The organism is Streptomyces sp. NPDC017202 (genome assembly GCF_044331705.1).
GTDB lineage: Bacteria > Actinomycetota > Actinomycetes > Streptomycetales > Streptomycetaceae > Streptomyces.
The window spans coordinates 1-56,336 of the sequence record NZ_JBIRNP010000029.1 but is presented as its reverse complement, the minus strand read 5'-3'; the positions used below and the strand labels follow the sequence as shown (position 1 = coordinate 56,336).

The window sequence follows — 56,336 nt, the reverse complement described above, 5'->3', positions numbered from 1 at the left end:
TCGACCACGCTCACCACGGGCCCGCCGCCGTCGGTGCCGACGCCCGGCGGCCCGACGGGGCGCGCCGCGCCCTGCGGATCGGGCTCGGCGGGCCCGTCGGGTCGGGGAAGACCGCCACCGTGGCCGCGCTCTGCCGGGCGCTGCGCGACGAGCTCTCGCTGGCGGTCGTCACCAACGACATCTACACCCGCGAGGACGCCGAGTTCCTGCTGCGGGAGGCCGTGCTGCCGCCCGAGCGGATCACGGCCGTCGAGACGGGGGCCTGCCCGCACACCGCGATCCGGGACGACATCTCCGCCAACCTCGAAGCGGTGGAGGACCTGGAGGACGAGGTGGGGCCGCTGGACCTCGTCCTGGTCGAGTCCGGCGGGGACAACCTGACCGCCACCTTCTCCAAGGGGCTCGTGGACGCGCAGATCTTCGTCATCGACGTCGCCGGAGGGGACGACATCCCCCGCAAGGGCGGGCCCGGCGTCACCACCGCCGACCTCCTCGTCGTCAACAAGACCGACCTCGCGCCGTACGTCGGCTCCGACCTCACCCGGATGGCCGCCGACGCCAAGGCGCAGCGCGCCGAACTGCCCGTGGTGTTCCAGTCGTTGCGGAGCGAGGACGGCGTACGGCAGGTCGCCGCGTGGGTGCGGGAGCGGCTCGCCGCGTGGACGGCCTGACATGAGCGGTGTGCACGCCACCGCGCGGATCCGGGCCCGTGCGGACGGCCGTGGCGGCACCGCGCTGCCCGTGCTGGAGAGCGACGGGCCGCTCGCGCTGCGGCGGACCCGCGGCGACGCCGGCGAGGCCCGCGTCGTGCTGGTCGGCGCGATGAGCGGACCGCTCGGCGGCGACCGCTTCGCCGTCGAGGCGGAGGTCGGGAGCGGCGCCCGGCTGCGCGTCGGCTCGGCCGCCGCCACCATCGCCCTGCCCGGTCAGGTCAAGGACGAGGCCCGTCACACGGTACGGCTGGACATCGCCGACGGCGGCGAACTGCACTGGCTCCCGGAGCCGTTGATCTCCGCGCGGGGCAGCGACCTGTACGTCACCACCCGCGCCGACCTCGCCCCGGGCGCCCGGCTCGTCCTGCGCGAGGAGCAGGTGCTCGGCCGGGTCGGCGAGGAGCCCGGCCGGCTCAGCAGCCGGCTCGTCGTCCGGGTCGGCGGGCGTGCCGTCCTCGTCCAGGAACTGGCCTGCGGGCCGGGTGCCCCCGGCGGCTGGGACGGACCCGCCGTCCTCGCGGGACACCGCGCCGTCGGTCAGCTGGTCGTCGTGCGGCCGGAGTTCGCCGACGATCCGGTCTCCGCCCGGATGCTGGGCGACGGCGCCACGCTCGTGCCGCTGGCCGGGCCCGCCGCTCTGGTGACCGCGGTCGCGCCGGACGGCCTGCGGCTGCGGCGCGTCCTGGACGCGGCCCTCAAGTCCCTGACCTGACGACCAAGTCCCTGACCTGACGACGGTGTTCATCCGGTGAGCGGGACGTGTCTCTCCGGTTATCGGATTGGCAAAGAAGGTCAACGACACCTGTTCTCAGGGACCTCACAGCGGCAAGGATCCCGTACTGACGTTCTGAAAAGGCGAACTGAGATACGGGGAGGGTCCACTTGAGGGACATACGACCGACCGGACGGACGACGGCGCTCGGCTCGGCCGGCGCACTCGTCGCCGCGACGCTGGTGGCCGGCGCGGTCATGGCACCGACCGCGAACGCGACCGGCTCCCGGCCGGGGCAGGACCGCGAGATGCGCGGCGCCGCGATCGCCGCGGAGCGGGCCGCGAAGGCCGGCATCGACTGGCAGGACTGTCCGGCCGACTGGGGGCTGGAGAAGCCCATCCAGTGCGGCTACGTGACCGTGCCGCTCGACTACGCCCGGCCCGACGGCAAGCAGATCAAGATCGCCGTCGACCGCATCGGCAACACCGGGACGAAGGAGGAGCGCCAGGGCGCCCTCGTCTACAACCCCGGCGGCCCCGGCGGCTCCGGCCTGCGCTTCCCGCGCCGGGTCACCACCAAGGCCCCGGTCTGGGCCAACATCGCCAAGGCCTACGACTTCGTGGGCTTCGACCCGCGCGGCGTCGGCCACTCCGCGCCCATCTCCTGCGTCGACCCGCAGGAGTTCGTCAAGGCGCCCAAGGCCGACCCCGTCCCGGACACCGAGGCCGACAAGCGCGCCCAGCGCAAGCTCGCCCGCGAGTACGCCGAGGGCTGCTACGAGCGCAGCGGCGACATGCTGCCGTACATGACCACGCCGAACACCGTGCGCGACCTCGACGTCGTCCGCGCCGCCCTCGGCGAGAAGAAGCTGAACTTCCTCGGCGTCTCCTACGGCACCTACCTCGGCGCCGTCTACGGCACCCTGTTCCCGGGGCACGTGCGCCGCATGGTCGTCGACAGCGTGGTGAACCCCTCGCGGGAGAAGATCTGGTACGAGGCCAACCTCGACCAGGACGTCGCCTTCGAGGGCCGCTGGAAGGACTGGCAGGACTGGGTCGCCGCCAACGACGCGACCTTCCACCTCGGCACCACCCGTGCCGCCGTCCAGGCCAAGTGGCTCGACCTGCGCGCCACGGCCAAGAAGAGCCCCCTCGGCGGCGTCGTCGGCCCCGCCGAGCTGATCTCCTTCTTCCAGAGCGCCCCGTACTACGACTCCTCCTGGGTCCCGGTCGCCACCGTCTTCAGCAAGTACGTCGCCGGTGACACCCAGGCCCTCGTCGACGCCGCCGCCCCCGACCTGTCGGACACGGCCGGCAACGCCGCCTCCGAGAACAGCAACGCCGTCTACACGGCCGTCGAGTGCACCGACGCCAAGTGGCCCACCAGCTGGACCAAGTGGAACCGCGACAACACGCGTCTGCACCAGGACCACCCGTTCATGACCTGGGCCAACGCCTGGATGAACCTGCCGTGCGCCACCTGGCCGGTCAAGCAGCAGACCCCGGTGAACGTCAAGACCCACAAGGGCCTTCCGCCGGTGCTCATCGTGCAGTCCGAGCGGGACGCGGCCACCCCCTACGAGGGCGCCGTCGAACTGCACCAGCGCTTCAAGGGCTCCCGCCTGATCACCGAGAAGGACGCGGGCTCCCACGGCGTCACCAGCCTGGCCAACTCCTGCATCAACACCCGCGTGGACACCTACCTCCTCACGGGCGAGCTGGACACCGCGGACGTGACCTGCGCCCCGCACGCCACGCCCAAGCCGTAGGCTCCGCGACGGCTTTGCCGTAGCGGCCGACACGACAGCGAGGGGCGGCCGGATCATCCCGGCCGCCCCTCACCCGTACCGCCGTGCCCCCGTTCCGTCCCGCCGGTGTCAACGCGTGGGAAAACGAGGGAACCTGCGCGCCCTCTCCTTCGCCGCCGCCGCTTCCTCCGCCTTTACCTCGGCCGCGTACCGGTCGACGTACTCCTGCCCCGACAGCGTCAGGATCGCGTACATGATCTCGTCGGTGATCGCGCGCAGGACCGCCTTCTCGCCCTCCATGCCGGCGTAGCGGGAGAAGTCGAGGGGCTCGCCGAAGCGGATCGCCACGGGGCGGAGGCTCGGGATCTTCTTGCCGGGCGGCTGTGCCTCGAACGTGCCGATCATCGCGCAGGGCACGACGGGCACCCCGGCCTTCAGGGCCATCACCGCGACACCGACCTTGCCCTTGTAGAGGCGGCCGTCGTGCGAGCGGGTGCCCTCCGGGTAGATGCCGAGCAGCTCGTCCTCGCCCAGGACGCCGAGGCCCTCACGGATGGCGGCCCGACCCGCGTCCTTGCCGGAGCGGTCGACCGGGATCTGCCCCGCACTGCGGAAGAACGCCGCGGTCAGCCGGCCCTTCACCCCGGAGCCGGTGAAGTACTCGGCCTTCGCGAGGAACGTGATGCGCCGCTTGAGGATCGCCGGCATCAGGAAGTGGTCCGAGAACGACAGGTGGTTGCCCGCGACGATCGCCGCTCCCGACGCCGGCACGTGCTCGAGTCCCTCGATGCGGGGCCGGAACAGCAGGCGCAGGAGCGGTCCCAGCACCACGTACTTCAGGAGGTAGTAGAACAACGGGTGGCTCCTCAATCCGGCGGATCGGCTCAACCGCCGTGTCCCAGCAGGTCAACCGGCATGGTGTGGGGTGCAAGTCTAGGCGGGGCGGCGCACGCCCGGAACCCGCGCGCATCGACGCCACGAGCCGTGCGGCACAACGCTGTTGGCCGTCACAGCCGGACGATGACGAGGGCCGTGTCGTCGGTGGCGCCCCCGTGCGGCAGCAGTTCCAGCAGGACGGCGTCGGCTATCTCCTCCGGGTCGGCGTGCCGGTGACGGGTCAGGGAGCCGGCGAGCCGCGCGAGGCCGGTGTCGATGTCCTCGCGCCGCCGTTCCACCAGGCCGTCGGTGTACAGCGCCAGCAGCGCGCCCGGCGCGTAGGCGGTGGACGCCTGCGGCCGGGGCCGGGGATCGGGGCGGGCGTCGAGCGGGGGATCGGTGGCCCGGTCGAGGAACTCCACGTGGCCGTCGGGGTGCACCAGCACCGGCGGGGGATGGCCCGCGCTGCTGTAGGTGATGGTGTGGTCGTCGCAGTCGATGAACGTCGTCACCGCCGTCGCCGACTCGGCGCCGTCCACGACGTGGGCGTAGCGGCCGAGCACGTCCAGCGCCTGGGCGGGGCCCGCCGCGACCCGGGAGGCGGCGCTGAGCGCGCTGCGCAGCTGTCCCATCACGCCCGCGGCCGCCAGCCCGTGCCCGACGACGTCGCCCACCGACACCCCGATCCGGTTGCCGCCCACCAGGTCGACGAGGTCGTACCAGTCGCCGCAGACGTTGAGCGCGCCGACCGCGGGACGGTAGCGGACCGCCGCCTGGTGGCGGCCGGCCTGCCGGCGGGCGGGCAGCATCGCCTTCTGGAGAGCCAGGGCCACCTCCCGCTCGCGGGTGTGCGCCAGCCGCAGGTTCTCGTTCAGCTCCTGGAGTTCGCGCGCACGGGTGTACAGCTCGGCCTCCAGCACCCGGTCCCGGCTCCCGGCAGGGCCCCCCGACCCGCCGCCCCGGGCCCGGATCAGCTCGGTGACCTCCTCGACGCGGTGCACCAGCAGCACCACCGAACCGTCCCCGTCGCGCACGGGCGCGTTGACGGGGCTCCAGTACCGCTCCTCCCACTCGCCGGGCCGGTCCGGCGACTCCACGTCGTAGCGCTGCAGGGCCATCGCGTCGCGTTCACCGGTCGCCAGTACCCGGCGCAGCGAGGCCTCCAGGTTGCGCATGCCGCTGGCGGCGGGGTCGTGCGGGTTGTCGGGGAAGACCTCGAAGAGGTGACGGCCGACCACCTGCTCGCGCCGGCGGCCGGACATGCGCAGGAACTCCTCGTTGGCATCGGCGTACACCAGGGCCGGGGTCAGCAGCGCCACCATGCCGGGCAGGGACTGGAACACCGCCGCGTAGTCGATCGCCGAGTCCTTCATGGCCACGCCCCATCTGCCGGTATTCGGGTTATTTTCGCATGCTGTGGCCGGAGGGTCGGGTGAGGCGGGGAGTGCGTCAGACGCCGGGATCGGTGAGGGACTGCTCGGCCCAGATGATCTTTCCGTCGGGGAGGAAGCGCGTGCCCCAGCGCCGGGTCATCTGGGAGACCAGCAGCAGGCCGCGGCCGCCCTCGTCGGTGGTGCGGGGGTGGCGCAGGTGGGGAGCGGTGGCGCCGCCGTCGTGCACCTCGCAGACCAGGGTGCGCTCGCGGATCAGGCGCAGCAGGATCGGACCGTCGGCGTACCGGATGGCGTTGGTGACCAGCTCGCTGACGACCAGCTCGGTGGTGAACGACAGTTCCGCGAGGTCCCACTCCGCGAGCCGGCGGGCCGCGGCCTTGCGGGCCTCCGCGACCGCGGCCGGGTCGGCGGGCAGTTCCCACTGCGCGACCCGGTCCGCCGGCAGCCGCCGGGTACGGGCCATCAGCAGGGCCACGTCGTCGTACGGGCGGTCCGGGACCAGCAGGTCGACCACCGTCCGGCAGCGCAGGTCGAGCGACTCCGCCTGCGCCTTCAGGGCCCGCACCAACTGCTCCCGGGCGGCGTCCGGAGCCTCCCGCCCGCCCTGGGCCAGCAGTCCGTCCGTGTGCAGCGCCAGCGTGCTGCCCTCCGGCAGCAGCAGCTCGGCCGACTCGAAGGGCGGCCCGCCCGCCCCGAGCGGCGGCCCCTGCGGCAGGTCGACGAACGCGACCGTGCCGTCGGGCAGCGCGACCGCCGGGGCGGGATGCCCGGCGGCGGCCATCGCGCACCGCCCGTCGACGGGGTCGTACACCACGTACAGACACCCGGCCTCCACGGCCTGCGCCACGCCCTCCTCCGCGGCCGCCGTGCCCTCTCCCGCGTCCTCCTGCGCCGTGCGCGCCATCTGGTCGTCGAGGTGGGCGAGGACCTCGTCGGGCGGCAGCTCCAGCGCGGCGAGGGTGCGGACGGCGGTGCGCAGCCGCCCCATGGCCGCGGCGGCGTCGATGCCGTGCCCCTGCACCTCGCCCACCACGAGGGCCACGCGGGCCCCCGAGAGCGGGATGAGGTCGTACCAGTCGCCGCCGAGGCCGGTCAGCTCGTCCGCCGGCCGGTAGCAGGCGGCCACCTCGACCGCCTCCTGTTCGGGCAGCCGGTGCGGGAGCAGACTGCGCTGCAGCACCAGGGCGGCGTCCCGCTCACGGGTGTAACGGCGGGCGTTGTCCACGCAGACGCCGGCGCGTGAGACGAGGTCCTCGGCCAGCGTCACGTCGTCCTCGCAGAAGGGCTCCTGCGTGGCGCGGCGCAGGAACGCGGCCACCCCCAGGGTGGCGCCACGGGCCCGCACGGGCACGATCAGCACGCTCGCCGGCCCCTCGCCGCCCTCCGGCGCGGCGCCCAGCGGCGGAAGGTCCCGGCTCCAGTCCGCGGCTTCCGGCCAGAGCCGCTCCGCCCACCAGGTCCGCCCGGTGACCAGACAGCGGACAGCGGGGGAACCCGCCCGGTGAACCACGACGGCAGCGGGGCCGGACTCCGCCTCCCCGTCCGGCCGCGGGCCGTCCGCCGCCGACCGCTGCCCGGCCCTGCGCAGCACCATCGACCCGTCCGGCCGCGCCGCCCGTCCCACCACGGGCTCGGCCCCCCGCAGCACCGACTCCAGGAGGTCCACGGCCACGGTGTCGGCGAAACCGGGGACCACCACCTCGGCGAGTTCCTGCGCGGTCCGGGCGATGTCCAGGCTGCGGCCGATGTGCCGGCCGGCCCGGTCCAGGAGGGTGAGGCGCTGCCGGGCGCGGTGCCGGTCGGTGATGTCCACGACGGTGTAGTACACGCCCATCGGCTCGCGGTGGTCGTCGTCCAGACGGGTGAACGACAGCATGTGCGCCGTCTCGCGCAGCGGAGCGGTCCGCAGCCGCCCGACGTGCTCGTAGCCGACGACGGGCTCGCCGGTCTCCAGCACCTGCCGCATCTGCGCCTCGACCGCCTCCGCGTCGAAGCCCGGCTGGACGTCCGCCAGCCGCAGCCCCAGCCGGCTGTCGGGCGCGCCGCCGCCGAACTGGGCCAGGGCCGCGTTCGACCACACGAACCGCAGGTCCGTGTCCACGATCGCGATACCGATCGGTGAACCGGCGACCATCTGCTCCAGCACGTCACGGCTCATGCTCCAGCCGTGCGCTTCGCCCATCTCGTTCACCAGGATCAGCCAGCGCCACGGCCCGCCGGGCTCCTCCGCCGAGGTGATCCGCGCCATCACGGGCACCGGGTGCCGGTCCTTGCGGCGGGCCGACAGCAGCCCCGCCCATCCACCGGACCGACGGCACCGCTCCAGCACGTCCGGCACCCGCGCGGCGTCCCCGACCGTCAGCAGTCCGGCCAGACCCTTGCCCACCGCCTCCGCGGCCCCGTAGCCGAACAGCCGCTCGGCGTCCCTGGTCCAGCTGGTCACCACACCACGCGCGTCGAGCAGCAGGGGTACGGTGTCCGCCACGTCGAACCGCCGGCGGGCAACATCGTCCAGGTCGTGACTGCCCACGGCCGACCTCTCTGTCGCTGGGAGTCCTGATGGTCCTGTGAGTCCTCTCCCACCTCTCGACTCCATCTTCACCCCGCACCCCGAGGACGGCCTCCGGCGAGGTGACCGGGCCACGGCCCCCGGCCCCGACCGGAACCACGACGCGGACAAGGGCTCGGAACCACGCCCGGCCCCGCGTCGCACCTGCCCCACCCGCGGCCCGGCGTCCTGCCCCACGGGCGGCCCGTTGCCCGGCCCCACCCGCGGCCTGTTGCCCGGCCTCACCGGCCGGCCACGCCCGGCGCGCCCAGGCCCGCCCGGCGCACGGCCCGCCCGCGGCCCCACTCGGGAGCCGGTCGGTCCGGCCCGCCTCCGGCGGGGCGCCGCACACAGCCGCAGCACACAGCAAGCGCACGCAGTCCTCGCACGCAGCAAGCGCACGCAGTCCTCGCCCCCGGAGAACCGCCCTGCGGGCCCTCCGAGGGACTCGCCCCCGGGGAAACCCCCTCCGGGGAGGGGACCGTCCCCCCGGGGGCCAGGTGAATCCCCCGGGGGACCCCCGACTACGCCCCCAACACCCCCTCCAGCGTCCCCAGTGCCATCCGCAGCTCCTCCTCCGTGATCGTCAGGGGCGGGGCCAGCCGGATGGTGGAGCCGTGGGTGTCCTTCGCCAGAACGCCCCGCGCGAGCAGCCGTTCGCCGATCTCCCGGCCGGTGCCGATCGCCGGGTCCACGTCGACTCCCGCCCACAGCCCGCGCGCGCGGAACCCGACGACCCCCCGGCCGACCAGCGCGGCCAGTCCGTCCCGCAGGACATTCCCCAGCTCGGCCGCCCGCGCCTGGAACTCACCGGTCTCCAGCAGCGACACCACCGCCGTCCCCACCGCCGCCGCCAGCGGGTTCCCGCCGAACGTCGACCCGTGCTCACCCGGCCGCAGCACGGACAGCACCTCGCGCCGCGCCACGACGGCGGACACCGGCACGATCCCGCCGCCCAGCGCCTTGCCGAGCAGCAGCACGTCCGGGACGACCCCCTCGTGGTCGACGGCCAGCGTCCGGCCCGTACGCCCGAGCCCGGACTGGATCTCGTCGGCGACGAAGAGGCAGCCCCGGCGCCGGGTCAGCTCCCGCACCCCGGCCAGGTAGCCGTCGTCCGGGATCAGGACGCCCGCCTCGCCCTGGATCGGCTCGATCAGCACGGCCGCCGTCGTCTCGTCGACCGCCGCCTCCAGCGCCGCCAGGTCGTTGTACGGGACGATCCGGAACCCCGGCGTGAACGGCCCGAACCCGGCCCGCGCCGTCTCGTCCGTCGAGAAGCTGACGATCGTCGTCGTACGGCCGTGGAAGTTGTCCGCGGCGACCACGATGGTCGCCCGGTCGGCCGGCACCCCCTTCACGTCGTACGCCCACTTGCGGGCCACCTTGATCCCGCTCTCGACGGCCTCGGCGCCGGTGTTCATCGGCAGCACCATGTCCAGCCCGGTCAGCCGGGCGAGCCGTTCCGCGAACTCGGCGAGCCTGTCGTTGTGGAAGGCGCGGGAGGTCAGCGTCAGCCGGTCCAGCTGGCGGTGCGCGGCCTCGATCAGCAGCGGGTGGCGGTGCCCGAAGTTCAGCGCCGAGTACCCGGCCAGCATGTCGAGGTAGCGGCGGCCCTCGACGTCCTCCACCCAGGCCCCCTCGGCACGCGCGACGACCACGGGCAGCGGGTGGTAGTTGTGTGCGAGGACGGGCTCCTCGGCCCGGATCAGGTCGGCGGACGAACGCGTGCGAGCGGGTGCGGTCATGAACGGATCTCCTGGGTGCAGCACTTGATGCCACCTCCGGCCTTCTGGAACTCCGAGAGGTCGACGGGGACGGGGACGTAGCCGTGGTCGGCGAGGCGCTCGGCGAGCGCCTCGGCACGCGGCGCGATGAAGACGTTGCGGCCGTCGGAGACGGAGTTCAGCCCGAACGTCATCGCGTCGTCGCGGGTGGCGAGCACCGCGTCCGGGTAGAGCCGGGCGAGCACCTCACGGCTTCCCGGCGAGAAGGCCTCCGGGTAGTACGCGATGTTTCCGTCGGGCCCGCCGTCGAGCACGAACAGCGCCGTGTCCAGGTGGTAGAAGTGCGGGTCCACCAGCGTCAGGCTGACCACCGGGTGCCCGAAGAACTCCTGCACCTCCCGGTGGGCCTCCCGGGTGGTGCGGAACCCGGTGCCGGCCAGCATGTACCGGCCCGTCCACACTAGGTCGCCCTCGCCCTCGCAGACGGCCGCGGGCCGGTGCACGTCGAAGCCCGCCGTCCTGAACCACGTCTCGTAGTGGGTGGACTCGGCGCGCCGCTCCGGCGCGTGGAAGAGGGAGCCGAAGACGCGGCCGTCGACGACGACCGCCGAGTTCGCGGCGAAGACCATGTCGGGCAGCCCGGGGGCGGGCTCGACGGTGTCGACGGTGTGGCCGTGCGCGCGGTACGCGCTGATCAGCGCCCGCCACTGCTCGTGCGCGAGGTCGACGTCGACGGGGGAGTCGGGATGCATCCAGGGGTTGATCGCGTACTGCACCGCGAAGTGTCTGGGTTCACAGACGAGGAAGCGCCGAAGGCGCGGCACACGGCTGACGGTCACAGAGGGGTTCCTCCGCTTTTCCTGCGCGGTCGACTGGGGGTGACACCACGGTAGGAAGCGAGCGGGACGCCCGACAAGGAAGATGAGTTGCGTGTTCACGCAGGAACGCTGCGTCTTCGCCCTGCTCAGCGCACGTCTGCTGCGTCACCGGGTGCGGCGTGCGGGGCCTCGTGGGTCGCGCCCGCCTCCGGGCTCTCCGGCAGCAGGTGCGACAGCACCATCACACTGATCGTCTTGCGGATGAACGGCTCCACCCGGATGCGCTCCAGCACCTCCTCGAAGTGCTCCACGTCCCGCGCCCGCACGTGCAGCAGCGCGTCCGCGCCGCCCGTCACCGTCATCGCCGCGGTGATCTCCGGATGGTTGCGCACCACCTCCGCGAGCCGCCGCGGCGGGGCCGCCCCCTCGCAGTACACCTCCACGTACGCCTCCGTGCGCCAGCCCAGCGCCGACGGCTGCACCGTCGCCGTGAACCCGGTGATCACCCCGCTGTCCCGCAGCCGGTCCACCCGGCGCTTGACCGCCGTGGCCGACAGCCCGATCGCCGTGCCGATCTCGGCGAAGCTCGTCCTGGCGTTCGCCATCAGCGCGGTGAGGATCTTCCGGTCGAGCGCGTCGAAAGGGGCGGGGCCGCTGTTCATGAGGGCACTGTATCCAGCGGACACATCGGCACCCCGGCACGTGTCCAGCCGTCCGGATCGCCCCTACACTCCACCTTCATGCTGCGCGCCCTCGCCGTCGACGACGAACGCCCCTCGCTGGAGGAGCTGCTCTACCTGCTCTCCGCGGACCCCCGGATCGGCAGCGTGGAGGGCGCCGGTGACGCGACGGAGGCGCTGCGCCGGATCAACCGGGCCCTGGAATCCGGCCCCGAAGGCCCCGAAGCCGTCGACGTCGTCTTCCTCGACATCCAGATGCCCGGCCTCGACGGCCTCGACCTGGCCCGGCTGCTCACCGGCTTCGCCCGCCCGCCCCTGATCGTCTTCGTCACCGCCCACGAGGACTTCGCCGTGCAGGCCTTCGACCTCAAGGCCGTCGACTACGTCCTCAAGCCGGTCCGCAAGGAACGGCTCGCCGAGGCCGTCCGCCGCGCCGCCGAACTGCGCGGCACCGCCCCGCGCATCCCCGTCCACGAGCCCGACCCCGACCACATACCCGTCGAGCTGGGCGGCGTGACCCGGTTCGTGTCCGTCGACGACATCACCCACGTCGAGGCCCAGGGCGACTACGCCCGCCTGCACACCGACCGCGGCAGCCACCTCGTCCGCATCCCGCTGTCCACCCTGGAGGAGCGCTGGCGGGCCCGGGGCTTCGTCCGCATCCACCGCCGCCACCTCGTCGGCCTGCGCCACATAGGCGAACTCCGCCTGGACGCGGGCACCGTCAGCGTCGTCGTCGGCGGCGAGGAACTCCAGGTCAGCCGCCGCCACGCCCGCGAACTGCGGGACCTGCTGATGAGGAGGCCGTGACCGTGCCCCAGCAGGACCCCGCCGAGCGCCGCGTGGTCGTCACCGGCCCGCCCCGCCGCACCCTCCCGCACGCCCGGCCCCGCTCGCGCGGGCGCCACCCCCACGCCTTCGGCCACTACCGCCCGCGCACCGAGATCGACGAGCAGACGACCCTCGGCCACACCTACGTCCGCTCCCTGATGCGCACCCAGCTGCGGGCCGCGCTCACCGTGTTCGCCGTCCTCGTGCTGCTGGTCGGCCCGCTGCCCCTGCTGTTCGCGGCGATGCCCGACGCCCGCCGCCTGGAGTGGGCGGTCCTCGGCTTCGGCCTGTACGCCCCGCTGGTCCTGCTCGCCCGCTGGTACGTCCGCCGCGCCGAACGCAACGAACGCGACCTCGTCCGTCTGGTCGAGGACCGGTGAACTCCGCGTTCGCCGTCCCCGCCGTCGCCCTGGTCGTCGTGGCGACCGTCCTCGTCGGCGCCTTCGGCCTGCGCATCTCCCGCACGACCTCCGACTTCTACGTCGCCTCCCGTACCGTCGGCCCCCGCCTGAACGCGGCCGCCATCAGCGGCGAGTACCTCTCCGCGGCCTCCTTCCTCGGCATCGCCGGACTGGTCCTCGTGCAGGGCCCGGACATGCTCTGGTACCCGGTCGGCTACACCGCCGGCTATCTGGTGCTGCTCCTTTTCGTCGCCGCCCCGCTGCGCCGCTCCGGCGCCTACACCCTCCCCGACTTCGCCGAGGCCCGCCTCGCCTCCCAGGCGGTACGGCGACTGGCGGGCGCCTTCGTCGTGGGCGTCGGCTGGCTCTACCTGCTGCCCCAGCTCCAGGGCGCCGGGCTGACCCTGACCGTGCTCACCGGGGCGCCCGACTCGCTCGGCGGGCTGATCGTGGCCGTGGTCGTCACCGCGACCGTCGCCGCCGGCGGCATGCGCAGCATCACCTTCGTGCAGGCCTTCCAGTACTGGCTCAAGCTGACCGCCCTCCTCGTCCCCGCCCTGTTCCTGATCCTCGCCTGGCAGGGCGACGGCGCGCCCCGGCAGGTCTTCGAGGAGCCGCCCGCCTTCCGCGACCAGCGGGCCGTCCGGGTCGACTCCAGCCTCGACCTGACCCTGGACCGGCCCCTGACCGTGACGGTGACCGGCACGGTCGACGGCCGACGGTACGAGCGGGCCGCGCTGAGCCTGCCCGCCGGCACCCACCGCGTCGAGCGGGACACCCGCCTCACCTTCACCCCGGGCACCCCCGTCCCCACCGCCGAACGCGGCGGCAACGGCGGCATGTCCACCAGCCTCGCCGCCGGCCGCGAGGAACGCCCCCTGTACGCGACGTACGGCCTGATCCTCGCGACCTTCCTCGGCACGATGGGCCTGCCGCACGTCGTCGTCCGCTTCTACACCAGCCCGCACGGCGTCGCCGCCCGCCGCACCACCGTCGTCGTCCTCGCCCTGATCGGCGCCTTCTACCTGCTGCCGCCCGTCTACGGGGCCCTCGGCCGCCTGTACGCCCCGGAGCTGGCCCTCGCCGGCGACGCCGACGCGGCCGTCCTGCTGCTGCCCGACCGGGTGATCGGCGGACTCGGCGGCGACCTGCTCGGCGCGCTGGTCGCGGGCGGCGCCTTCGCGGCGTTCCTGTCCACCGCGTCGGGCCTGACCATGGCCGTGGCGGGCGTCCTCACCCAGGACGTCCTGCCCTCCCGCGGCGTCCGGCACTTCCGGCTCGGCACCGGTCTGGCCGTGGTCGTCCCGCTCGCCGCGAGCCTGCTGGTGGGCGGACTGCCGGTGGCCGACGCGGTGGGCCTGGCCTTCGCGGTGTCCGCGTCCTCGTTCTGCCCGCTGCTCGTCCTCGGCATCTGGTGGCGGCGGCTGACCCCGCCGGGCGCGGCCGCCGGGATGCTCGTGGGCGGCGGCTCGGCCTTCGCCGCCGTCGCCGCGACCATGGCGGGCCTGCCCGCGACGGGCGGGCTGCACGCCCTGCTGGCCTGGCCCGCCCTGTGGTCGGTCCCGCTGGGCTTCCTCACCATGATCCTGGTCTCGCTGGCGACCCCGGGCCGCGTCCCGGCCGGCACGGCGTCCATCCTGGCCCGCTTCCACCTCCCCGAGGAGCTGCGGGCCGCGGAGGTCAAGGCATGAGCGGCTTCCTGGCGGGCCTGTGCATCGCGATCCTGCCCTTCCTCGCGGCCGGTTTCTGGCTGGGCCGCCGCACCGCCCGCCCGCAGAGCCTCGGCGACCTCGGCACCCCCGTCGAGCACGCCACCTTCCAGACCCTGCACACCGCCTCCCTCGCCGCCCCGCCCCTGCGCGCCGGCCTCACGGAGGAGACGGCCCGCAGGTCCGCCGGCCGGCTGCGCACCCTGCTCGGCACGGACGCCCTCTGCCTGACCGACCGCGAGCACCTCCTGGCCTGGGACGGGGTGGGCGCCCACCACCGCACGGAGATCATGGCCCGGCTGTCCGGCCCGCTGGACACCGGCCGCGGCGAGGCCTTCCCTCTCACCTGCGACGCCCCCGACTGCCCGGTCCGCTGGGCCGTCCTCACCCCGCTCACCGTCGACGACCGGGTGCACGGCGTCCTCGTCGTCTGCGCGCCCCGCGAGTCCGCCGTCCTGGTCCGGGCCGCGGGGGAGGTGGCCCGCTGGGTGAGCGTCCAGCTGGAGCTCGCCGACCTCGACGACTCCCGCACCCGCCTCATCGAGGCCGAGATCAAGGCCCTGCGCGCCCAGATCTCCCCGCACTTCGTCTTCAACTCGCTCGCGGTGATCGCCTCGTTCGTCCGCACCGACCCCGAGCGGGCCCGCGAGCTGCTCCTGGAGTTCGCCGACTTCACCCGCTACTCGTTCCGCCGGCACGGCGACTTCACCACCCTCGCCGACGAGCTGCACGCCATCGACCAGTACCTGGCGTTGGTGCGGGCCCGCTTCGGCGACCGCCTCTCCGTCACCCTCCAGATAGCCCCGGAGGTCCTCCCGGTGGCCCTGCCCTTCCTCTGCCTCCAGCCCCTGGTGGAGAACGCCGTCAAGCACGGCCTGGAGGGCAAGGCCGACAAGTGCCACATCCAGATCACCGCGCGGGACGCCGGCGCCGAGGCCCTGGTCGTCATCGAGGACGACGGCGCGGGCATGGACCCCGTCCTGCTGAGCCGCATCCTGGCCGCCGGGGTCAGCCCGTCCGGCGGCATCGGGCTGTCCAACGTCGACGACCGGCTCCGCCAGGTGTACGGCGACGACCACGGCCTCGTGATCGAGACCGCGCCCGGCGCGGGCATGAAGGTCAGCGCCCGGCTGCCGAAGTACCAGCCGGGCGTCCATTAGGCCCTGTCGCACCCCGGGGTGCGCCGCCCGGCGCTCACGGCGTGCGCGTGGCGACCATCGCGAGCGTGATCAGCCCCAGCACGACCCAGCCGAACCACAGCCAGCCGTTGCTGCCGAGAGCCACCGTGTAGGCCGTCACCACGACGAGGCCGCCGATGGTGAGCACCCCCATGGTCTTCGTGGAACCGTCCGCCGAACCGTGCGTGGAACCGGGCATCGCGACACCCTCCTCCGGCACACCCCCCACAGGGTGTGTCTGCCTCCATGGTGCCCCGGTTCCGGCCCTTCAGCCCCGGCGACGGCTCAACCGCGGCCGTCCAGCGAGGCCAGATAGGCGTTGTACGCCTCCAGCTCCTTGTCGCCGTCCCGGTCGGCCGCCCGGTCCTGGCGCTTGGCCTGGCGCTGCTCGGAGCCGTACCACTGGAACAGCAGGGCGATCAGCACCAGCACCGACGGGATCTCGCTGAACGCCCAGGCGATGCCGCCGGCCGCGTTCTGGTCGGAGAGGGCGTCGATGCCGAGGGAGGCGGGCGGGTTGCGGAACGTCTCGACCATCGGCGTGGACGCCATCATCAGCGCGATGCCGAAGAACGCGTGGAAGGGCATCCCGGCGAACAGCTCCAGCATGCGCATCAGGTAGCCGGGCCGGTTCGGGCCCGGGTCCACGCCCATGATCGGCCAGAAGAACACCACGCCGACGGCGAGGAAGTGCACCATCATCGCGGCGTGCCCCGTCCTCGACCCCATCAGGAAGTCGAAGAGCGGCGTGAAGTACAGCGCGTACAGGCTGGCGATGAACATCGGAATGGTGAACGCGGGATGCGTGACGATCCGCATGTACCGGCTGTGCAGCAGCATCAGCAGCAGCTCACGCGGCCCCTTGCGGCCCCGGCCCGCGGTGGGCAGGGCGCGCAGCGCCAGGGTGACCGGGGCGCCGAGCAGGATCAGGATCGGCGACAGCATGCTGATCACCATGTGCTGCACCATGTGCACGCTGAACATGACCATGCCGTAGTCGTTCAGCCCGGTGCACGTCACCAGCATGATCGTCAGCACACCGGTGACGTACGCCACCGTCCGTCCCGCGGACCACGTGTCCCCGCGCCGCCGCAGCCGGACGACCCCCCAGGCGTACAGCCCGAGGGCGGCCAGACAGGCGACGAGGAAGAACGGGTCCGCCGACCACTGGAGACCCCGCCCCAGCGTGAACGGCGGCAGATCCATCGTCATGCCGTGCCCGCTGTGATCCATCCGCCGGCTCCTGATTCGTGGGGGGTTGTACGTTTCCTGCCGCCCCAAGAGTAGAACTGCCCCCGGTCGCGATCACGACCGGGGGCAGGACAGCGGGCTCGCCGGGGACGCGAGGCCCCGCAGGACGGCTACAGCACGCACTCCGCCTCGGCGTACCGGTCCGAGGGGACCGTCTTCAGCGTCTCGACGGCCTCCGCCAGCTCCACCATCACGATGTCCGTCCCCCGCAGGGCCGTCATCCGGCCGAACTCGCCCCGGTGCACGGCCTCCACCGCGTGCCATCCGAACCGGGTGGCCAGGACGCGGTCGTACGCGGTGGGCGTGCCGCCCCGCTGCACGTGTCCGAGGATCACCGGACGGGCCTCCTTGCCGAGGCGCTGTTCCAGCTCGACGGACAGCTGGCGCGCGATCCCGGCGAACCGCTCGTGCCCGTAGATGTCCTTGCCGCCCTCGTCGAAGGCCATGGAGCCGGGCGCGGGCTTGGCGCCCTCCGCGGCCACGACGATCGCGAACCGCTTCCCCGCCGCGAACCGCTCGCCGACCCGCCGGGTCAGCTCCTCGATGTCGAAGGGGCGTTCCGGTACGACGATGGCGTGGGCGCCGGCCGCCATGCCGGAGTGCAGCGCTATCCAGCCGGTGTGCCGCCCCATGACCTCGACGACGAGGACCCGCTGGTGGGACTCGGCGGTGGTCTTGAGCCGGTCGAGCGCCTCGGTGGCGACGCCCACCGCGGTGTCGAAGCCGAAGGTGACGTCGGTGACGGCGATGTCGTTGTCGATGGTCTTCGGCACGCCCACGATCGGCAGGCCGCTGTCCGACATCAGGCGGGCCGCCTTGAGCGTGCCCTCACCGCCGATCGGGATGACGGCGTCGAGGCCGAGCTCCTCGACGTGTCCGCGGGCCCGCTCCACGCCGTCCCTCAGCTGCGAGGGCTGGACGCGGGAGGAGCCGAGGATGGTGCCGCCGCGGGCCAGGATGCCGCCCACCGCGTCGAGGTCGAGCTTGAGGTAGTCGCACTCCAGGAGGCCCTTCCAGCCGTCCCGGAAGCCGATGACCTCGTCGCCGTGGTCGACGACGGCGCGGTGCACGACGGACCGGATGACGGCGTTCAGGCCGGGGCAGTCGCCGCCGGACGTGAGGACACCAATGCGCATAGCCCGAACAACCTTCTCCACGTGGGCCGGATCCGGACCGCGTCGTCCGGCTCGATCCCCGCCACCCTAGCGGCAGGAGGGGGCGGGGCCGAAGCACACGTCCGCCTGCTGGACGCACCCGCTCACCTGTGCGGACGCACCGTCATCCGGGCTGCTGACGGCACCCCGGAGATCGGGTGGACACACAGGTCGTGCGGGTTCCCGCGAGCGTTTGCCGAGCGCCCGCGGAGCGCCTGCTAGGCGGGCTGCTGCGCGGCCGCGATGCGCTCGTTGCGCAGGGCCTCGTACCAGCGGTCGTCGGTCGGCGGGAGCGCGTTCACGTCGAGCGCCAGCTTCAGCAGCAGGTCCGCGATGAGCGGGTTGCGGGCGAGCACCGGACCGTGCATGTAGGTGCCGAAGACGGTGTCGTTGTACGCGCCCTCGGTGCCGTCGCCGGTGCCGTTGCCCTTGCCGATCTGGACGCGGGCGAGCGGGCGGGCGGTCGGGCCGAGGTGGGTGATGCCCTGGTGGTTCTCGAAACCGGTGAGCGAGGGCAGTCCGAGGCGCGGGTCGATGTCCGCGAGGACGTCGCCGACGCACCGCTCGCCCTCACCACGGGTGGTGGTGACGTCCAGCAGACCGAGACCCGGCTCGCGCTGACCGAGGTCGTTGACGAACTCGTGGCCCAGGATCTGGTAGCCGGCGCACACCGCGAACACGATCGCGCCGTTCTGCACCGCCTGGTACAGGTGCCCGTCGCGCCGCAGCCGCTCGGCCGCGAGCCGCTGCGGCCGGTCCTCGCCGCCGCCGATGAGGTAGATGTCGCCGGAGGTGGGGATCGGCTGGTCGCTGCGCACGTCCAGCCGCGCCACGTCCAGGCCGCGCTGCCGCGCCCGCCGCTCCACGACCAGGACGTTGCCCTGGTCGCCGTAGGTGCTGAGCAGGTCCGGGTACACCCAGACGACCCGCAGTTGGTTGTCGTTCATCACGGTGATGTATCCCTCGGGGCTCAGTTGCCGACGCGGCGGCGCAGGTCCTGGAACGCGGTGTAGTTCGCGATGACCTCGATACGGCCGGGCGGCGCCAGCTGCACGGCCTGGTCGACGTTCTCGCACACCTGGAAGTGCTGGTTGGCCACCTCCAGGCGTACCGCGAGGTCCAGCTTGCGGTCACCGACGACGAAGATCGGGTGGCCGGTGAGACGGGTGTAGTCGACGTCCCACAGCCAGGACGTGTCGGTGCCGTCGGCGCCGCGCGCGTTCACCGAGAGGATGACCGGCGTGGGCGGCGGGTCGATCAGGCTGAACGTCTCGAGCCAGCCCGCCGGGTTCTTCGCCAGCAGCAGGCGCAGGTCGCGCTGCATGAACTGGACGACGTCGTAGCGCCCGGCGACGGCCTGCACCTGGTACATCCGCTCCAGCGCGACCTGCGGCGGCACGCCGAAGACGGCGGCGACGGCGGCCGAGGAGGCGGCGTTGGCCTTGTTGGCGCGGCCCGGCAGCTGGAGGTGGATCGGCCAGGCGGAACCGTGCGGGTCGAGGACGTGGTCGCCGGAGAGCGCCCAGCTCGGCGTCGGCCGCCGGAACCCGCACTCGCCGCAGAACCAGTCGTCGCCCGGACGCTGCATCACGCCGCCGCAGGACGGGCAGGACCAGGCGTCGTCCTTCCACATCTGCCCGGCGGCGACCCAGATCACGTTGGGGGAGGAGGACGCGGCCCACACCACCAGCGGGTCGTCGGCGTTGGCGACGACGACGGCCTTCGAACCGGCCAGCCCCTCGCGCCAGTTCTCCGCGAGCATGCGGGTCTCGGCGGCACGGTCCAGCTGGTCGCGGGAGAGGTTCAGCAGCGCGATGCACTTGGGCGCGGTGTCGCGGGCGACACCGGCCAGGTACTTCTCGTCGACCTCGATCACGCCGTACTTGGCGTCGGAGCCGCCCGCGAGCGCCGAGGTGATGCCGGCCGGCATGTTCGCGCCCAGCGCGTTGGAGACGACCGGGCCCGCGGCCCGCAGGGCCTCCGCGATGAGGCGGGTGGTCGTGGTCTTGCCGTTGGTCGCCGAGACGAGGGTGACGTCCAGGTTCTGGGCGAGCCGTGCGAGGAGGTCGGGGTCGAGTTTCAGCGCCACCTTGCCGCCGATCACCGAACCGCTGCCGCGTCCCGCGGCGCGCGATGCCGCCGCGACCGCCTTGCCCGCGGTCACGGCGATCTTGGCCCGCGGCGTGAGCGGGTCCGAGTTGCCTGCCATCAGTTCTCGATCCTCCTTGCGTACGCGCCGCGCCTGAAGCCTGACGGCAACGTGGTAGGTGGTCAGCCTATCGAGATCCCTTCACACTCCCGAATCCCGGCACCGTCCCACGCTGCGCACGGCATGCGCGTGTCAGAAAGGACCGTACCCTTGCCGCCATGCGACAAGGTTCCATCCCGGGTGCCCACGGGCGCGTCCGGCCCCTCACCCTGCTCGGCGATCCGGTCCTGCGGCAACCCTGCGCGGAGGTCACCGAGTTCGGTCCGGCCCTGGCCGGCCTGGTCGAGGACCTGTTCGCCACGATGTACGCGGCACAGGGCGTGGGCCTGGCCGCCAACCAGGTCGGCGAGTCCCTGCGGGTGTTCGTCTACGACTGCCCGGACGACGAGGACGTCCGCCACCTCGGCCACGTGGTGAACCCGCGCCTGGTGGACGTGGACGGCGTGGTGGTCCGCGGCCCCGAGGGCTGCCTGTCCCTGCCGGGCCTGGAGGCGGGGACGGAACGCCACGACCACGCGGTGGTCGAGGGCTTCACGGTGACGGGCGAGCCGGTCACCGTCCACGGCACGGGATTCTTCGCCAGATGCCTGCAGCACGAGTGCGACCACCTGGAGGGGCGGGTGTACGCGGACCGTGTGACGGGGTGGCGCGGGAGACGGCTGGCGCGCCAGGTGGCGCGGGCCTCCTGGGGCGGGTGAGGGCGGTGTGCGGCCGTCAGAACCCCGGTCCGCCGGCCTTGTCCCCGGCCGCCGCGAGGCGGCCCCACAGCAGGTCGGCGAGGCTGCGCACCAGCTCGGCCCGGGAGCACGGCCGCTCACCCAGCCACCAGTCGCCCGCCGCGTGCATCATTCCGACGATCCCGTGTCCCCAGACGCGGGCGAGCTGCTGGGTGCCGGGCCCGAGGTCCAGCCGCTCCTCGATGACCTGGGCCAGATCCTCGCCCATCCGCCGCAGCAGGGGAGCCGAGTGCTTGCCGACGTCGAAGCCCTGTTCGCCGGATGCCCCGTCCGCCGGGTGCATCAGGAAGCGGTAGACCTGGGGGCGGGCCTCGATGGCCGAGAGGTAGGTCTCCAGCGTGGCCTCGACGCGTTCCCGGCGTTCGGCGGGAGCGTCCAGGGCGGCGCGCAGGGAGGCGAGCAGCGCGTCGGTGTGCCGCTTGGCGAGAGCGGCGTACAGCCCGCCCTTGTCGCCGAAGTGGCGGTAGAGGATCGGCTTGGTGATGCCGGCCTCCGCCGCGATGGCGTTCATGGAGGCCTGGGGGCCGTCCCGGAGCACCACTCGGTCGGCGGCCTCCAGCAGCTCGCGCCTTCGGCGGTCGGCGGACCGCTGCTGCTCGGTCCGCTGCGTGGTGTCCATGTGCTCTCCCCACCCGTGCTGATTCGGTGACGCCTGCGCAAAGTAACACTTGGAGATGGCCCCGCATCGAACGGGCTGCCGGGCTGTCCTCGGGAGTTGACTTTTCCTACCGACCGGTAACAGACTCGCGTTACCGCTAGTAACACGCACGTTCCGCCGCTGGAGGGGACATGGCCGAGTTCACCATGGAGCTCAACGACGAACAGAGGGAGGTCCGGGACTGGCTGCACGGCTTCGCCGCCGACGTGATCCGCCCCGCGGCCGCCGAATGGGACGAGCGTGAGGAGACTCCCTGGCCGGTCATCCAGGAGGCCGCGAAGGTCGGCATCTACTCCCTCGACTTCTACGCCCAGCAGTACTTCGACGCCACCGGTCTCGGCATCCCCATGGCCATGGAGGAACTGTTCTGGGGGGACGCGGGCATCGCCCTGTCCATCGTCGGCACCGGCCTCGCCGCCGTGGGCGTCCTCGCCAACGGCACCGAGGAGCAGATCGGCACCTGGATCCCCCAGATGTACGGCGACGCCGATGACGTCAAGGTGGCCGCCTTCTGTTCCTCCGAGCCCGACGCCGGCTCCGACGTGGCCTCCATGCGCACCCGCGCCGTGTACGACGAGGCCAAGGACGAGTGGGTGATCAACGGCACGAAGACCTGGGCCACCAACGGCGGCATCGCCAACGTCCACGTGGTCGTCGCCGTCGTCGACCCCGAGCTGGGCTCCAAGGGGCACGCCTCCTTCATCGTCCCGCCGGGCACGCCGGGTCTCGCCCAGGGCCAGAAGTTCAAGAAGCACGGCATCCGCGCCTCGCACACCGCCGAGGTCATCCTCGACAACGTGCGGGTCCCCGGCTCCTGCCTGCTCGGCGGCAAGGAGAAGCTCGACGAACGGCTGGCGCGGGCGCGCGAGCGGGCCAAGGCGGGCGGCGGCGAGCGAAGCGAGATGGGGGTCCCCCCGGCCGGAGGCTGGGGGAGGGTGAAGAACGCGGCCATGGCGACCTTCGAGGCCTCACGCCCGGCGGTCGGCGCGATGGCCGTCGGCACGGCCCGCGCGGCGTACGAGGTCGCCCTCGACTACGCGATGACGCGAGAGCAGTTCGGCCGGCCGATCATCGACAACCAGGGGGTCGCCTTCCAGCTCGCCGACATGCGCACGCAGATCGACGCGGCGCGGCTGCTGGTCTGGCGCGCCTCGTGGATGGCGGTCAACGGCAAGCCGTTCACGGCCGCCGAGGGCTCCATGTCGAAGCTGTACGCCAGCGAGACGGCGAAGAAGGTGACGGCGCAGGCCGTCCAGATCCTCGGCGGCAACGGCTACACGCGGGAGTACCCGGTGGAGCGGATGCACCGCGACAGCGCGATCTACACCATTTTTGAGGGGACGAGCGAGATCCAGCGGCTGGTGATCGCCCGCACCCTGTCGGGGATGCCGATCCGGTAGCCGCCCGCCGCGGGACCGCGCGACCGGCCACGACGTGCCGCCCGCAGCAGCGCACCGGCGTCCCTACGGCGCCCCGCCGCTGCTGTGGGCGATGCACGCCACGTCGATCCGGTCGGCCAGCTTCGCCAGCTCGATCGTCAGCGCGGCGACCGTGTCCTCGTCCAGGCCCTCCGCCCCGGCCTCGACGAGATGCAGCCACCGGCCCCCCAGCGTGCGGAGCAGCTTGCTCACGTCGGCCGCGGCCACCTGGAGGGTCCCGCGGTCGTCGACGATCAGAGGCAGAGTCACTTCGCGGTTCACAACCGGGATCGTAGCCGCGCGGCGCTCACGCACCGTGCCAAACCGTGGTGATGTTGCAGAACTCGCGGATTCCGTGCCCGGACAGCTCACGCCCGTAGCCGGACCGCTTGACCCCGCCGAAGGGCAGCGCCGGGTGGGAGGCGGTCATCCCGTTGACGAACACCCCGCCCGCCTCCAGATCCCGCACGAACCGGTCCACCTCGGCCTCCTCGCGGGTCCACACGTTGGAACTCAGCCCGAAGGGGGAGTCGTTGGCGATGAGGACCGCCTCGTCCAGGTCGGCCGCCCGGTAGAGGGTCGCCACCGGTCCGAAGGCCTCCTCGCGGTGGATGCGCATCTCGCGGTCGATGCCGGCCAGGACGGTCGGCGGGTAGTACCAGCCGGGCCGGTCCGGGCGTTCACCACCGCACAGCACCGTGGCGCCGCTGCGCCGGGCGTCGTCCACCAGCTCCTCCAGGTCGGCGCGGCCCTGCTCGCTGGCGAGGGGGCCGACCTCCGTCTCCTCCTCCAGCGGGTCGCCGACCTTCAGCGCCCGCATGCCCTCGGTGAAGCGTTCGGCGAAGCGGTCGTACACGTCCGCGTGGACGATGAACCGCTTGGCGGCGATGCACGACTGCCCGTTGTTCTGCACCCGCGCGGTCACCGCCACCTCGGCGGCCCGGTCGACGTCCGCGGACGGCATGACGACGAAGGGGTCGCTGCCGCCCAGCTCCAGCACCGTCTTCTTGACCATCTCGCCGGCGGTGGAGGCGACCGCGCGGCCCGCGGGCTCGCTGCCGGTCAGGGTGGCCGCCTTGACCCGATCGTCCCGCAGGATCTCGTCGACCGCGGCGGAGCCGATCAGCAGGGTCTGGAAGCAGCCCTCGGTGAAGCCGGCCCGGTGGAAGAGGTCCTCCAGGTAGAGGGCGGTCTGCGGGACGTTCGAGGCGTGCTTGAGCAGGCCGACGTTGCCCGCCATCAGCGCGGGCGCCGCGAAGCGGACGACCTGCCACAGCGGGAAGTTCCACGGCATCACCGCGAGCACCGGGCCCAGCGGGCGGTACCGCACCAGGGCGTGGGAGGCGCCGGAGTCCCGCACGTCGGACTCGGCCGGCCGCTCGTCGGCGAGGAGCCCCGCCGCGTTCTCGGCGTACCAGCGCATGGCCTTCGCGCACTTGGCGGCCTCCGCACGCGCCTGCTTCACCGGCTTGCCCATCTCGGTGGTCATCACGCGGGCGATCTCCGCCGAGTCCTCGTCGAGGAGGTCGGCGGCCCGGTCGAGCAGCCGGGCGCGGTCGGCGAACGCCGTCGTGCGGTACGTGCGGAACGTGGCCTCGGCGAGCTGGAGCCGGCGTTCGAGCTCCTCCTCGTCCATGGCCTGGTACGTCTTGAGCGTCTCGCCGTTCGCCGGGTTCACCGTCGCGATGGGCATGACCGACCTCCCTCGGTGCTGGATGTGCTTCGACCTTCGCGCGTCCCGGAGGGCCCCGCAACGCGTGCGCGTCCGCTCAGCCCGAGTGCTCCGTCAGCCGGTCGAGAAACGCGGCCTGTGCCGTCACGATCACCTCGCGGGCCCGGTCCAGGCCGTACCAGGCGACCCGGTCCAGCTCGGGGAACTCCCGCGTCCGCCCGGAGCGCGGCGGCCACTCCATGACGAACGTGCCGGGTTCGATCGCCGCCGGGTCGAGGTCCGCCTCGATCGCCCAGGCCGTCACGATCTTGCCGTTCGTCTGCCGGACCTCCCCGAGCGGGAACGCCTCGCCGTCCGGCGGCGCCACCCCCAGCTCCTCCCGGAACTCGCGGCGGGCGGCCTCCCAGGCCGGCTCGTCCGGCGCGTACTCGCCCTTCACGACGGTCCAGGCACCGGCGTCCTTCTTCGCGAAATAGGGCCCGCCCATGTGTCCCAGCAGCACCTCCGGTCCGTCGCCGGTGCGCCGGAACAGCAGCAGCCCGGCGCTGCGCCGCGCCGTCACGGCCGTACCCGCGGGTGCGCGGCCAGCACCGTCTCCACCGTGTCCGCCTGCTCCGGCCGCTTGTCCTCGCGGTAGCGGACCACGCGGGCGAAGCGCAGGGTGACGCCGGCCGGGTAGCGGATGGAGCGCTGGATGCCGTCGTACGCGATCTCGACGACGAGTTCGGGGCGCACGGTCACCACCCAGCCGTCGTCCTCGACGGCCAGGTCCCGCAGGCGGTCGGTCTGCCAGGTGAGCAGGGCGTCGGTCAGGCCCTTGAAGGTCTTGCCGAGCATCGCGAAGCCGCCGTCGGCGGTGCGGGCGCCGAGGTGGAGGTTGGAGAGCCTGCCGGTGCGCCGGCCGTGGCCCCACTCGGCGGCCAGCACCACCAGGTCGAGCGTGTGCACCGGCTTGACCTTCAGCCAGGACGCGCCGCGCCGGCCCGCGCTGTAGGGCGCGTCGAGGGACTTCACCACCACGCCCTCGTGACCCCGGGCCAGCGTCTCCTCGAGGAAGTCCTCGGCCGCCCGCAGGTCCGCCTCGCCCGCCAGGACGGTCCGGCGCACCCGCATCGGCTCGGGCACCAGCCGGGCCAGCTCCGCGTGCCGCTCGAAGAAGGGCAGGTCGAGGAGGTCCCTGCCGTCGACCGACAGCGCGTCGAAGAAGACGGGGGAGACCGGGACCTCCGCGGCGGCCGCGGCCACGTCCACCCGGGAGCCGACGCGGCCCGCGGTCTCCTGGAAGGAGCGGGGCCGGCCGGTCTCGTCGAGGGCGATGACCTCACCGTCCAGGACGAACCGCTCACCGTGCAGTTCCAGCGCCGCGGCGGTGAGTTCGGGCAGCCGGTCGGTGATGTCGTCGAGGGTGCGGGTGTGCACCCGCACGGTGTCGCCGTCCCGGTGGACCTGGACGCGGATGCCGTCCAGTTTCTCCTCCACCGCGCAGGCGCCCAGCCTGCCGACCGCCTCGGCCACGGAGGACGCGGTGTGAGCGAGCATCGGCAGCACCGGGCGGCCGACGGTGAGCCGGAACCGCTCCAGCGCCGCCGGCCCGTCCGTGAGCAGGGCCTGTGCCACCGTCCGGAGCGAGCCGGCCAGCATCACCGCCCGCCGCACGTCCGCCGGGGGAGCGCCGGTCGCCTCCGCGAGCCCCTCCACCGCCACCGCGTCCAGGGCGCCCTGCCGGACCTCGCCGCTGATCAGGGCGATCAGGAAACGCTGTTCGTCCTCCGTGGCGGCGCCCATCAGTTCCCCGACCAGCCGGATCCGCTCGGCCTGCGAGCCGGGGCCCGACACCGTGCCCAGAGCGGTGAGCCGGTCGTCCACCTCGCGCACGGTCAGCGTCGGCGCGGCGGCCGGGGCCACCGGGCGGCCCAGCACCTTCCGGCCGACGCCGAGCCGCCCCTGGGGGAGCCGTCCGGCCAGATACGGGATCACCACCGGCACGTCCTCCGCCTCCGCCTCCCGGAACAGGGCGGCGAGCAGGGCGATCTTGCGGGAGCGTGCCGAGGTGGCGGCGACCTCCCGGGACACGTCGGCGAGCCGGATCAGCAGCATGCAGCCATGGTGCAACGCGGGCGTGGCGACTACACCCGGACGGCGGCGTCGAGATCGCCCATCAGCAGCTCCCCGTTGATCGCGGCGCCCGCCCGGTAGCCGCGGCTCGCCGCGTTGACGACCTGCTCGGCGAAGCCGGAGGCGTTGCCCGCCGCCCACAGGCCCGGCACGGTGGTCAGGCCCCGGCCGTCGACCACGGGGTAGCGGCCGAACGGCGTCTCGGTCATCTCGGCGCCGAGCCGGGCCAGGAGGTCGGTCCGCGGGACCGCCCTGGGGGCGACGAACAGCGCCTCGCGGGCGTGCACGGTCCCTGCCCCGGCGGCGGCGTCCCCGGCCAGGCGGATGCCGGTGAGCCGGTCGTCCTCGACGACCAGCCCGGCCACCTCGCCGGGGACGACGCCGACACCGGCCGCGGCGAGCCGGCGCAGGTCCTCGTCGGACAGTTCCGCCTCGCCGACGGTGTGCAGGAACAGCTTCACGTCCTTCGACCACTGGGTCACGATCAGCGCTTGGTGCACGCTCGTCGGGCTGGTGGCGAGCACGCCGAAGGCCTGGTCGCGGACCTCCCAGCCGTGGCAGTACGGGCAGTGCAGCACGTCCCGCCCGAACCGCTCGGCGAGGCCCTCGACCGGGGGCAGCTCGTCCTTCAGGCCGGTGGCGACGACGAGCTGCCGGGCCCGCACGGTCCGTCCGCCCGCCAGCGTCACCGCGAAGCCCTCGTCCCGCCCGGCGTCCACCGCCTCGTCCCGCCCGGCGTCCACCGCACGGTCCCGGACCAGCTCCACGCCGTACCGGGCGATCTCCTCGCGTCCGGTCGCCAGGAACTCGGCCGGGGACATCCCGTCCCGCGACAGGTAGCCCTGCATGTGCGCGGCGGGCGCGTTGCGCGGCTCGCCCGCGTCCACGACCAGGGTGCGGCGCCGGGCCCGGCCCAGGACCAGGGCGGCGGACAGGCCCGCCGCACCGCCGCCGATGACGACCACTTCGTAGGCGTCGGCGCTTCCCGGGGCGTTTCCGGGGTTCGTGGTGTGCCCGGTGCGCTCGGCGTGTCCGGTGTGCCCGGTGTGCCCGGTGTGCCCGGTGTGCCCGGTGTTCGGGATGTTCTCGGTCATCTGTGACCACCTCCACCGCCGACCGTCGCGCCACCACTGCCGTATTGACAAACAAGTTTGCCGAAACTGCAATAGCCTCATGAGCGACGACAGGGATGACGGCAGGGAAGGCGGCAGGGCCGACGGCGGCGCCGGGGCGGGCGGCGAGGGTGTCGACGCGGTGCTCGCCGAGGTCGGGCCGCGGCTGCGGCGGATCCGCAAGGAGCGGGGCGCGACGCTGGCGGGGCTGTCCGAGGCGACGGGCATCTCGGTGAGCACGCTGTCCCGGCTGGAGTCGGGGCTGCGCAGGCCCAGCCTGGAACTGCTGCTGCCGATCGCGCGGGCCCACGAGGTGGCGCTGGACGAACTGGTGGGCGCGCCGGCGGTGCGCGACCCGCGGGTGCGGGCGCAGCCGATCGTCCGCCACGGCCGCACCCACTGGCCGCTGACCCGCCAGCCCGGCGGCCTCCAGGCGTTCAAGGTGCTGGAACCGCGGCGCAGGCTCGACCCGGACCCCCGTGTGCACGAGGGGTACGAGTGGCTGTACGTGCTGTCCGGGCGGCTGCGGCTGGTGCTGGGCGAGCACGACGTGGTGCTGTCGGCGGGGGAGGCCGCCGAGTTCGACACGCGCGTGCCGCACTGGTTCGGGTCGACGGGGGAGGGGCCGGTGGAGTTCCTCAGCCTCTTCGGGCCGCAGGGGGAGCGGATGCACGTCCGGGCGCGGGCCAAGGGGGCGTGACGCGAGGCGGCCTCCCGCCGGCGACCTCGCGCCGACGACCTGCCGTGCGCGGCACCTCGCGCGGGGCTGTTGCCCGCCGACTGTTCCCTGATCGGCAAGCGACCGCTTAGTATGCGATCGACCCCGGTCAGACGACGCAGTCCCGTGGAGGCTCCGCATGCAGGCATGGCAGGTGCACGAGAACGGCGAGCCGAGCGAGGTGATGCGGCTCGCGGACATCGAGCGGCCCACGCCCGGCGACGGCCAGGTCCTGCTCAGGGTGCGCGCCGCGAACATCAACTTCCCCGACGTGCTGATGGCCCGTGGCCACTACCAGGTCAGGCCGCCGCTGCCGTTCACCCCGGGCGTGGAGATCTGCGGCGAGACCGAGGACGGCCGCCGCGTCCTCGCCACCCCCGCGCTGCCGCACGGCGGCTTCGCCGAGTACGCCGTCGCGGACGCCGCCGCCCTGCTGCCCGCGCCGGACTCGCTGGACGACGCGGAGGCCGCCGCGCTGCACATCGGCTACCAGACGGGCTGGTTCGGCCTGCACCGCCGGGCCGGCCTCCAGGCCGGTGAGACGCTCCTCGTGCACGCCGCGGCGGGCGGGGTCGGCAGCGCGGCCGTACAGCTCGGCAAGGCGGCCGGCGCCACCGTCATCGGGGTCGTCGGCGGGCCCGACAAGGCGGCCGTCGCCCGCGAGCTGGGCTGCGACGTGGTGATCGACCGGCGCGCCGAGGACGTGATCGCCGCCGTCAAGGAGGCCACCGGCGGCCGGGGCGCCGACGTCGTCTACGACCCGGTCGGCGGCGAGGCCTACGCCCAGTCCGCCAAGGTCGTCGCCTTCGAGGGCCGGATCGTGGTCGTGGGCTTCGCGAGCGGGACGATTCCCAGTCCCTCGCTCAACCACGCGCTGGTGAAGAACTACGCGATCCTCGGCCTGCACTGGGGCCTGTACAACACCAAGAACCCGAAGCTGGTCCGGCACTGCCACGAGCAGCTCACCGATCTGGCCGCCCGTGGCGCGATCAAGCCGCTGGTGAGCGAGCGCGTGCCGCTGGCGGAGGCCGCCGCCGCCGTCCAGCGGGTCGCCGACGGTGTCACCACCGGCCGGGTCGCCGTCGTCCCGCAGAACGGAGCCGCCGTATGACCGACGCAGCCGAACTCCGGCGCCGTACAGCCGAACTGCTGGCCGCGCACCCCCCGGCCGGCACCGACCGGCTCGACTTCCTCAAGGCCCGCTTCGACGCCGGACTCGCCTGGGTGCACTACCCCGAGGGGCTCGGCGGACTCGGTGCCCCGCGCTCCCTCCAGGCCGTCGTGGACGCCGAGCTGGAGGCCGCGGGCGCCCCCGACAACGACCCGCGGCGCATCGGCATCGGCCTCGGCATGGCCGCGCCGACGATCCTCCAGTACGGCACCGAGGAGCAGAAGCGGCGCTTCCTGCGGCCCCTGTGGACCGGCGAGGAGGTCTGGTGCCAGCTGTTCAGCGAGCCCGGCGCCGGCTCCGACCTGGCCGCCCTCGGCACCCGGGCCGTCCGCGAGGACGGGGGCGACTGGGTCGTCGACGGGCAGAAGGTGTGGACGTCCAGCGCCCATGTCGCCCGCTGGGCCATCCTCATCGCCCGCACCGACCCGGGCGTGCCCAAGCACCGCGGCATCACGTACTTCGTGTGCGACATGACCGACCCCGGCGTAGAGGTCCGGCCGCTGCGGCAGATCACCGGCGAGGCCGAGTTCAACGAGGTCTTCCTCACCGGCGTCCGCATCCCCGACGCCCACCGCCTCGGCGAGGTCGGCGACGGCTGGCGGGTCGCGCAGACCACGCTGAACAACGAGCGGGTCGCGATCGGCGGCATGCGGCTGCCCCGCGAGGGCGGCATGATCGGGCCCGCCGCCAGGACCTGGCGCGAGCGCCCCGAACTGCGCACCCACGACCTGCACCAGCGGCTGCTGAAGCTGTGGGTGGAGGTCGAGGTCTCCCGGCTCACCGCCGAGCGGCTGCGCCAGCAGCTCGTCGCCGGCCAGCCCGGCCCCGAGGGCGCCGGCATGAAGCTCGCCTTCGCCCGCCTCAACCAGGAGATCAGCGGCCTGGAGGTGGAACTCCTCGGCGAGGAGGGCCTGTTGTACGACGACTGGACCATGCGCCGGCCCGAGCACGTCGACTTCACCGGCCGCGAGGCGGGCTACCGCTACCTCCGCTCCAAGGGCAACAGCATCGAGGGCGGGACCACCGAGGTCCTGCTGAACATCGTCGCCGAGCGCGTCCTGGGCCTGCCCACCGAGCCGCGCACCGACAAGGACGTCGCCTGGAAGGACCTCGCTCGATGACGGACCTGCTGTACACCGAGGAGGAGGACGCGCTCCGCGCCGCGGTCCGCGACCTGCTCGGCGACCACTGCGACGCGGCCGGCGTGATCGCCCGCACCGAGTCGGACGCCCCGCACGACCTCCGGCTGTGGAAGGCGCTCGCCGACACGATGGGCCTCGCGGGGCTGCTGGTGCCCGAGGAACTGGGCGGCCAGGGCGCCACCCACCGGGAGGCCGCCGTCGTCCTGGAGGAACTGGGCCGCGCGGTCGCCCCCGTCCCGTACCTCACGAGCGCGGTCGTCGCCACCGAGGCGCTGCTCGCCCTCCCCCACTCCCGGCTTCGCCCGAGCGGGGAGACCCCCGTCGCCGCCGACCTGCTCGGCCGGCTGGCGCGGGCCACCACGGTCGCGGCGCTCGCCGTCGGGCTGCACACCGCACCGGGCGCCGCCTTCCCGACCGTACGGCTGGAGAACGGCGCCCTGCACGGGGAGTTGACCGGCATCGCCGACGCCGCCTGTGCCGACCTGCTGCTCGTCCCCGCGGACGACGGCGGGCTGTACGCGGTCGACGCCGCCGCCGTCACCGTCACCCCCCAGGTGTCCCTCGACCTGACCCGCCCGCTCGCCACGGTCACCCTCGCCGGGGCCCCCGGCCGTCGGCTCGGGGACGCCGCCCCCGCCGTGCGGCGGGCCCTGCGCGCCGGTGCCGGGCTGCTGGCGTCCGAGCAACTCGGCGTCTCGGACTGGGCGTTGACCGAGACCGTGCGCTACCTCAAGGACCGCAAGCAGTTCAACCGGCCCGTCGGCGGCTTCCAGGCGCTCAAGCACCGGCTCGCCCAGCTGTGGCTGGAGGTCGTCAACCTGCGGGCCGCGGCCCGGGGCGCGGCGGACGCCCTGGCGACCGGCGAGGACGTCGAGGTGGCCGTCGCCGTGGCACAGGCGTACGCGGCGCCCGTCGCCGTCCGTGCCGCCGAGGAGGCGGTCCAGTTGCACGGCGGCATCGGGATGACGTGGGAACACCCGGCCCACCTCCACCTGAAGCGCGCGAAGGCCGACTCGATCGCCTACGGCACGGCGGGCGCCCACCGCGCCGCCCTGGCCGAACTCGTCGACCTGCGGGCCCCCTGACGCCCCTTCCGTGAAGAAGCCCGCCCCACCCGGGGCGGGCTTCTTCACGCGCTCGCGCGGAAGGGGTGAACGCCCGACGGCGGTCCGGCCAACTCCTGCCATGTACAGGTTCGTTGTGGCCGGGCCGGATCCATACTCCCTGTGGTCCGGACCGTTCCCCAGGGAGGCAGAGCATGGCCCTCATCACCCGCCGCGGAGCCCTCACCACGTTCGGCGCCGCCCTCACGGCAGTGCTGGCGCCGCCCGCCGGCAGCGCCTTCGCCGCCGAACAGCTGCACCGGCCGCGCCCATTGTGGCACGCCCACGCCCACAACGACTACGAGCACCCCCGGCCCCTGCTCGACGCCCTCGACCACCGCTTCGGCAGCGTCGAGGCCGACATCTTCCTCGTCGACGGCCAACTGCTCGTCGCCCACGACCCGGTGGACCTCGACCCGGCCCGCACGCTCGAATCCCTCTACCTCGACCCGCTCGCCGCCCGCGTCGAGGCCAACCACGGTTTTGTCCACCGCGGCTCGCGCACCCCCCCTGCAACTGCTCGTCGACATCAAGACCGAGGGCGCGTCGACGTACCTCGAACTCGACCGCCGACTGCGCCGCTACCGGCACCTGTTCACCACCTACGACCACGGCCGGGTGCGGCGCGGCCCGGTCACCGTCGTCGTCTCGGGCGACCGTGCGGCCCGGGTCCCCATGGCGGCGCAGACGGTGCGCCGCGCCTTCTACGACGGCCGCCTCGCCGACCTGGGCGGCACCGACGCCTCCTTCGCCTCCCTCATCAGCGACAACTGGACGCTCCACTTCACCTGGCTCGGTGCCGGCGCCTTCCCCGACGCGGAGCGGCGCAAACTGCGCGCCCTCGTCCGGGCCGCGCACGACCGCGGGCAGAAGGTGCGCTTCTGGGCGACGCCGGACCTGGCGGGGCCCGCCCGGGAGGCGCTGTGGGGCGAACTGCTCGACGCCGGCGTCGACTACCTGAACACTGACGACCTGGCCGGCCTGGAGGCCTTCCTCGACGCCCGCGGGAAGGCGTGACCACGAACGGCCGACCGGCCGGCCGCCCGGCCGACCCGTGAACCACTCGTTCGGCGGACAGGTGAGCCACACAGACGAACCATCCATTGCGCCACACTTGCGGCCGAATGCCGCGAAAGCGGACGTAATGGAGGAGGTCGGTGTGGTCGTTTCCCTTTCCGTGGTGGTGTTGTTGCTGATCTTGGCGGTGATCTTCCTGCGCAACGGCGGACTGAAGGTCTCGCACGGGCTGGTCTGCCTGCTGCTCGGCTTCTTCCTGGCCGGCACCAGCATGGCCCCCACCATCCACAGCGGCCTCACGGCGACCGCCGACATCGTCGGCAGCATCCGGCCGTGAGGTCCTGCGGGAGCACCGGCTGAACCGGCCCCCCCCGCGGGCCGGTTCACCGGGTGAACACCCCGATGCCGTTCGGCACGGGACGCTCAGCCCCGGCCGAGGGGTGGTTGCGCACCGACACCGTGGCCGCGCCCGGCTCCCGCGCCACCAGGGTCGAGGAACCGCCGCCGTCCAGGCTGAAGCCGTCGGTCGCCCCGAGGCTCCTGAGGGCGGCCGCGACCTCGGCGACCGTCAGCCCCCTGCGGTACGCCGGCGCACCGTCGACCGCGAACAGCAGCACCCGCCGCCCGCCGTCCGCGATGCCCACCGCGGTGCGGACCGCCGAGGTCCGCGTGTCCAGGCCCGCCGACGGCCGCCCGCCGGTGAGCACCGGGTAACCGCCGAGGGCGAAGCGGTAGGCACGCCGCGACGCGGCCGCGAGGCCGTACCGCACCGCCACCCGCTGCCCCGTGACCAGCTCCCTGAGGTGCTCCGCGCCCGCCTCCCGGCCGACGAGCACCGTCGTGCCCGCCGCGATGGCGCCGCCGCCCGGCGTGGCCGAGGCGGACACCACCCGGCCCTGCCGCACCGTCACCTCGTAGGTGTCGGTGCCGCACGGCGCGGCCCGGTCGGTGTCGGTGCCGCAGGCGGCCCGCGCCCGGGAGGCGCTGCCCCAGCCGGAGGTGTAGGCGCCGATGGAGTCCTCCGGCAGCGCGTACTGGTTGAGGCCGCCCAGCGGCCACCGCCGGCCGGGCGTGACGAGCGTGCCGTCGAGCGTCAGGCGGTCCAGCCGGGCCCGTCCGTCACCGCTCACGCCGAGCACGTCCTCGGTGTCCGTGCCGGGCGGCAGTGCGGGGCCGAACCGCTGTCCCGTCGGCACGGCGGCCTTGAGCACCCTGCCGTTCGCGACGGCGGGGCCCACGCTCGCGCCGGTCGCGGCGACGCCCGGGTGCTGCGTCTCGGTGATGTGGAAGAAGTCCCCGTTGATGCCGGCGACGGCCTTCTGGGCGGCGGCCTGCCGGGAGACGGTGGCGCGGGCCGCGACCTTCCCCGGATGCAGCAGGCCCAGGCTCACACGGGTGTCGGTCAGGTCGACGCCGAGCACGTGCACGTGCGTCACGCCGGCTCTCGCCTCGAGGTCGTACTGCCGGTACACCACGCCGGCCGCGATGGTGGTCCCCGTCGCCGCGCTGGCCGGTGCCGCCCCCGTCAGGGCGGCACCGGCCAGCGTGCCGAGTGCCGTCAGAAGCGTCAGTGAGGTTCTGCGCGCGCGGGACCGGTTCTGACTGGGTGTCACCCGACCTCCTGCCTCGTGCGGGCGGCAACCTTCTCATGAGGACGGGGTGTTACCGCGGCAGCGCGGACGTGAACGACTCGGACGGGTGATATGAGGCGCGGGTCCGGGCGCCGTTCCCCTGTCCGGGCGCGGGTGGTGCGGGCGTTCCGTGCCGCACACCGTCGTCACCTCTGCGATGCGGCGCGACTCGGTCCCGGGGCGATGTCCGGTGTGACGGCCCCGAGGGGGAGTGGTGGGCTTCAGCCGACCCGTTCCCCGGGCACCGGCGCCGCGTAACAACGCAGGGGAACCAACTGGTCAGGGCCCCACCTCTGGTCCACGCGACCGAGGTCCCGCCAGCCGAGCCGGGCGTAGAAGGCCGCCGCCGGGTCGGTGGCCACCACGTCGAGCACGGGGTGCAGGCCGCGGGAGCGCGCCTCCCCGACGGCCCGCTCCAGCAGGGCCGCTCCCGCGCCGAGCCCGCGCGCCCCGGGCGCCACGAACAGCCGGTTCACCCCGACCGCCGGCACCCCGTTCCCGCGCGCCGCCCACAACGCCGTTGCCGGATCGCCGTCTTCGCCCCGGCACAGCGCGATGTGCCCCACCGTCCGTCCGTCGTGCTGGGCCACCCAGGCGGCCAGGAGTGTGGCGGGGGTGAGCCAGGCGGCGGGCTCGTCGGGCCAGTTGACCGGATACCGGCTGTGCGCGTGCACCAGGGCCAGCGTGCTCACGCAGTCGTCCAGGTCGGCGGGCGTCCGGGGCCGGACGCAGAGGGCCGGGGTTCCGGCGGGGTCGGGGGTCACCGCCGTATGCAAGCACGGTGACACGTGACGGGGGGGACGGGCCGCCGTCGACGGCTGATCAGCTCATCCACGCGCGCGGAGGTACGCCTCCAGTTCGGCTGCCCCGGACACCATGGCCCGGCCGCGCGCGGACAGCCGGGCACGCCAGTCGGCCAGGGCGGCCTCCAGCGGCTCGAGTCCGCCGGCCGACCGCACCTGGGCGATCAGCGGGGCGATCCGCTCCAGCGGGTAGCCGCCGCGGCGGAGTTGACGGGCCAGCCGCGCGTCGCGCACGTCGGCCTCGTCGTAGACGCGGTACCCGGTCCGCGGGTCGCGGCGGGGGCTCACCAGCCCCGCGCGCTCCCACTTGCGGAGGGTGGCGGAACGGATGCCGAGCCGGCCCGCCAGCGGCCCGATGAACGTGCCGCCGGGCCCGGACGGCGCGGAAGCCCCGGTCGACCTGGGTGACGCGGGCGGCGGGGTGCCGGGATCCAGGTCGCGCAGGGCGTTCTCCACGGCGCCGAGTGTCCGCCGGTCCTCGAGGAGCTCGGCGTGGCTCTCGTCGATGAGGCGGAACGCCTCGTCGGCCGCGCCCCGGTTCACCGCCCGCATGACCGCCGCCGCCGTCCGGTGGCCGTGGCCGGGCACCAGGGCCAGGAACGCGCCCAGCGCCCGCGCGTGGAGCGGCGTGTAGGTGCGGTAGCCGTGGGAGGTGCGCCCGGCGGCCGGGAGGATGCCGGCCTCCTCGTAGTTCCTGACGGCCTGCGTGGACAGACCGTGCGCACGGGCCAGGTCGACCGGCCGGAGCCGTTCACCGCTTTGAAGGTTTCGCCCCATGTCTCCCACGATATCGCGCAGAAGTTTTCACCGAGGGTTCAAAGATACCGTTGAAGCCATGGCTACCGGCATCAAGGACACCGACATCAAGGACAGCGTGCGGACCGTCGAGGCCGCCTCCGTCATGCGGCTGCTCCCGTCCCGGCCCCGGCTGCTCGCCCTGGGCGAGCCCACCCACGGCGAGGACGCCCTGCTCGACCTGCGCAACGACCTCTTCCGGCAGCTCGTCGAGCAGGAGGGCTACCGGACGATCGCGATCGAGAGCGACTGCCTGAGGGGCCCGGTCGTCGACGACCACGTCACCTCCGGCAGGGGCACCCTCGACGAGGTCATGGAACACGGCTTCAGCCACGGCTGGGGAGCCTCCGCGGCCAACCGCGAACTCGTCCGCTGGATGCGCGCCCACAACGAGGGCCGGCCCGCGTCCGAACAGGTCCGCTTCGCCGGCTTCGACGGCCCGCTGGAGATCACCCACGCCGCGAGCCCCCGGCAGGCCCTCACCGCCCTCCACGCCCACCTCGCCGCCCGTGTCGACCCGGCCCTGCTGCCCTGCACCGCGGAAACCCTCGACGGCCTGCTCGGCGCCGACGACCGGTGGACCGGGCCCGCCGCGATGAGGGACCCCGCCCGGTCGGTGGGAAGGTCGGCCGAGGCGCGAGAACTGCGGCTGCTCGCCGACGACTTGACGGCGCTGCTCCACGAGCGGACACCGCACCTCGTCGGGGCGGCTTCGCGGGAGGACCTGGACCGGGTGCGTCTGTACGCGCGTACAGCCGTCGGCCTGCTGCGCTACCACTTCTGGATGGCCGACACCTCACCGGCCCGCATGACCCGGATGGTGGGTCTGCGGGACCTGATGATGGCCGACAACCTCCTCGCCCTCGCCGAACGGGGCCCGGTGCTGGTCCACGCCCACAACAGCCATCTCCAGCGGCAGAGGAGCACCCTGCGCATGGACGGGCGGCCGCTGGAGTGGTGGAGCGCCGGTGCGCTGGTGAGCGCCCGGCTCGGCGAGGAGTACGCCTTCCTGCCCACGGCCCTCGGCACGATCCGGCACCAGGGGGTGGACACCCCGCCCCCGGACACCGTCGAAGGGCACCTGTACGCGCTCCCGCAGGACCGCTGCGTCGTCGACGCCGCCCGGCTGGCGGCCGCCCTCGGCGACGCGCGGCCCGCCCCGCGCGTGTCGCCGTACTTCGGTTACGCCCCGCTCGACCCGGCGCACCTGGCCGACAGCGACGGCATGGTGTTCGTCAAGGACGTCCCGCGCCGCTGACCGGGGCCGCCACCGGGAGTTCGGGCAGACCGTCCATGCCGGCCGGCCCGGTCAGCGCACCGGGTGCCCGCTCAGGACGGAGACCCGGTTGAAGGCGTTGATGGTGACCGCCACCCAGATCACCGCCGCGGTCTGGTCCTCGGTGAGGGCCTCGCGGGCGTCGGCGTACGCGGCCTCCCGCGCGGCGGCGTCGGTGGGGAAGGTGGTCGCCTCCGCCAGTGCCAGGGCCGCCCGCTCCAGGGGGCTGAACAGTTCGGTCTCCCGCCACGCGGCGAGCACGCCGAGCCGCCGGGTCGACTCCCCGGCGCGCAGGGCGGCCTTGGTGTGCAGGTCGAGGCAGAAGGCGCAGCCGTTGAGCTGCGAGACGCGCAGGTTGACCAGTTCCACGACGGCGCGCTCCAGGCCCGCCTCGGCGGCGGTCGCACGCACGGCCTCGGAGGTCTGCACGAGCGCGTGGTAGGCCTTGGGGCTCTGCTTGTCGATGAAGATCCGTCGAGTCATAGTTGAATATAAAACATTCTTGAGGGAGGCTGGGACGCCTCGGACGAGAGGTGGCGCACAGTGAGCAAGGTCGAGATCCTCACCCCGCGTGACGTGCCGCTGGGCGGCCCCCGGGCGATGACCGTGCGGCGGACCCTGCCGCAGCGTACCCGGTCCCTGATCGGCGCCTGGTGCTTCGCCGACCACTACGGTCCCGACGACGTCGCCGAGTCCGGCGGCATGGACGTCGCCCCGCACCCGCACACCGGCCTCCAGACGGTGAGCTGGCTGTTCAGCGGCGAGATCGAGCACCGCGACAGCCTCGGCAGCCACGCCCTCGTGCGCCCCGGCGAACTGAACCTCATGACCGGCGGCCTCGGCATCGCCCACTCCGAGGTCTCCACCCCGCGCACCGCACTCCTGCACGGCGTCCAGCTGTGGGTGGCCCTGCCCGGTGAACACCGCGACACCGCCCGCGACTTCCAGCACCACGCCCCGTCCCCGGTCCGCCTCGACGGCGCCGGGATCCGCGTCTTCCTGGGCTCCCTCGCCGGCTCCACCTCGCCGGTACGGACGTTCACCCCGCTGCTCGGCGCGGAGATCGTCCTGGACCCGGGGGCGGAGATCACCCTGACCGTCGACGCCGCCTTCGAGCACGGTCTGCTGGTCGACTCGGGCGAGGTGTGCTTCGCCGGCACACCCCTGCGCCCGGCGGAACTGGGCTACCTGGAGCCCGGCTCCACCCGCCTGACCCTGAGGAACGACTCCGGCACCCCGGCCCGCACGGTCCTGCTCGGTGGTCCCCCCTTCGAGGAGGAGATCGTCATGTGGTGGAACTTCATCGGCCGGACCCACGAGGACATCGCACGGGCCCGGCAGGACTGGACGGCGGAACTGGAGGGAACGGGCGGCTCCCGGTTCGGCGAGGTGAAGGGGTACGGCGGAGCACCCCTGCCGGCTCCGGAGCTGCCGTCGGTGCCGCTGCGGCCGCGGGCCGGAACACGCTGAGCGCGGGCCGCGACACACTGAGTACGGGCCGGGGCGCGCCGGCCACAGGATCATCCGGGCCGCGCGGCCGGCGACGCGGCGCGCCGGCCACGGCTCCGCCGTTCCCGCCGTTCCCGCCGTTCGTCGTCGGGCCGCGGCACGCCGTCCGCCGTCCGGTGGCGGCTGTCCGGCATCTGGCCCGGGACCCGGCCGCCGTGCCGTGGCACACGCGGACGACGGCGGCGTCACCACGTGCGGTCCGGCGCGGCGGCCGTGGTGCGCGGGTCACCCGTTCCGGTGCCCCTCCACCGCGTTGCGGGCGATGACCTGCGCGTACCAGCCCGCGCTGTCCTTGGGCGTGCGCCGCTGGGTGGCGAAGTCGACGTGCACGATGCCGAACCTCTTGCTGTAGCCGTGGGCCCATTCGAAGTTGTCCAGCAGCGACCAGAGGAAGTAGCCCCGCACGTCGGCGCCGTCCCCGATCGCCCGGTGCACGGCGGTGAGGTGGCCGTGCAGGTAGGCGACCCGCTCGGGATCGTGGACCCGGCCCGAGGGATCCGTGTAGTCGTGGTACGCCGCGCCGTTCTCGGTGACCATCAGGGGGACGCCCGGCAGGTCGTCCCGCAGCCGCGTCAGCAGCTCGTACAGCCCGTCGGCGTCCACGGGCCAGTCCATGGCCGTGCGCGGCCCCGGTGCAGGCAGGAAGCGGACGTGCCGCTCGGCGCCGGCCCAGGGTGACGGCGACTCGGACCGGCCGGCGGCGACGACGGTGGGCGAGTAGTAGTTGATGCCGAGCGAGTCGATCGGCGCCGAAGCGGCGGCCAGATCCCCGTCCCGTACGAACGACCAGTCCGTGATCGCCGCGGTGTCGCGGACCAGGTCCTGCGGGAGACGGCCGCGGAAGACGGGGTCGAGGAAGATCCGGTTGGCGACGGCGTCGATCCGGCGGACGGCGTCCAGGTCGGCGGGCGACTGCGTGAGCGGACGCAGGGCGTGGAGGTTGAGCGTCAGGGACACCTCCGAAGCGGGCGGAAGGGCGTCGCGCAGGGCGCGGACCGCGAGGCCGTGGGCGAGGTTGAAGTGGTGGGCCGCGCGCAGGCTGTCGAGGGGACTGGTGCGGCCCGGGGCGTGCACCCCGTTGCCGTACCCGAGGAAGGCGGCGCACCACGGTTCGTTGAGGGTCGTCCAGGTCCGGACCCGGTCACCGAGGGCGTCGGCCGTGACGGCGGCGTACTCGGCGAAGCGCAGGGCGGTCTCCCGCTCGGGCCAGCCGCCCGCGTTCTCCAGCTCCTGGGGGAGGTCCCAGTGGTACAGGGTGGCGACCGGCCGGATGCCGGCGTCGAGGAGCTCGTCGACGAGCCGCCGGTAGAAGTCGAGGCCCTTCTGGACGGCGGGCCCACGCCCGGTCGGTTGCACACGGGGCCAGGCGACGGAGAACCGGTAGTCGGTCACCCCGAGGCGGCGCATGAGGGCGACGTCCTCGGACATGCGGTGGTAGTGGTCGGCGGCTATGTCGCCGGTGTCGCCGTTGTGCACCTTGCCCGGGGTGCGGCTGAAGGTGTCCCAGATGGAGGGGGTGCGGCCGTCCTCGGTGGCGGCGCCCTCGATCTGGTAGGCGGCGGTGGCGGTTCCCCACCGGAAACCGCTGGGGAACCGGAGGTCGGTCGTGTCGCCGGTGGGTGTGTCGAGTGCGGTCATGGACTGATGGCTCCGAAGACGAGGGTGAGGGGCGGGAGGCGAGCGGTGGGAGGCGGCGGTGGGGACGGGGCCCCGGGCTCAGCCCTTGACGGCTCCCTGCATGATGCCGCCGACGATCTGCCGGCCCAGCAGGCCGAAGACCAGCAGCACCGGAAGGGTGCCGAGGAGCGTGCCCGCCATGATCACGGACTGGTCGTGGACGTAGCCGCCGCCCAGCTGGCGAAGGGCCACCTGCACGGTCGGCTCGGACGAGGACAGGGCGATGATCGGCCAGAAGAAGTCGTTCCACGCGGCCATGAAGGTCAGCAGGCCCAGCACGGCCATGCCCGGCCGGGCGATCGGCACCACGATGGACCAGAAGATCCTGGCGGTGGACGCGCCGTCGACCCGGGCCGCCTCGATCAGCTCGTCCGGCAGCGACTGCACCAGGTACTGGCGCATGAAGAACACCCCGAACGCGGAGACCAGGCCGGGCAGGACGACCGCCTGGAGTTGGTTCACCCAGTGCAGTTCGGCGATCAGCATGAACAGGGGGATGACGCCCAGTTGCGGCGGGATCATCATGGTGCCCACCGTGATCGCCAGCAGCGCGCCGCGGCCGCGGAAGCGCAGCTTGGCGAAGGCGAACCCGGCGAGCGTGCAGCACAGCACGGTGCCGACGGTGATGGAGGCGGACACGATGAACGAGTTCAGCAGCGCCTTGCCGATGTCCGCCTCCTCCAGCACCGCCTCGAAGTTGCGCAGCAGGTGGGGGCCGGGCAGGAGCGACGGTGGAACCCGCGCGAGGTCGGCGTTGGAGCGGCTGGCCGCCACGATGGTCCAGTAGAACGGGAAGGCGGAGACCAGGACGGCGACGATCAGGATCGTGTAGGTGAGCAGGCCGGCGTGGTGGGTCCGCCCGGCGCGGGACCTGCGGCCCCGGCGGCGCGGCGGCCGCCCCTGGGGGGCCGGGGGCGTGACCGGCGGGTCTGCGAGTGTGGTCATCGCCCGGCCTCCTTGCGGGAACGACGGTGCGCGAGCAGGGCGTTGACCCCGACGGCCACCAGGATGAGCAGGAACATGACCCAGGCGATGGCCGCGGCCCGGCCCAGGTGGAAGAAGCCCCAGCCCTGCTCGTACATGTAGAGGCCGAGGGTCTGGTACTGGTGCGATATGCCGCCCGAGATCGATCCCTCGAACAGCAGCGGCTCACCGAAGAGCTGCGTCGCCCCGATCGTGGAGACGATCACGGTGAACACGATCGTCGGACGCAGTCCGGGCAGGGTCACGTGGAAGAACTGGCGCCACTTCGACGCCCCGTCCATCTCGGCCGCTTCGTACAGCTCTTGGGGGATGGACTGCATGCCCGCCAGGTAGATCAGCGCGTTGTAGCCGGTCCAGCGCCAGACGACGATGGTGGAGACGGCGATCTGGGAGGCCGCGGTCCCGGTCTGCCAGTCGACGGGGCCGATGCCGACGAGTCCGGCCACATAGTTGACGAGGCCGAAGTCCCGGCCGAAGAGCTGCGCGAAGACCAGGGTGGCCGCGGCCACGGACGTCGCGTACGGCAGCAGCATCGCCGTGCGCAGGAAGGTCCGCCCGCGGAGCCGGTAGTTGAGCAGGTGCGCGAGGCCGAGGGCCATGACCAGCTGCGGCACCGTGGACAGGACGCCGATGGTGAACGTGTTGCGCAGCGAGGTCCAGAAGAACTCGTCCGTGAACAGGGCGGTGTAGTTGTCCAGGCCCCGCCACTCCATGGTGCCGGGGGTCTGGAGCTCGACCCGGTACAGGGACACGAACGCCGTGTAGATCAGCGGGAAGAGGCCGAAGGCGGCGAACAGGGTGAAGAACGGTGCGACGTAGGCGTACGGCGACAGCTTCTGCCAGGCGCGCTGTGCGGGGCTGGGCCGTGAGGGCGGGGGAGCCGGCTTCGACGGAGCCGGCGTCTCGATCGCGGAGAGGGTCACAGGGGCGGCCTTCGGAAGGGGAACGGCGGAAGGGGAACGGCGGAAGGGGAACGGCGGAAGGGGGACGGCGGTCGTCGGGTCCTCCTCCGCCGCCGCCGCGGGCGAGGCGGACAGCGGCGGCGGCGGAGGAGGGAGGCGGGGCCCGCGCGGGGCGCGGGCCTTCGGGGCGCGGCCCCGGCCGGCCTCAGCCGAGGGTGTTGGCGATGCCCTTCCCGGCGTTCGCCCAGGCGTCGTCGGGGTCGGTGCCCTTGCGCTCCACCTCGCTCAGCGCGTTGGTGATCTGCTGGGCGATGCTCTGGTCGTGCAGACCCAGGACCTGCACGGGCGCCGCCTTGGCCGCGTCACCGAACAGCTTGCCGATCGGGGCGCCGGAGAAGTACGCGTCGGTGGCGTCGGCGACCTGGTCGATGGCACCGGTGCTCGAGGGGAAGTTGCCCTGCTTGCGGAAGAGCTTCACCTGCTGCTCGGGCGCGGTGAGCCACTTGATCAGCTCGTACGCCTCCTTCTTGTGCTCGGCGGCGCGGGGGACGGCGAGGTAGGAGCCGCCCCAGTTGCCGGCGCCGCCGGGCAGCCCGGCGATGTCCCACTTGCCCTTGCCCGCGTCACCGGCCTGGCCCTTGATGTAGCCGAGCATCCAGGCGGGGCAGGGGATGGTGGCGAAGGAGCCGGCGGCGAAGGCCTGGTTCCACTGCGGCGACCACTGGTCGAGTTCGGCGCTCAGCCCGCTCTCCGCCGCTCCCACGGAGCGGTCCCAGGCCTCCCGCAGGGCGGGGTTCTTGTCCCAGATCAGCTCTCCGGACGCGCTGTAGTAACGCTCCTTCTGCTGTCCGATCATGATCGAGTAGAGGCTGCCGACGCTGTCGATCCAGGCGCTCTTGCCGGGTGCCTTCGCCTGGTACTTCTTGCCGAGTTCCAGGTAGCCGTCCCAGCTGGACCAGCGCTGCGCGAGCTCCTCGCGGTCGGTGGGCAGTCCGGCCTTCTCGAACAGGTCGGTGCGGTAGCACATGGCCTCGGGGCCCACGTCCGTGCCGAGGCCGAGGACCTCTCCGCTCTTGCCGGTGGCGGCGGCCCACTTGGCCTCGGCGAACTGCCCCTTGAGGGACTCGGCGCCGTACTTCTTCAGGTCCTCGAACTTGTCGCTCTGCTGCTGGGTGACGGTGGCGATCCGGCCCACCTCGATGCCCTGCACGTCCGCGAGGCCGCCGCCGCCGGCGAGGCGGGTCTGGAGCGACTTCCAGTAGTCGGCCTCGTCCTCGGTGTCCGTCTGCTTGATCGTGACGTTCGGGTGCAGCTTCTGGTACTCGGCGTAGAGCCCGGCCTCCTTGTAGCCGAAGGAGCCGAAGAGGTCCACGGTGAGCGTGATCCTGCCGTTGGCGGAGTCGGCGGAGCCGGTGTCCGACGAACTGCCGCAGGCGGCGAGCAGCGCCCCGGTCAGTACCACCGCCCCCAGACGGGCGGCGGCTTTTCTGGCGGCTCGGGCTGTGGGCATGGGTGGACTCCTCGGCTCGGGGTGCGTTGAGAGCGCTCTTGAGAGCGCTCTCAACAGTGCGAGTGGAGATTGCCCGGCTGATACGGGCCACGTCAAGGCTCCGGGCGTGATCGGACCGGCGCTCCGGTCGTCGCGTCCGCCCGTCGGACGCGTTCCGACGGACGTCCTCGGCGGACGTCTTCGGCGGGTCTCGTGGTGTCGGTGACCGGGAAAACCGCCTCGTGAACGGCACCGCGACCGGGAGAACCGGCTCCTGGGCGGCGCGCATGCGGCCAGGCGCACGGACCGCGTTCCGGGGGCGGGGCGGGGGCGGTGGCGGTGGTGGACGGTGGGTGGTGGCGGGTCCAGGCCCGGATCGTCCGCCGGCGGCAGGCGGCGGGCGACGGTGCGGCGGGCGGCGCGCAGCGGGCGGCGGGGCCGGCCCGTTCGTCTGCGGAGTCCCGCGGGGCGGGCCGACGGGTCCCCGTACCCGCGTGGCGGACGCCGGCGGTCCGGAACTCCCGCTTCCCGGTCGGCACCCGGGTGGGACTACGGCGTCACACCCCGGGGGCCGACCGGGAGGCGGTACTCACGCCGAGGCGCGCCGGACGAGGGTCGTGGGTGTGATCACGGAGGTGGGTACGTGGCCGGCCGGCCGGTCCAGCAGCTTCATCAGCAGCTTGACCATCAGCCTCCCCAGGCCCTCGACGTCCTGGCGCACCGTGGTGAGCGCCGGGACGCTGTCGCGCACCACCGCCTCCATGTCGTCGAACCCGACCACGGCCACGTCCTGCGGCACCCGCAGACCCCGCTCGCGCAGCACGCGCAGCGCGCCCAGGGCCATCAGGTCGTTGGCCGCGAAGACGCCGTCGACGTCGGGCCGTCGGTCGAGCAGGTCGGCCATGGCCCGGGCGCCGCTCTCCGTGGTGAACTCACCCTCGCGCAGCAGCTCCGGATCGGGATCGATCAGCACGTCGTGATAGCCGGCGATCCGGTCCAGCGCGGACGTCTGGTCCCGTGGGCCGGCGATGTGCGCGATGGTGTGGCGGCCCAGGGAGACCAGGTGACGCACGGCCTCGCGCGCGCCGCCCCGGTTGTCGCAGTCGACGTACGGAACGGACAGCCCGGAATCCGCCCCCGGACGGCCACCGAAGACCGTCGGCACCTTGCTCTGGGTGATCAGCGAGGGGAACGGGTCGTCGCTGTGCAGGGAGAAGGCGAGCGCTCCGTCGACGTGTCCCCCGGCGAGGTAGCGCGCGATCCGCTCGTGATCGGACTCGCCCTCCACCCACAGCAGCACCAGCTGTATGTCGTGGGCGGTCAGCTCCCGGCTGATGCCGCGGATCTGCTGCTCGAAGAACGGGTCGGAGAACACCCGGAACTCCGGCTCCGCGATGATGACGGCGACCGCGCCCTGCCGGCGGGTGACCAGCGAGCGGGCCGCGTGGTTCGGGACGTAGCCCAGCTCGTCGACCGCCTCGCGCACCTTGTCGACCAGCTTCTGGCGGACACCGGCACCCCCGTTGACCACCCTCGACGCCGTGGCCCGTGACACACCCGCATGCGCAGCGACAGCCTCCAGGGTCGGGCGGGTTACTGCTGTCTGCTCGGGCAAGGCAACTCCTGGTCTGCTCCCGCGGCGCCTGCTCGCCCGCCGCTCCTCCGGTGAACAGGATAAACACCCTCCGATCAGGATGAGAGCGCTTTCAAGCCGGGTTCGCGGGGCGCGTGAACGGGCGGCGTTCCCGCCGGTCCGACCGGTGCGTGAGGCGGACGTCCGACCGCCGCGCCTGCGGTGGCCGGGCTCACGGCGTCCACACTCGTGGCGTCCACACCCGTGGCGGCCGGATCCGCGGCGATCACGGGCGGGTGCCCGGTTCGTGCCCGGCCTGCGTCCGGCCCCGTGCCCGGCCTGCGTCCGGCCCGGTGTCGGGTCCGGTGTCGGGTCCGGCCGTCGTCGGCTCCCGCTCACGTCGCGGGAACCAATTCATGTTCGAAGTATTGACCGTCCTTTGCCCGGTGCCTAGGTTGACGCCGTCTTGAGAGCGCTCTCAGAAAGGTTGCGCATGAGATTCCGCAGACACCTGGCGCTGCTGTCGACGGCCTCCCTGGCCGCCGCGGGCCTGGTGGTCACCGTGGGCGGCGGCGTGGCCTCCGCCGCCACCGTCGAGGTGGGCAAGGGCAGTTACAGCGACGTCCGTCCGGCCGGGCGGCAGGGGCCGTCCGACAACGGCGGCCAGGCGGTCAAGCCGAAGGTCACGCCCGCGATGGCGGACCAGCCGGTGCCGACCAACGACTGGTGGTCCTCGCTGGTCTTCCAGCGGTTCGCGAGCAATCCGTGGTCGGAGAACATGTACGGCCACCCCCTCACCTACAAGGCGGTCTCCGGCGGTCTGGAGGTCGGCTACCCGACCGGTCACCAGATCGTGGGCGGCGGCCGCCAGTACGAGTTCGCGCACAAGGCCGACCTCACCCTGGGCCTGGCGGGCCTCAACTCCCCGGACGCCAAGGCGGACGGGTGGAGCGACTGGACCGTCACCCCCTCCTGGAAGGACGGCGCGCACACCCTGCGGGCCACCATCGGCCACGGCTCGCCGTACGTGTACGCCGAGGGCACCGGCGGCGCGGCGCAGATCACCGCGGCCGCCCCGCCCACCGTCTTCGCCGACCGGGGCAACGTCCTGGGCGTCACCATCGCCGGCCACGACTACGCGCTGTTCGCCCCGAGCAGCAGCGACTGGACCGTCTCCGGCAACGACATCCGCGCCGACCTCGGCACCAAGGACTACTTCTCCCTCGCGGTCCTGCCGAGCAAGGGCGCGCTCACCGACTACACCAAGTACGCCTTCAGCTTCGTCACCGGCTCCACGGTGGACTGGGAGTACCGCGAGGGCGCCGGCGAGGTCGCGGCGACCTACTCGCTGACCACGAAGGCGAAGGAGGGCACCGAGACCGGCACCCTCCAGGCGCTCTACCGCCACCAGTGGCTGCACACCTCCGACCCGCTCACCGACTACACCTACGTCTCCGCGCGCGGACTGATGAAGGTCCGCGAGGGCACGTCGTTCACCACGACGCAGAAGGTGAACGGCGTGCTGCCGGGGCTGCCCGGCGCCGCCGGCGTCGACAAGGCGAAGCTGAGGACGTACATCAACGACGTGCTGACGCAGGGCGATCCGCTGAGCGGCGCCATCGACACGTACTGGACGGGCAAGGCCCTCGGCAAGCTGGCCCAGCTCGTGCCGATCGCCGACCAGATCGGCGACACCGCCGCCCGCGACAAGCTCCTCGCTCTGATCAAGGGACGCATGGAGGAGTGGTTCACCGTCGGCGGCCCCTCCGAGTTCTCCTACGACAAGGACTGGCGCACCCTCATCGGCTACCCGGCCTCGTACGGCAGCGACCAGGAACTGAACGACCATCACTTCCACTACTCGTACTACGTGATGGCCGCCGCGATCGTGGCGCAGTACGACCCGCAGTGGGCCGCCGACTCCGAGTGGGGCGGCATGGTGAAGGAACTCGTCAAGGACGCCGCCAACCCGGCGAGGAACGACACCAAGTACCCGTTCCTGCGCGGCTTCGACGTCTACGCCGGCCACAGCTGGGCCGCCGGCCACGAGGCCTTCGCCGCCGGCAACAACCAGGAGTCGTCCTCGGAGTCGATCAACCTCAGCGCGGGGCTGATCATGTGGGGCTCGGCCACCGGTGACAAGGCGCTGCGCGACCAGGGCGTCTACATGATGATGACCGAGTCGGAGTCCATCGCCCAGTACTGGTTCGACGCCGACCAGCAGGTCTACCCCGAGGACTTCACCCACGACGTCGTCGGCATGGTCTGGAGCAGCGGCGGCGCCTACGCCACCTGGTGGACCGCCAACCCCGAGGAGATCCACGGCATCAACTTCCTCCCCATGACCGGCGGTTCGCTGCACCTGGCCCGTGAGAAGGCCATGCTCCGCCGCAGCGTCACCGAGATGGAGAAGGAGAACGGCGGCCCGGCCGTCGAGTGGAAGGACATCTTCTGGCAGGTCCAGGCGATGTACGACCCGGCCGGCGCCATGGAGTACTGGAACCAGTGGAACGGCGGCTACGTCCCCGAGGCCGGCGAGACCAAGGCCCACACCTACCACTGGGTCGCCACGATGAACGCCGTCGGCGCACCCGACATGACCGTCACCGCCAACACCCCGACGGCCGTCGCCTTCGACAAGAGCGGCACCAGGACGTACGCCGCGCACAACTACACCGCCGAGGCGTGCTCGGTCCTCTTCTCCGACGGCGGCGTGCTCAACGTCCCGGCGAGGTCCACCGCGTCCGGAGCGGGCGACGACACCGAGCTCGGCACCCTGTGCGGCGCCCCCGGCGACGACAGGCCCGGCGCGCCCGGCACCCCGGTCGCCAGTGACATCACCGACGACTCGGTCAAGCTGACGTGGACCGCCGCGACCGACGACAAGGGCGTCAAGGACTACGACGTCTTCCGCGGCACCGCCAAGGTCGCCACCGTGACCGGCACGACGTACACGGACACCGGCCTGACCTCCGGCACCGAGTACACCTACAGCGTCAAGGCCCGCGACACCGCCGACCAGGTCGGCCCGGCGAGCGGCACCGTCACCGTCACCACCACCGGCACCCCGCCGCCGCGCGACGAGGCTCCGGGCGCGCCCGGCACCCCGGTCGCCGGTGACGTCACGAGCAGCTCGGTCAAGCTGACGTGGACCGCCGCGACCGACGACAGGGGCGTCAAGGACTACGACGTCTTCCGCGGCACCGCCAAGGTCGCCACCGTGACCGGCACGACGTACACGGACACCGGTCTGACGGCCGGCACCGAGTACACCTACAGCGTCAAGGCCCGCGACACCGCCGACCAGGTCGGCCCGGCCAGCGGGACGGTCACCGTCACCACCACCGGCCCCCCGCCGGTCACCGGCAACACCTTCTACCCCCGCTCCGGCGGCGAACTCGGCACCACGGCGGCCGCGACGGGCTCCTCCGCCTCCATCCCCTCCACGGGCGGCACCAACAACGACGGAACGCCGAAGAACCCGCTCGTCTACGAGGTGAAGAACGTCAGGGGCACCCTGAAGGCCGGCTCCGCGACGGCCTTCACCCTCAAGGTCGACGCGGGCACCAACGTCGGCTACGCCCAGCAGGCCCGGGTCTCCTACGACCTGACCGGCGACGGCACCTTCGACCGCGTCGAGACGTTCCGCTACTTCGCCACCGACCCCGTCACCGGCTGGGAGGACTACTCCTCCGCCCGGCAGGGAGTGCACTCCACCTCGGGGACCCTGGGCGACCTGAACGGCGGCACCGTCCGCGTCGAGGTCTGGAGCGCCCTGGGCAACGGCCCCTCCACCCTCCAGGTGGACGCCGGCTCCGTCCTCACCATCCCGTTCGCCTGACGGGAGTTCCGGACCGGTTCGTGGGGCACGCGCCCCACGGACCGGTCCGGACCGGCGAACGGCCGGCCACGGCCGGCCCCTCCGGCGACGGCCGCCCGGTGACGCATCCCATCCGACGCGTCCGATCGGACGCATCGGATCCGACGCGTCTGCCCTCGCGCACGCCCGAAGAAGACGACGACCACCAGGAGGACGACCATGCTCGTGAGACGCGAAGGCCGGGGCTCGCTCGGACTCCGGCTGCTCGCCCCGCCGGCCGCGGCGGCGGTGGTGGCCAACGGCATCGCCGCCGCCGGTGCCGCGTCCCCGCCGAGGCGGCGGTGGCGGACACCGTTCCACAACGAACACCGCCCTCGGCCGGCAGGCCCGGATCTCCTACGACCTCACCGGTGACGGGTCGTCCGAACGCGTGGAGACCTTCCGGTACTTCGCGACCGACCCGGTCCCCGGCCACGAGCAGTACGTCGGTTCACGCGCCGGGCTGCACTCCGCCACCGGCACCCTCGGCGACATGTCCGGCGGGACGATCCGCGTCGAGGTGTGGAACGCCATCGGCAACCGCACGGCATCCCTCCAGGTGGGTACGGGTTCCGTCCTCACGACCCCGTTCCGGTGACCCGAACCGGCGGACTCAGTAGTTCTTCCACTCGTCGAGCACGTACTCCAGCACCGTCGGTTCCATCAGCGTGCTCGGCCGTACGTCCTCGCGGCGGCGGTCGACGGGGAACACCGTGGCCGCCTTCAGGACGGAGTCGTCCAGGTAGCGCAGGCGGGGGGCGTCCGGGGCCAGCCGCAGCGGCGGGGGAGCGGCGGCGCCGCGGGTGGCCAGCACGAAGCCCCAGTTGCCGAAGCTCGGCACGTCGACCTGGAACTCGGTCGTCGTGTACCCGGCCGCCTCCACCGTCGCCGCGATCGACCAGAACGTCTTCGGCGCGAAGAACGGCGACCCGCTCTGCACCATGACCTGGCTCCGCGGAGTGAGGACCTGGCCCAGCAGGGTGTAGAACTCCACCGAGTACAGCTTGGCCAGCGCCGCCGTGTCCGGGTCCGGGAAGTCGATGATCACCGCGTCGTACCGCTGCCGGGCTCCGCGCAGCCAGTTGAAGGCGTCGGCGTTGACCACCCGGACCCGGGGATCGGCGAACGAGGCGTCGTTCAGCTCGCGCAGCGGCGCGAAGTCACGGGCCAGCTTCGTCATCGCCGGGTCCAGCTCGACGAGCGTCACGTGCCGCACGTCGTCGTAGCGCAGCACCTCGCGCAGGGCGAGCCCGTCGCCACCGCCCAGGATCAGCACGTCGCCGCGTCCCTCCGACAGCGCGGGGTGCACCAGCGACTCGTGGTAGCGGTACTCGTCGACGGAGCTGAACTGGAGGTCCCCGTTGAGGAAGAGACGCATGTCCGCACCGCCGGTGAAGGCGGTGGAGCGGGTGACGACGATCTCCTGGTACGGCGTCGTCTCGGCGTGCACGATCGGGTCCTGGTACATCCGCTGCCGCGCGGTGACCTCCAGGTCGTCCGCCAGCACGTACGCAGTGGCGAGCACGGCCAGGACCGCCGTCACGCCGGAGAGGAGGCCGACCTGGACGAAACGCCGGGTCTGCCGGCGGAAGATGAACAGCATCACGACGACGCCGGCCACCGCGTTGACCGCGCCGACCACCAGCGCGCCCCGCAGCTGCCCGAACGTCGGCAGGAGCAGCAGCGGGAAGCACAGCCCGCCCACCAGCGCCCCGATGTAGTCGACGGCGAACATGTCGGCGACGGCGCTGCCCGCCTCCTGCCGCCGGATCCGTTGCAGCAGCGTCATCAGCAGCGGGATCTCGGCCCCGATGAGGAGGCCGACCACCAGCGTGATCACGATCATCGCCGGGGTGTACAGCTGGAGCCAGGCGAACGCCGCGTACAGCACCAGCACGGACAGCCCGCCGACCAGCGCCAGCACCCCCTCGACGACCGCGAACGCGCCGACCGCGCGGCGGCGCAGCGGTTTGGCGGCGAGCGAGCCGAGACCCATCGCGAAGACCATCACGGAGATGACCACGGAGGTCTGGAGCACGGAGTTGCCGATGAGGTAGCTGCCCAGCGCGGTGAGCGCCAGCTCGTAGACGAGGCCGCAGGCGGCGCAGAGGAAGACGGCGAGCAGCAGGAGGAAGCGCGCCCCCCGGGTGTACCGGACGGCCGGGGGGCGGGAGGGGGCCGCCGCGCCGGGGCCCCGAAGTGCGGTGGTGCTCACGGGTGCGGTGCCTATGACAGTGCCGCGCCGACCATGAACGCGGTGCCGAGGTACATTCCGGCCTGGACCCAGGCGGCCGGGTGCGGACGGCCGTCGCTGCCGTCGTCGAGCGCGACCGCGCCCATCTGGCCCGGCGTGAGGTGGCCGATCACCATGCCGACCAGCGTCATCACCAGCACCCCGGCGAGGCCGTACAGCAGCGTGCTCAACAGGCCGTGTCCCAGGCCCTCCTCGGACTCGCTGGCCCGGATGGCCTCCATGACGACCAGACCCACGGCGATCGACTGACTGCCCAGCAGCACCGCCGCGCCGCGGTTGCGGTCCGTCCAGACCACGTGGAAGAGCTTGCCGGGCGTGACGAGGTCGAGGGCGATGAAGCCGACGGCCATCACCGCGAGGCCCACGACTCCGTAGAGCAGGGCCTGGCCCGTCGACTCGAAGATCTCGGTCACTGTGTTGCCTTTCTTGACGGCGTCGTCGGGGTCGGGTGGTGCGTCACGCGGGGAGCCGGTCCACCGGTGTCACTTGCCTTCGCCGGGGCCGCCGCCGCGGAAGCTGGCGCTGTCCGGGTTGGGCCAGTAGGTGAGGTGCGTGCTGTGCCGGTGGTAGCCGTTGCGGTAGTCCTCGATCTCGATCCGGCTGCCCCTCCGGTACGGCGACACGGTGACCATGTCGTCGCCGTAGCGCAGGAACTCCATGCTCCCGCCGGACGCCCGGTCGAGGGCCGCGCGGTGCCCGTGGATGGCGTCGGCCACCTGCGCCGGGGTCTTGCCCGGAACGACCCAGTCCGCGCCGCTCTCGGTGTACGTGTCGCGTATCCAGCCGCGCGGCACCCCGTTGCCGCCGTCGGAGGAGCAGGCGGCCAGCAGGGCGACGGCCAGCACGGCGGCCACCGCCGCGCGGACGAGTCGGGCGCTCTTCATCGGGCCTCCAGCCGCGTGTACGTCGATACGATCTGGCCGTGCTGCGGATACGTGTGCCAGGTGCGCCAGACCAGCCCGCCGCCGGGCGGTCCGTCGGCCGCCTCGACGACGACGGCCGTCAGCGCCTCCGGCGACCCGGGGAAGATCCCGCACAGGCTGTCGGGGTTGTCGGCGACCTGACGGCGGATCTCCGCCACCAGGCCGCTGAAGGCCGAGGGGTCCAGTCGTCGGGTGTCGGCCGTGAAGTCGTAGTTCCAGCCGGGCAGTTGACGGGTGTACGTGCCGGGCAGGCCCTTCACGGACCCCAGCAGGCACGCCACGGTCTCCCGTACGGGACCGGCGAAGACCTGGTGCGAGGCGCCGAGCAGCCGCAGACGGACGTCGAGCCCGCCCACGGTCGTCTCGTGCTCGGCGAGGGCCGGCCGTTCGTCCAGGTCCAGCGAGAAGCAGAGCTGGTCCGCGTCCGTGTCCAGGTAGGGGGCGTCCAAGGCTATGGCGTGCAGGTGGACCCCCCCGGTCAGATCTTGCTATAAGCGGCGCCGAGTATGGCACATATGGAGTAAGGGGTTTCACGCACGGGGGAGGAACGATCGGTTCCCCGTCCCGGCGCCGCCCGTCGAGGCGGCCGCCGGGAGCCCCGCCCCACCCGCCCGGTGCGAGGACGAACCGCCTTGACGGAAAAGGGAGTTGGAGCAGAAGGCCGCCCGACCGCCGGGGCGGCCGGCGCCGGTGCTCACCGAGGCGCCGGCCGGTCGCGGACCCAGCCGAGCAGCAGCACCGAGCACACCGCCGCGAAGGCGCACCAGGTGGAGACGAACTCCAGCCGCCACAGCGTCCAGCAGATCAGCGCGCCCGCGGCCACGAAGATCCCCAGCACCAGCAGCCGCCGGTCGCCGGACAGCAGCAGGGAACCCACCGTGGCCAGCAGGTAGCCGACGACGAGAAGGGTGGGGCGGGGCAGGTCGGTCGCATAGCCGATCGTGTGCCCCCGGATCTCGGCCGTGACGGGGCCGGCGGCCAGCCCGTACGTCAGGCCGGCGGCGGTCACGACGCCGACCGCGAGGAGGCAGCCGAGTCCGCGCCGGGCGCGCGCCGGAGCGGCGCACCACACTCCCGCGGGCACCCACACCGCCAGCAACGGCAGCGCGATGACGGCCCAGGCGACGGTGGCGGGCCCGCCGCCACCGCCCGCGCTCCAGACCATCGCCTCGACGATCTGATGGGCCCCGAGCAGGAGGGGCAGCGCGGCGAGCGGCAGGTCCCGCACCCGGCGCACCCGCGCCGCACAGGCCACGCCGACGGCGGTGATCCCGGCGCCCGCCAGCAGATCGGCCGTCGCACTCCCGCACATGACGCCACCATCGAGTCGGCCGTCGCGCGCCTCGGCACGCCCTGGTTGTGCGGGCCACGCTACGTCGCGCCGCGGCGAGGGCGGGGCGGACCGCGCCGGGGCGCCCGGATCGGCGCCAGGGGAGGCCACGGAGCCGTCGACGGACGGCTTCTCCCGTGATCCCGCGACGCGTCGCCCTGCAACACGCCAACGTACGGCCGATACCACCGGGCCGCCGACCAGTCGAGCATATTGTCCGGAATATGAATAAATGCCATCTCGTGTACCTTGCGTGCACCGCCGCAGTCGTGGGGGCGGGCCTCGGCGCCGCCCCGGCGTCCGCCGGCCACATGACCCATGTGGTCCACGCGGGACAGTCGATCCAGAAGGCGGTGGACGCCGCCGCGCCCGGTGACACGGTGCTGATCGCCCGGGGCACCTACCGGGAGAGCGTCACGGTGACCACCCCCGGACTGACCCTGCGCGGCATGGGCCGGGGCGTGGTGATCCAGCCGGCCGCCGCCAAGACCACCGCCAAGACCACCGCCAAGACCACGGGCGGGGCCACCGGCAAGGACGCCGCCAAGGCCGCCGACACCTGCGCCGCGGCCGGCAACGGCATCTGCGTGGTGGGCAAGAAGAACCGCAAGCTCCAGGACGTCACCCTCGTCTCCCTGACCGTCACCGGCTTCACCCGCAGCGGCGTGTACGCCGTCGACACCGACAGGCTGACGGTGCGCAAGGTGACCGCGGTGAAGAACGGGGTGTGGGGCATCGCCCAGGAGGCGTCGGCGCGCGGTGTGTTCCGGGGCAACACCGCCCGGGACAACGGGGACGCGGGCCTCTTCCTCGCCAACTCGATCACCACCGAGCAGGGTGCCACCGACACCGGCGGCACGCTCGTCGAGCACAACCGGCTGGAGGGCAACCGGATCGGCGTGACCGTCCGCCGGCTGCGCAACCTCACCGTCGCGGAGAACCACGTCACCGGCAACTGCGCGGGCGTGTTCGTCGTCGGCGACGAGAACAAGCCCAAGGCCGGGGCGGTGACCGTCGCCGCGAACCGCATCGTGCGCAACAACAAGTCCTGCCCGAAGACCGCGCGGCTGGACGCCCTGCAGGGCTCCGGCGTCGTCATGACCGGCACCGAGGACACCCTGGTGACCCGGAACGTCATCCGGGACAACGCCGGAAAATCCCCGCTGTCCGGCGGCGTCGTCCTGTTCAAGAGCTTCGTCGGCACCACCAGCGAGCGGAACCGGATCAGCGACAACGAGCTGAGCGGCAACCTCCCGGCCGACCTCGTCGACCAGGAGACCGCAAAGGCCAACACCTTCGAGGCCAACTCCTGCCGGACCTCCAGGCCCGCGGGCCTGTGCTGACCGGAAGACCGTGACCACCCGTGAACACGACGAAGAGGAAAGGCGGCACATGACGACCGCAGAAACTGCCCCGGCGCCGTCCATGCGGCTGCGGGAGCTGGTGTTCGGGGCGGCCTGTGCCGCCGCCCTGCGCGCGACGGCCCGCCTGGGCGTCGCCGACGCCCTCGGCGACAGCCCCATGGCCGTGGAGGACCTCGCGGCCGCGGTGAAGGCCGAACCCAAGCCCCTGCGCCGACTGTTGCGGGCCGTCTCCTGCTACGGCGTCTTCGCCGAGCAGGGCGACGGGACCTTCGCGCACACCGAGATGTCCCGGCTGCTGCGCGAGGACGACCCGCACAGCCTGCGCTACATCACCCTGTGGTGCACCGAGCCGTGGACCTGGGACGCCTGGCCGAAGCTCGACGAGGCCGTGCGCACCGGCCACAACGTCGTCGAGGACCTGTACGGCAAGGAGTTCTTCACCTACCTCAACGAGGACGCTCCCGAATCCGCCCTCGTCTTCAACCGGGCCATGACGACCTCCAGCGCACAGTCCGCACGGGACGTCGCAGACCTCCTCGACCTGTCGGGGAGCGCCTCGGTCGCCGACATCGGAGGCGGCCAGGGGCACGTGGTGGCGAGCCTGCTGGAGAAGTACCCGGCCCTGCACGGCACGCTGCTCGACCTGCCCCGCGTGGTGGAGAACGCCGACCCGCGGCTGCGTCCCGGCGGCGCGCTCGCGGACCGGATGCGCGTCGTGCCCGGCGACTGCCGCGAGGCCGTCCCCGTCCGGGCCGATGTGTACATCATCAAGAACATCCTGGAGTGGGACGACGACAGCACCGCCCGGACCCTGCGCAACGTCATGGCGGCGGGCGGGCCCGGCGCACGGGTCGTCGTCATCGAGAACCTCGTCGACGACTCGCCCTCGATGCGCTTCAGCACCGCCATGGACCTGCTGCTGCTCCTCAACGTGGGCGGCGCGAAGCACACCACCGAGAGCATGGTGAGCCGGCTGACCGGGGCGGGCCTGGTCATCGACGACATCCGGCCGGTCAACCCCTACCTGCACGCGTTCGACTGCACCGTGCCCGCGTGACACCCCCCCCGGGGGGGGGGGGGGGGGGGGGGGGGGGGGGGGGGGGGGGCGGGGGGGGGGCGGGCGCCCGGGCGGGGGGGGCCCGGGCGGGGGGGGGCGCG

51 protein-coding genes and 1 pseudogene (1 of these 52 running past the window's edge) are annotated in these 56,336 nt (G+C 73.1%); 21 read left to right on the top strand and 31 right to left on the bottom strand.

Annotated elements, in window-relative coordinates:
• The 3 genes from ureG to ACH4N1_RS32835 form a co-directional block, all read left to right on the top strand.
• Positions 1 to 671: the 3' portion of an urease accessory protein UreG gene (gene ureG / locus ACH4N1_RS32845; RefSeq protein ID WP_398103678.1), read on the top strand. Its footprint begins 7 nt before the window's first position; 671 of the gene's 678 nt are visible here — the last part of the coding sequence; the start codon falls outside the window, past its left edge; its stop codon occupies positions 669 to 671.
• Between the two features lies 1 nt (position 672).
• Positions 673 to 1,425 (top strand): urease accessory protein UreD, encoded by a 753-nt coding sequence (locus tag ACH4N1_RS32840; protein WP_398103675.1) that lies wholly within the window; start codon positions 673 to 675, stop codon positions 1,423 to 1,425.
• Between the two features lie 170 nt (positions 1,426 to 1,595).
• Positions 1,596 to 3,194, top strand: a complete 1,599-nt coding sequence (locus ACH4N1_RS32835) for an alpha/beta hydrolase (protein WP_398103672.1) — start codon at positions 1,596 to 1,598, stop codon at positions 3,192 to 3,194.
• A gap of 108 nt (positions 3,195 to 3,302) precedes the next feature.
• Here ACH4N1_RS32835 and ACH4N1_RS32830 read toward each other — a convergent pair whose 3' ends face one another.
• From ACH4N1_RS32830 to ACH4N1_RS32805, 6 genes are all read right to left on the bottom strand, one after another.
• Entirely contained in the window at positions 3,303 to 4,028 is a 726-nt protein-coding gene (locus ACH4N1_RS32830) for a lysophospholipid acyltransferase family protein (protein WP_398103670.1), read from the bottom strand.
• Positions 4,029 to 4,180: 152 nt separating this feature from the next.
• Complete coding sequence (locus ACH4N1_RS32825) at positions 4,181 to 5,422, bottom strand: PP2C family protein-serine/threonine phosphatase (protein WP_398103668.1); 1,242 nt, start codon at positions 5,420 to 5,422, stop codon at positions 4,181 to 4,183.
• A 76-nt stretch (positions 5,423 to 5,498) separates the two neighbouring features.
• Complete coding sequence (locus tag ACH4N1_RS32820; RefSeq protein WP_398103665.1) at positions 5,499 to 7,973, bottom strand: SpoIIE family protein phosphatase; 2,475 nt, start codon at positions 7,971 to 7,973, stop codon at positions 5,499 to 5,501.
• Between the two features lie 542 nt (positions 7,974 to 8,515).
• Entirely contained in the window at positions 8,516 to 9,736 is a 1,221-nt protein-coding gene (gene rocD / locus ACH4N1_RS32815) for an ornithine--oxo-acid transaminase (RefSeq protein ID WP_398103662.1), read from the bottom strand.
• The gene (gene ddaH, locus ACH4N1_RS32810) at positions 9,733 to 10,554 is read right to left on the bottom strand and encodes a dimethylargininase (RefSeq protein ID WP_398103659.1); all 822 of its coding nucleotides are present in this window, start codon (positions 10,552 to 10,554) and stop codon (positions 9,733 to 9,735) included. The genes rocD and ddaH overlap by 4 nt, the downstream gene beginning before the upstream one ends.
• Positions 10,555 to 10,679: 125 nt before the next feature.
• Entirely contained in the window at positions 10,680 to 11,195 is a 516-nt protein-coding gene (locus tag ACH4N1_RS32805; RefSeq protein ID WP_382782717.1) for an Lrp/AsnC family transcriptional regulator, read from the bottom strand.
• Positions 11,196 to 11,273: 78 nt separating this feature from the next.
• Here ACH4N1_RS32805 and ACH4N1_RS32800 point away from each other — a divergent pair, with 78 nt between their 5' ends.
• Genes ACH4N1_RS32800 through ACH4N1_RS32785 form a run of 4 tightly spaced genes read left to right on the top strand, consistent with a single transcriptional unit; the run spans position 11,274 to position 15,314 of the window.
• A complete protein-coding gene (locus tag ACH4N1_RS32800) occupies positions 11,274 to 12,023 on the top strand; it encodes a LytR/AlgR family response regulator transcription factor (RefSeq protein WP_398103655.1) in 750 nt (249 codons plus the stop codon).
• A 2-nt stretch (positions 12,024 to 12,025) separates the two neighbouring features.
• The gene (locus ACH4N1_RS32795) at positions 12,026 to 12,424 is read left to right on the top strand and encodes a hypothetical protein (protein ID WP_398103652.1); all 399 of its coding nucleotides are present in this window, start codon (positions 12,026 to 12,028) and stop codon (positions 12,422 to 12,424) included.
• Entirely contained in the window at positions 12,421 to 14,136 is a 1,716-nt protein-coding gene (locus ACH4N1_RS32790) for a cation acetate symporter (RefSeq protein WP_398103649.1), read from the top strand. Before ACH4N1_RS32795 ends, ACH4N1_RS32790 begins: the two co-directional genes overlap by 4 nt.
• Positions 14,133 to 15,314 (top strand): sensor histidine kinase, encoded by a 1,182-nt coding sequence (locus ACH4N1_RS32785; protein WP_398103646.1) that lies wholly within the window; start codon positions 14,133 to 14,135, stop codon positions 15,312 to 15,314. Before ACH4N1_RS32790 ends, ACH4N1_RS32785 begins: the two co-directional genes overlap by 4 nt.
• A gap of 34 nt (positions 15,315 to 15,348) precedes the next feature.
• Here ACH4N1_RS32785 and ACH4N1_RS32780 read toward each other — a convergent pair whose 3' ends face one another.
• The 5 genes from ACH4N1_RS32780 to ACH4N1_RS32760 form a co-directional block, all read right to left on the bottom strand.
• Positions 15,349 to 15,531 (bottom strand): hypothetical protein, encoded by a 183-nt coding sequence (locus ACH4N1_RS32780; RefSeq protein WP_398103643.1) that lies wholly within the window; start codon positions 15,529 to 15,531, stop codon positions 15,349 to 15,351.
• An 86-nt stretch (positions 15,532 to 15,617) separates the two neighbouring features.
• Positions 15,618 to 16,565: a cytochrome c oxidase assembly protein gene (locus ACH4N1_RS32775; RefSeq protein WP_398103640.1), complete on the bottom strand. Its 948-nt coding sequence runs from the start codon at positions 16,563 to 16,565 to the stop codon at positions 15,618 to 15,620.
• Positions 16,566 to 16,693: 128 nt separating this feature from the next.
• Positions 16,694 to 17,719, bottom strand: coding sequence for a 6-phosphofructokinase (locus ACH4N1_RS32770; protein ID WP_366062130.1), 1,026 nt, complete (start codon positions 17,717 to 17,719; stop codon positions 16,694 to 16,696).
• A gap of 236 nt (positions 17,720 to 17,955) precedes the next feature.
• Positions 17,956 to 18,684: a type 1 glutamine amidotransferase gene (locus ACH4N1_RS32765; RefSeq protein ID WP_398103637.1), complete on the bottom strand. Its 729-nt coding sequence runs from the start codon at positions 18,682 to 18,684 to the stop codon at positions 17,956 to 17,958.
• Positions 18,685 to 18,707: 23 nt separating this feature from the next.
• Complete coding sequence (locus ACH4N1_RS32760; RefSeq protein WP_363089798.1) at positions 18,708 to 19,946, bottom strand: MurT ligase domain-containing protein; 1,239 nt, start codon at positions 19,944 to 19,946, stop codon at positions 18,708 to 18,710.
• Positions 19,947 to 20,104: 158 nt separating this feature from the next.
• On the opposite strand from ACH4N1_RS32760, the gene def reads away from it, so the two are divergent.
• On the top strand, positions 20,105 to 20,644 hold the full coding sequence (gene def / locus ACH4N1_RS32755) for a peptide deformylase (RefSeq protein WP_398103633.1): 540 nt from the start codon (positions 20,105 to 20,107) through the stop codon (positions 20,642 to 20,644).
• Between the two features lie 16 nt (positions 20,645 to 20,660).
• Here def and ACH4N1_RS32750 read toward each other — a convergent pair whose 3' ends face one another.
• Positions 20,661 to 21,302 carry a TetR family transcriptional regulator gene (locus tag ACH4N1_RS32750; protein ID WP_398103630.1) on the bottom strand — a complete coding sequence of 214 codons (642 nt, stop codon included), beginning with the start codon at positions 21,300 to 21,302 and terminating at the stop codon, positions 20,661 to 20,663.
• Between the two features lie 170 nt (positions 21,303 to 21,472).
• Between ACH4N1_RS32750 and ACH4N1_RS32745 the strand changes: the two genes are divergently transcribed.
• The gene (locus ACH4N1_RS32745) at positions 21,473 to 22,741 is read left to right on the top strand and encodes an acyl-CoA dehydrogenase family protein (protein WP_398103627.1); all 1,269 of its coding nucleotides are present in this window, start codon (positions 21,473 to 21,475) and stop codon (positions 22,739 to 22,741) included.
• 63 nt (positions 22,742 to 22,804) lie between these two features.
• On the opposite strand, the gene ACH4N1_RS32740 is transcribed toward ACH4N1_RS32745, so the two are convergent.
• From ACH4N1_RS32740 to ACH4N1_RS32720, 5 genes are all read right to left on the bottom strand, one after another.
• Entirely contained in the window at positions 22,805 to 23,041 is a 237-nt protein-coding gene (locus ACH4N1_RS32740) for a DUF6213 family protein (protein WP_057580803.1), read from the bottom strand.
• Between the two features lie 25 nt (positions 23,042 to 23,066).
• Entirely contained in the window at positions 23,067 to 24,452 is a 1,386-nt protein-coding gene (locus ACH4N1_RS32735; protein ID WP_398103623.1) for an NADP-dependent succinic semialdehyde dehydrogenase, read from the bottom strand.
• 76 nt (positions 24,453 to 24,528) lie between these two features.
• Entirely contained in the window at positions 24,529 to 24,993 is a 465-nt protein-coding gene (locus ACH4N1_RS32730) for an NUDIX domain-containing protein (protein ID WP_398103620.1), read from the bottom strand.
• Complete coding sequence (locus ACH4N1_RS32725; RefSeq protein WP_398103617.1) at positions 24,990 to 26,528, bottom strand: ATP-dependent DNA ligase; 1,539 nt, start codon at positions 26,526 to 26,528, stop codon at positions 24,990 to 24,992. The genes ACH4N1_RS32730 and ACH4N1_RS32725 overlap by 4 nt, the downstream gene beginning before the upstream one ends.
• A 29-nt stretch (positions 26,529 to 26,557) precedes the next feature.
• On the bottom strand, positions 26,558 to 27,640 hold the full coding sequence (locus ACH4N1_RS32720) for an NAD(P)/FAD-dependent oxidoreductase (protein ID WP_398103614.1): 1,083 nt from the start codon (positions 27,638 to 27,640) through the stop codon (positions 26,558 to 26,560).
• Between the two features lie 79 nt (positions 27,641 to 27,719).
• Here ACH4N1_RS32720 and ACH4N1_RS32715 point away from each other — a divergent pair, with 79 nt between their 5' ends.
• From ACH4N1_RS32715 to ACH4N1_RS32690, 6 genes and pseudogenes are all read left to right on the top strand, one after another.
• Positions 27,720 to 28,358, top strand: a complete 639-nt coding sequence (locus ACH4N1_RS32715) for a helix-turn-helix domain-containing protein (protein ID WP_398103611.1) — start codon at positions 27,720 to 27,722, stop codon at positions 28,356 to 28,358.
• Positions 28,359 to 28,515: 157 nt separating this feature from the next.
• Entirely contained in the window at positions 28,516 to 29,487 is a 972-nt protein-coding gene (locus ACH4N1_RS32710) for an NADPH:quinone oxidoreductase family protein (protein WP_398103608.1), read from the top strand.
• On the top strand, positions 29,484 to 30,668 hold the full coding sequence (locus ACH4N1_RS32705; protein WP_398103605.1) for an acyl-CoA dehydrogenase family protein: 1,185 nt from the start codon (positions 29,484 to 29,486) through the stop codon (positions 30,666 to 30,668). Before ACH4N1_RS32710 ends, ACH4N1_RS32705 begins: the two co-directional genes overlap by 4 nt.
• Positions 30,665 to 31,774, top strand: coding sequence for an acyl-CoA dehydrogenase family protein (locus ACH4N1_RS32700; RefSeq protein WP_398103602.1), 1,110 nt, complete (start codon positions 30,665 to 30,667; stop codon positions 31,772 to 31,774). Before ACH4N1_RS32705 ends, ACH4N1_RS32700 begins: the two co-directional genes overlap by 4 nt.
• 173 nt (positions 31,775 to 31,947) lie before the next feature.
• A pseudogene (locus ACH4N1_RS32695) lies at positions 31,948 to 32,809 on the top strand (phosphatidylinositol-specific phospholipase C/glycerophosphodiester phosphodiesterase family protein).
• Between the two features lie 142 nt (positions 32,810 to 32,951).
• Positions 32,952 to 33,146 (top strand): hypothetical protein, encoded by a 195-nt coding sequence (locus tag ACH4N1_RS32690; protein WP_398103599.1) that lies wholly within the window; start codon positions 32,952 to 32,954, stop codon positions 33,144 to 33,146.
• Positions 33,147 to 33,192: 46 nt separating this feature from the next.
• Here the strand turns inward: ACH4N1_RS32690 and ACH4N1_RS32685 are convergent, their stop codons facing one another.
• The 3 genes from ACH4N1_RS32685 to ACH4N1_RS32675 all read right to left on the bottom strand — a co-directional run bounded on the left by ACH4N1_RS32685 (position 33,193) and on the right by ACH4N1_RS32675 (position 36,020).
• Complete coding sequence (locus tag ACH4N1_RS32685) at positions 33,193 to 34,422, bottom strand: phosphodiester glycosidase family protein (RefSeq protein ID WP_398103596.1); 1,230 nt, start codon at positions 34,420 to 34,422, stop codon at positions 33,193 to 33,195.
• 239 nt (positions 34,423 to 34,661) lie between these two features.
• Positions 34,662 to 35,204: a GNAT family N-acetyltransferase gene (locus tag ACH4N1_RS32680; protein WP_398103593.1), complete on the bottom strand. Its 543-nt coding sequence runs from the start codon at positions 35,202 to 35,204 to the stop codon at positions 34,662 to 34,664.
• A gap of 63 nt (positions 35,205 to 35,267) precedes the next feature.
• Positions 35,268 to 36,020 (bottom strand): TioE family transcriptional regulator, encoded by a 753-nt coding sequence (locus tag ACH4N1_RS32675; protein WP_398103590.1) that lies wholly within the window; start codon positions 36,018 to 36,020, stop codon positions 35,268 to 35,270.
• Positions 36,021 to 36,078: 58 nt separating this feature from the next.
• Here ACH4N1_RS32675 and ACH4N1_RS32670 point away from each other — a divergent pair, with 58 nt between their 5' ends.
• Positions 36,079 to 37,296 (top strand): erythromycin esterase family protein, encoded by a 1,218-nt coding sequence (locus ACH4N1_RS32670; RefSeq protein WP_398103587.1) that lies wholly within the window; start codon positions 36,079 to 36,081, stop codon positions 37,294 to 37,296.
• Positions 37,297 to 37,347: 51 nt separating this feature from the next.
• Here ACH4N1_RS32670 and ACH4N1_RS32665 read toward each other — a convergent pair whose 3' ends face one another.
• On the bottom strand, positions 37,348 to 37,797 hold the full coding sequence (locus tag ACH4N1_RS32665; RefSeq protein WP_398103584.1) for a carboxymuconolactone decarboxylase family protein: 450 nt from the start codon (positions 37,795 to 37,797) through the stop codon (positions 37,348 to 37,350).
• Positions 37,798 to 37,914: 117 nt separating this feature from the next.
• On the opposite strand from ACH4N1_RS32665, the gene ACH4N1_RS32660 reads away from it, so the two are divergent.
• Complete coding sequence (locus tag ACH4N1_RS32660; protein WP_398103704.1) at positions 37,915 to 38,784, top strand: pirin family protein; 870 nt, start codon at positions 37,915 to 37,917, stop codon at positions 38,782 to 38,784.
• A gap of 264 nt (positions 38,785 to 39,048) precedes the next feature.
• Here the strand turns inward: ACH4N1_RS32660 and ACH4N1_RS32655 are convergent, their stop codons facing one another.
• The 5 genes from ACH4N1_RS32655 to ACH4N1_RS32635 form a co-directional block, all read right to left on the bottom strand.
• The gene (locus tag ACH4N1_RS32655) at positions 39,049 to 40,461 is read right to left on the bottom strand and encodes a GH1 family beta-glucosidase (RefSeq protein ID WP_398103581.1); all 1,413 of its coding nucleotides are present in this window, start codon (positions 40,459 to 40,461) and stop codon (positions 39,049 to 39,051) included.
• 78 nt (positions 40,462 to 40,539) lie between these two features.
• A complete protein-coding gene (locus ACH4N1_RS32650; protein WP_398103578.1) occupies positions 40,540 to 41,445 on the bottom strand; it encodes a carbohydrate ABC transporter permease in 906 nt (301 codons plus the stop codon).
• Positions 41,442 to 42,392, bottom strand: a complete 951-nt coding sequence (locus ACH4N1_RS32645) for a carbohydrate ABC transporter permease (protein ID WP_398103701.1) — start codon at positions 42,390 to 42,392, stop codon at positions 41,442 to 41,444. Before ACH4N1_RS32645 ends, ACH4N1_RS32650 begins: the two co-directional genes overlap by 4 nt.
• Before the next feature lie 199 nt (positions 42,393 to 42,591).
• Complete coding sequence (locus ACH4N1_RS32640; protein ID WP_398103575.1) at positions 42,592 to 43,896, bottom strand: extracellular solute-binding protein; 1,305 nt, start codon at positions 43,894 to 43,896, stop codon at positions 42,592 to 42,594.
• Between the two features lie 568 nt (positions 43,897 to 44,464).
• Complete coding sequence (locus ACH4N1_RS32635) at positions 44,465 to 45,490, bottom strand: LacI family DNA-binding transcriptional regulator (RefSeq protein ID WP_398103572.1); 1,026 nt, start codon at positions 45,488 to 45,490, stop codon at positions 44,465 to 44,467.
• A 451-nt stretch (positions 45,491 to 45,941) separates the two neighbouring features.
• On the opposite strand from ACH4N1_RS32635, the gene ACH4N1_RS32630 reads away from it, so the two are divergent.
• Together ACH4N1_RS32630 and ACH4N1_RS32625 are read left to right on the top strand one after the other, a co-directional pair.
• Positions 45,942 to 49,289 carry a glycosyl hydrolase gene (locus tag ACH4N1_RS32630; protein ID WP_398103569.1) on the top strand — a complete coding sequence of 1,116 codons (3,348 nt, stop codon included), beginning with the start codon at positions 45,942 to 45,944 and terminating at the stop codon, positions 49,287 to 49,289.
• A 295-nt stretch (positions 49,290 to 49,584) separates the two neighbouring features.
• The gene (locus tag ACH4N1_RS32625) at positions 49,585 to 49,905 is read left to right on the top strand and encodes a hypothetical protein (protein WP_398103566.1); all 321 of its coding nucleotides are present in this window, start codon (positions 49,585 to 49,587) and stop codon (positions 49,903 to 49,905) included.
• A gap of 15 nt (positions 49,906 to 49,920) precedes the next feature.
• Here the strand turns inward: ACH4N1_RS32625 and ACH4N1_RS32620 are convergent, their stop codons facing one another.
• The 5 genes from ACH4N1_RS32620 to ACH4N1_RS32600 form a co-directional block, all read right to left on the bottom strand.
• On the bottom strand, positions 49,921 to 51,522 hold the full coding sequence (locus tag ACH4N1_RS32620) for a polyamine aminopropyltransferase (protein ID WP_398103563.1): 1,602 nt from the start codon (positions 51,520 to 51,522) through the stop codon (positions 49,921 to 49,923).
• 11 nt (positions 51,523 to 51,533) lie between these two features.
• Positions 51,534 to 51,974 (bottom strand): DUF350 domain-containing protein, encoded by a 441-nt coding sequence (locus ACH4N1_RS32615; protein ID WP_398103560.1) that lies wholly within the window; start codon positions 51,972 to 51,974, stop codon positions 51,534 to 51,536.
• A 69-nt stretch (positions 51,975 to 52,043) separates the two neighbouring features.
• The gene (locus tag ACH4N1_RS32610) at positions 52,044 to 52,445 is read right to left on the bottom strand and encodes a DUF4247 domain-containing protein (RefSeq protein ID WP_398103558.1); all 402 of its coding nucleotides are present in this window, start codon (positions 52,443 to 52,445) and stop codon (positions 52,044 to 52,046) included.
• On the bottom strand, positions 52,442 to 52,933 hold the full coding sequence (locus ACH4N1_RS32605) for a DUF2617 family protein (protein ID WP_398103555.1): 492 nt from the start codon (positions 52,931 to 52,933) through the stop codon (positions 52,442 to 52,444). Before ACH4N1_RS32605 ends, ACH4N1_RS32610 begins: the two co-directional genes overlap by 4 nt.
• Before the next feature lie 245 nt (positions 52,934 to 53,178).
• Positions 53,179 to 53,796: a DUF6629 family protein gene (locus ACH4N1_RS32600; RefSeq protein WP_398103552.1), complete on the bottom strand. Its 618-nt coding sequence runs from the start codon at positions 53,794 to 53,796 to the stop codon at positions 53,179 to 53,181.
• Positions 53,797 to 54,038: 242 nt separating this feature from the next.
• On the opposite strand from ACH4N1_RS32600, the gene ACH4N1_RS32595 reads away from it, so the two are divergent.
• Positions 54,039 to 55,157, top strand: coding sequence for a nitrous oxide reductase family maturation protein NosD (locus ACH4N1_RS32595; protein WP_398103549.1), 1,119 nt, complete (start codon positions 54,039 to 54,041; stop codon positions 55,155 to 55,157).
• Between the two features lie 49 nt (positions 55,158 to 55,206).
• Entirely contained in the window at positions 55,207 to 56,235 is a 1,029-nt protein-coding gene (locus tag ACH4N1_RS32590; RefSeq protein WP_398103546.1) for a methyltransferase, read from the top strand.
• Positions 56,236 to 56,336 lie beyond the last annotated feature (101 nt).

Bases quoted from the DNA above. Each gene is read 5' to 3' on its own strand.
- ACH4N1_RS32775 (WP_398103640.1), bottom strand. From the start codon at position 16,565: ATGGATCACAGCGGGCACGGCATGACGATGGATCTGCCGCCGTTCACG.
- ACH4N1_RS32725 (WP_398103617.1), bottom strand. From the start codon at position 26,528: ATGCTGCTGATCCGGCTCGCCGACGTGTCCCGGGAGGTCGCCGCCACC.
- ACH4N1_RS32780 (WP_398103643.1), bottom strand. From the start codon at position 15,531: ATGCCCGGTTCCACGCACGGTTCGGCGGACGGTTCCACGAAGACCATG.
- ACH4N1_RS32665 (WP_398103584.1), bottom strand. From the start codon at position 37,797: ATGACTCGACGGATCTTCATCGACAAGCAGAGCCCCAAGGCCTACCAC.
- ACH4N1_RS32760 (WP_363089798.1), bottom strand. From the start codon at position 19,946: ATGGCAGGCAACTCGGACCCGCTCACGCCGCGGGCCAAGATCGCCGTG.
- ACH4N1_RS32785 (WP_398103646.1), top strand. From the start codon at position 14,133: ATGAGCGGCTTCCTGGCGGGCCTGTGCATCGCGATCCTGCCCTTCCTC.
- ACH4N1_RS32750 (WP_398103630.1), bottom strand. From the start codon at position 21,302: ATGGACACCACGCAGCGGACCGAGCAGCAGCGGTCCGCCGACCGCCGA.
- ACH4N1_RS32800 (WP_398103655.1), top strand. From the start codon at position 11,274: ATGCTGCGCGCCCTCGCCGTCGACGACGAACGCCCCTCGCTGGAGGAG.
- ACH4N1_RS32650 (WP_398103578.1), bottom strand. From the start codon at position 41,445: ATGACCACACTCGCAGACCCGCCGGTCACGCCCCCGGCCCCCCAGGGG.
- ACH4N1_RS32710 (WP_398103608.1), top strand. From the start codon at position 28,516: ATGCAGGCATGGCAGGTGCACGAGAACGGCGAGCCGAGCGAGGTGATG.
- ACH4N1_RS32675 (WP_398103590.1), bottom strand. From the start codon at position 36,020: ATGGGGCGAAACCTTCAAAGCGGTGAACGGCTCCGGCCGGTCGACCTG.
- ACH4N1_RS32600 (WP_398103552.1), bottom strand. From the start codon at position 53,796: ATGTGCGGGAGTGCGACGGCCGATCTGCTGGCGGGCGCCGGGATCACC.
- ACH4N1_RS32715 (WP_398103611.1), top strand. From the start codon at position 27,720: ATGAGCGACGACAGGGATGACGGCAGGGAAGGCGGCAGGGCCGACGGC.
- ACH4N1_RS32735 (WP_398103623.1), bottom strand. From the start codon at position 24,452: ATGCCCATCGCGACGGTGAACCCGGCGAACGGCGAGACGCTCAAGACG.
- ACH4N1_RS32630 (WP_398103569.1), top strand. From the start codon at position 45,942: ATGAGATTCCGCAGACACCTGGCGCTGCTGTCGACGGCCTCCCTGGCC.
- ACH4N1_RS32670 (WP_398103587.1), top strand. From the start codon at position 36,079: ATGGCTACCGGCATCAAGGACACCGACATCAAGGACAGCGTGCGGACC.
- ACH4N1_RS32705 (WP_398103605.1), top strand. From the start codon at position 29,484: ATGACCGACGCAGCCGAACTCCGGCGCCGTACAGCCGAACTGCTGGCC.
- ACH4N1_RS32765 (WP_398103637.1), bottom strand. From the start codon at position 18,684: ATGAACGACAACCAACTGCGGGTCGTCTGGGTGTACCCGGACCTGCTC.
- rocD (WP_398103662.1), bottom strand. From the start codon at position 9,736: ATGACCGCACCCGCTCGCACGCGTTCGTCCGCCGACCTGATCCGGGCC.
- ACH4N1_RS32595 (WP_398103549.1), top strand. From the start codon at position 54,039: ATGAATAAATGCCATCTCGTGTACCTTGCGTGCACCGCCGCAGTCGTG.
- ACH4N1_RS32700 (WP_398103602.1), top strand. From the start codon at position 30,665: ATGACGGACCTGCTGTACACCGAGGAGGAGGACGCGCTCCGCGCCGCG.
- ACH4N1_RS32720 (WP_398103614.1), bottom strand. From the start codon at position 27,640: ATGACCGAGAACATCCCGAACACCGGGCACACCGGGCACACCGGGCAC.
- ACH4N1_RS32640 (WP_398103575.1), bottom strand. From the start codon at position 43,896: ATGCCCACAGCCCGAGCCGCCAGAAAAGCCGCCGCCCGTCTGGGGGCG.
- ACH4N1_RS32590 (WP_398103546.1), top strand. From the start codon at position 55,207: ATGACGACCGCAGAAACTGCCCCGGCGCCGTCCATGCGGCTGCGGGAG.
- ACH4N1_RS32840 (WP_398103675.1), top strand. From the start codon at position 673: ATGAGCGGTGTGCACGCCACCGCGCGGATCCGGGCCCGTGCGGACGGC.
- def (WP_398103633.1), top strand. From the start codon at position 20,105: ATGCGACAAGGTTCCATCCCGGGTGCCCACGGGCGCGTCCGGCCCCTC.
- ACH4N1_RS32745 (WP_398103627.1), top strand. From the start codon at position 21,473: ATGGCCGAGTTCACCATGGAGCTCAACGACGAACAGAGGGAGGTCCGG.
- ACH4N1_RS32805 (WP_382782717.1), bottom strand. From the start codon at position 11,195: ATGAACAGCGGCCCCGCCCCTTTCGACGCGCTCGACCGGAAGATCCTC.
- ACH4N1_RS32655 (WP_398103581.1), bottom strand. From the start codon at position 40,461: ATGACCGCACTCGACACACCCACCGGCGACACGACCGACCTCCGGTTC.
- ACH4N1_RS32660 (WP_398103704.1), top strand. From the start codon at position 37,915: ATGACCGTGCGGCGGACCCTGCCGCAGCGTACCCGGTCCCTGATCGGC.
- ACH4N1_RS32610 (WP_398103558.1), bottom strand. From the start codon at position 52,445: ATGAAGAGCGCCCGACTCGTCCGCGCGGCGGTGGCCGCCGTGCTGGCC.
- ACH4N1_RS32770 (WP_366062130.1), bottom strand. From the start codon at position 17,719: ATGCGCATTGGTGTCCTCACGTCCGGCGGCGACTGCCCCGGCCTGAAC.
- ACH4N1_RS32825 (WP_398103668.1), bottom strand. From the start codon at position 5,422: ATGAAGGACTCGGCGATCGACTACGCGGCGGTGTTCCAGTCCCTGCCC.